The sequence below is a fragment of the Pseudomonas sp. LTGT-11-2Z genome (assembly GCF_003691445.1).
GTDB lineage: Bacteria > Pseudomonadota > Gammaproteobacteria > Pseudomonadales > Pseudomonadaceae > Aquipseudomonas > Aquipseudomonas monteilii.
The window spans coordinates 5,895,687-5,951,232 of sequence record NZ_CP033104.1 but is presented as its reverse complement, the minus strand read 5'-3'; the positions used below and the strand labels follow the sequence as shown (position 1 = coordinate 5,951,232).

At 62.3% G+C, this 55,546-nt stretch carries 56 protein-coding genes and 1 pseudogene (3 of these 57 cut by a window edge); 16 read left to right on the top strand and 41 right to left on the bottom strand.

Going from position 1 to position 55,546, the window contains the following annotated elements:
* A protein-coding gene (locus D8767_RS28120; protein ID WP_016714463.1) for an ATP-binding protein crosses the window boundary here: on the top strand, positions 1 to 356 show its final stretch. Its footprint begins 958 nt before the window's first position; only the last 356 of its 1,314 coding nucleotides appear in the window; its start codon lies beyond the left edge, outside the window; it ends in the stop codon at positions 354 to 356.
* Positions 357 to 386: 30 nt separating this feature from the next.
* Here D8767_RS28120 and rimK read toward each other — a convergent pair whose 3' ends face one another.
* A complete protein-coding gene (gene rimK / locus D8767_RS28115; protein WP_012316721.1) occupies positions 387 to 1,292 on the bottom strand; it encodes a 30S ribosomal protein S6--L-glutamate ligase in 906 nt (301 codons plus the stop codon).
* On the bottom strand, positions 1,289 to 1,771 hold the full coding sequence (locus D8767_RS28110) for an ATP-dependent zinc protease (RefSeq protein ID WP_025754077.1): 483 nt from the start codon (positions 1,769 to 1,771) through the stop codon (positions 1,289 to 1,291). Before D8767_RS28110 ends, rimK begins: the two co-directional genes overlap by 4 nt.
* 109 nt (positions 1,772 to 1,880) lie before the next feature.
* Between D8767_RS28110 and D8767_RS28105 the strand changes: the two genes are divergently transcribed.
* The gene (locus D8767_RS28105) at positions 1,881 to 2,282 is read left to right on the top strand and encodes an RNA-binding S4 domain-containing protein (protein WP_016714465.1); all 402 of its coding nucleotides are present in this window, start codon (positions 1,881 to 1,883) and stop codon (positions 2,280 to 2,282) included.
* A 27-nt stretch (positions 2,283 to 2,309) separates the two neighbouring features.
* Here the strand turns inward: D8767_RS28105 and D8767_RS28100 are convergent, their stop codons facing one another.
* Positions 2,310 to 3,104, bottom strand: a complete 795-nt coding sequence (locus D8767_RS28100) for a phosphatase PAP2 family protein (RefSeq protein WP_016714466.1) — start codon at positions 3,102 to 3,104, stop codon at positions 2,310 to 2,312.
* A gap of 120 nt (positions 3,105 to 3,224) precedes the next feature.
* On the opposite strand from D8767_RS28100, the gene hslO reads away from it, so the two are divergent.
* The 3 genes from hslO (at position 3,225) to D8767_RS28085 (ending at position 6,433) form a co-directional block, all read left to right on the top strand.
* Complete coding sequence (gene hslO, locus D8767_RS28095; RefSeq protein ID WP_016714467.1) at positions 3,225 to 4,124, top strand: Hsp33 family molecular chaperone HslO; 900 nt, start codon at positions 3,225 to 3,227, stop codon at positions 4,122 to 4,124.
* A gap of 179 nt (positions 4,125 to 4,303) precedes the next feature.
* Positions 4,304 to 5,845 carry a phosphoenolpyruvate carboxykinase gene (locus D8767_RS28090; RefSeq protein ID WP_016714468.1) on the top strand — a complete coding sequence of 514 codons (1,542 nt, stop codon included), beginning with the start codon at positions 4,304 to 4,306 and terminating at the stop codon, positions 5,843 to 5,845.
* Between the two features lie 147 nt (positions 5,846 to 5,992).
* Positions 5,993 to 6,433, top strand: a complete 441-nt coding sequence (locus tag D8767_RS28085) for a thioesterase family protein (RefSeq protein WP_016714469.1) — start codon at positions 5,993 to 5,995, stop codon at positions 6,431 to 6,433.
* A 57-nt stretch (positions 6,434 to 6,490) separates the two neighbouring features.
* Here the strand turns inward: D8767_RS28085 and D8767_RS28080 are convergent.
* The 3 genes and pseudogenes from D8767_RS28080 to fdhD form a co-directional block, all read right to left on the bottom strand.
* Positions 6,491 to 6,974: pseudogene (locus D8767_RS28080) on the bottom strand (glycine zipper domain-containing protein).
* A 196-nt stretch (positions 6,975 to 7,170) separates the two neighbouring features.
* Positions 7,171 to 9,516: an FdhF/YdeP family oxidoreductase gene (locus D8767_RS28075; protein ID WP_028699548.1), complete on the bottom strand. Its 2,346-nt coding sequence runs from the start codon at positions 9,514 to 9,516 to the stop codon at positions 7,171 to 7,173.
* Between the two features lie 5 nt (positions 9,517 to 9,521).
* Positions 9,522 to 10,352 (bottom strand): formate dehydrogenase accessory sulfurtransferase FdhD, encoded by an 831-nt coding sequence (fdhD, locus tag D8767_RS28070; RefSeq protein ID WP_016714470.1) that lies wholly within the window; start codon positions 10,350 to 10,352, stop codon positions 9,522 to 9,524.
* Positions 10,353 to 10,529: 177 nt separating this feature from the next.
* Here fdhD and lysM point away from each other — a divergent pair, with 177 nt between their 5' ends.
* A complete protein-coding gene (gene lysM, locus D8767_RS28065) occupies positions 10,530 to 10,970 on the top strand; it encodes a peptidoglycan-binding protein LysM (protein WP_016714471.1) in 441 nt (146 codons plus the stop codon).
* Between the two features lie 50 nt (positions 10,971 to 11,020).
* Here the strand turns inward: lysM and yrfG are convergent, their stop codons facing one another.
* Entirely contained in the window at positions 11,021 to 11,683 is a 663-nt protein-coding gene (gene yrfG / locus D8767_RS28060) for a GMP/IMP nucleotidase (protein ID WP_016714472.1), read from the bottom strand.
* 64 nt (positions 11,684 to 11,747) lie between these two features.
* On the opposite strand from yrfG, the gene nudE reads away from it, so the two are divergent.
* Both nudE and cysQ read left to right on the top strand, forming a co-directional pair.
* Positions 11,748 to 12,314, top strand: a complete 567-nt coding sequence (nudE, locus tag D8767_RS28055; protein WP_122048508.1) for an ADP compounds hydrolase NudE — start codon at positions 11,748 to 11,750, stop codon at positions 12,312 to 12,314.
* Entirely contained in the window at positions 12,311 to 13,129 is an 819-nt protein-coding gene (gene cysQ / locus D8767_RS28050; protein WP_016714474.1) for a 3'(2'),5'-bisphosphate nucleotidase CysQ, read from the top strand. The genes nudE and cysQ overlap by 4 nt, the downstream gene beginning before the upstream one ends.
* A gap of 112 nt (positions 13,130 to 13,241) precedes the next feature.
* On the opposite strand, the gene D8767_RS28045 is transcribed toward cysQ, so the two are convergent.
* The 4 genes from D8767_RS28045 to rfbC are packed head-to-tail and all read right to left on the bottom strand — an operon-like array spanning position 13,242 to position 17,502.
* Positions 13,242 to 13,697 (bottom strand): YiiD C-terminal domain-containing protein, encoded by a 456-nt coding sequence (locus tag D8767_RS28045; RefSeq protein WP_016714475.1) that lies wholly within the window; start codon positions 13,695 to 13,697, stop codon positions 13,242 to 13,244.
* Entirely contained in the window at positions 13,697 to 15,103 is a 1,407-nt protein-coding gene (locus D8767_RS28040; RefSeq protein WP_016714476.1) for a sigma-54 dependent transcriptional regulator, read from the bottom strand. Before D8767_RS28040 ends, D8767_RS28045 begins: the two co-directional genes overlap by 1 nt.
* On the bottom strand, positions 15,100 to 16,914 hold the full coding sequence (locus D8767_RS28035) for an ATP-binding protein (RefSeq protein ID WP_016714477.1): 1,815 nt from the start codon (positions 16,912 to 16,914) through the stop codon (positions 15,100 to 15,102). The genes D8767_RS28040 and D8767_RS28035 overlap by 4 nt, the downstream gene beginning before the upstream one ends.
* A 42-nt stretch (positions 16,915 to 16,956) precedes the next feature.
* Complete coding sequence (rfbC, locus tag D8767_RS28030; RefSeq protein WP_016714478.1) at positions 16,957 to 17,502, bottom strand: dTDP-4-dehydrorhamnose 3,5-epimerase; 546 nt, start codon at positions 17,500 to 17,502, stop codon at positions 16,957 to 16,959.
* A 278-nt stretch (positions 17,503 to 17,780) separates the two neighbouring features.
* Here rfbC and aguA point away from each other — a divergent pair, with 278 nt between their 5' ends.
* On the top strand, positions 17,781 to 18,887 hold the full coding sequence (gene aguA / locus D8767_RS28025; RefSeq protein ID WP_016714479.1) for an agmatine deiminase: 1,107 nt from the start codon (positions 17,781 to 17,783) through the stop codon (positions 18,885 to 18,887).
* A 229-nt stretch (positions 18,888 to 19,116) separates the two neighbouring features.
* Positions 19,117 to 19,314: a hypothetical protein gene (locus D8767_RS28020; protein ID WP_028699110.1), complete on the top strand. Its 198-nt coding sequence runs from the start codon at positions 19,117 to 19,119 to the stop codon at positions 19,312 to 19,314.
* Between the two features lie 66 nt (positions 19,315 to 19,380).
* Here D8767_RS28020 and D8767_RS28015 read toward each other — a convergent pair whose 3' ends face one another.
* The gene (locus D8767_RS28015) at positions 19,381 to 21,456 is read right to left on the bottom strand and encodes a TonB-dependent siderophore receptor (protein WP_016714481.1); all 2,076 of its coding nucleotides are present in this window, start codon (positions 21,454 to 21,456) and stop codon (positions 19,381 to 19,383) included.
* A 472-nt stretch (positions 21,457 to 21,928) separates the two neighbouring features.
* On the opposite strand from D8767_RS28015, the gene D8767_RS28010 reads away from it, so the two are divergent.
* Positions 21,929 to 23,248, top strand: a complete 1,320-nt coding sequence (locus D8767_RS28010) for an OprD family porin (protein WP_016714482.1) — start codon at positions 21,929 to 21,931, stop codon at positions 23,246 to 23,248.
* Positions 23,249 to 23,277: 29 nt separating this feature from the next.
* Here D8767_RS28010 and D8767_RS28005 read toward each other — a convergent pair whose 3' ends face one another.
* The 3 genes from D8767_RS28005 to D8767_RS27995 form a co-directional block, all read right to left on the bottom strand.
* Positions 23,278 to 24,945, bottom strand: coding sequence for an FMN-binding glutamate synthase family protein (locus D8767_RS28005; protein WP_016714483.1), 1,668 nt, complete (start codon positions 24,943 to 24,945; stop codon positions 23,278 to 23,280).
* Positions 24,946 to 25,082: 137 nt separating this feature from the next.
* On the bottom strand, positions 25,083 to 26,450 hold the full coding sequence (locus D8767_RS28000; RefSeq protein ID WP_063977359.1) for an ATP-binding protein: 1,368 nt from the start codon (positions 26,448 to 26,450) through the stop codon (positions 25,083 to 25,085).
* 1 nt (position 26,451) lies between these two features.
* Entirely contained in the window at positions 26,452 to 27,174 is a 723-nt protein-coding gene (locus tag D8767_RS27995) for a response regulator (protein WP_016714485.1), read from the bottom strand.
* A gap of 140 nt (positions 27,175 to 27,314) precedes the next feature.
* Between D8767_RS27995 and D8767_RS27990 the strand changes: the two genes are divergently transcribed.
* The 3 genes from D8767_RS27990 (at position 27,315) to D8767_RS27980 (ending at position 33,285) form a co-directional block, all read left to right on the top strand.
* Complete coding sequence (locus D8767_RS27990) at positions 27,315 to 29,612, top strand: TonB-dependent siderophore receptor (RefSeq protein ID WP_028699106.1); 2,298 nt, start codon at positions 27,315 to 27,317, stop codon at positions 29,610 to 29,612.
* 381 nt (positions 29,613 to 29,993) lie between these two features.
* Positions 29,994 to 31,604: a sensor domain-containing diguanylate cyclase gene (locus tag D8767_RS27985; protein ID WP_016714487.1), complete on the top strand. Its 1,611-nt coding sequence runs from the start codon at positions 29,994 to 29,996 to the stop codon at positions 31,602 to 31,604.
* A gap of 697 nt (positions 31,605 to 32,301) precedes the next feature.
* A complete protein-coding gene (locus D8767_RS27980) occupies positions 32,302 to 33,285 on the top strand; it encodes a hypothetical protein (protein WP_122048507.1) in 984 nt (327 codons plus the stop codon).
* A 22-nt stretch (positions 33,286 to 33,307) separates the two neighbouring features.
* Here D8767_RS27980 and D8767_RS27975 read toward each other — a convergent pair whose 3' ends face one another.
* The 26 genes from D8767_RS27975 to D8767_RS27855 form a co-directional block, all read right to left on the bottom strand.
* Positions 33,308 to 34,273, bottom strand: a complete 966-nt coding sequence (locus tag D8767_RS27975; RefSeq protein WP_163002516.1) for an SGNH/GDSL hydrolase family protein — start codon at positions 34,271 to 34,273, stop codon at positions 33,308 to 33,310.
* A complete protein-coding gene (locus D8767_RS27970; protein ID WP_122048505.1) occupies positions 34,270 to 35,997 on the bottom strand; it encodes an SGNH/GDSL hydrolase family protein in 1,728 nt (575 codons plus the stop codon). Before D8767_RS27970 ends, D8767_RS27975 begins: the two co-directional genes overlap by 4 nt.
* Positions 35,998 to 36,948 carry a phage baseplate assembly protein V gene (locus D8767_RS27965; protein WP_122048504.1) on the bottom strand — a complete coding sequence of 317 codons (951 nt, stop codon included), beginning with the start codon at positions 36,946 to 36,948 and terminating at the stop codon, positions 35,998 to 36,000.
* The gene (locus tag D8767_RS27960) at positions 36,921 to 37,625 is read right to left on the bottom strand and encodes a hypothetical protein (protein ID WP_122048503.1); all 705 of its coding nucleotides are present in this window, start codon (positions 37,623 to 37,625) and stop codon (positions 36,921 to 36,923) included. Before D8767_RS27960 ends, D8767_RS27965 begins: the two co-directional genes overlap by 28 nt.
* The gene (locus tag D8767_RS27955; RefSeq protein ID WP_122048502.1) at positions 37,622 to 38,176 is read right to left on the bottom strand and encodes a DNA-binding protein; all 555 of its coding nucleotides are present in this window, start codon (positions 38,174 to 38,176) and stop codon (positions 37,622 to 37,624) included. Before D8767_RS27955 ends, D8767_RS27960 begins: the two co-directional genes overlap by 4 nt.
* Positions 38,173 to 39,093 carry a hypothetical protein gene (locus D8767_RS27950; RefSeq protein WP_122048501.1) on the bottom strand — a complete coding sequence of 307 codons (921 nt, stop codon included), beginning with the start codon at positions 39,091 to 39,093 and terminating at the stop codon, positions 38,173 to 38,175. Before D8767_RS27950 ends, D8767_RS27955 begins: the two co-directional genes overlap by 4 nt.
* Positions 39,090 to 39,800 (bottom strand): phage tail protein, encoded by a 711-nt coding sequence (locus tag D8767_RS27945; protein WP_122048500.1) that lies wholly within the window; start codon positions 39,798 to 39,800, stop codon positions 39,090 to 39,092. Before D8767_RS27945 ends, D8767_RS27950 begins: the two co-directional genes overlap by 4 nt.
* Positions 39,801 to 39,807: 7 nt before the next feature.
* Entirely contained in the window at positions 39,808 to 41,481 is a 1,674-nt protein-coding gene (locus tag D8767_RS27940; protein WP_122048499.1) for a phage tail protein, read from the bottom strand.
* Positions 41,482 to 41,496: 15 nt separating this feature from the next.
* Positions 41,497 to 42,075, bottom strand: coding sequence for a phage tail protein (locus D8767_RS27935; RefSeq protein ID WP_063977344.1), 579 nt, complete (start codon positions 42,073 to 42,075; stop codon positions 41,497 to 41,499).
* Positions 42,068 to 43,243 (bottom strand): baseplate J/gp47 family protein, encoded by a 1,176-nt coding sequence (locus tag D8767_RS27930; RefSeq protein WP_122048498.1) that lies wholly within the window; start codon positions 43,241 to 43,243, stop codon positions 42,068 to 42,070. The genes D8767_RS27935 and D8767_RS27930 overlap by 8 nt, the downstream gene beginning before the upstream one ends.
* On the bottom strand, positions 43,240 to 43,557 hold the full coding sequence (locus D8767_RS27925) for a DUF2590 family protein (RefSeq protein WP_063977342.1): 318 nt from the start codon (positions 43,555 to 43,557) through the stop codon (positions 43,240 to 43,242). The genes D8767_RS27930 and D8767_RS27925 overlap by 4 nt, the downstream gene beginning before the upstream one ends.
* Entirely contained in the window at positions 43,557 to 45,548 is a 1,992-nt protein-coding gene (locus D8767_RS27920; RefSeq protein WP_122048497.1) for a phage tail tape measure protein, read from the bottom strand. The genes D8767_RS27925 and D8767_RS27920 overlap by 1 nt, the downstream gene beginning before the upstream one ends.
* A 3-nt stretch (positions 45,549 to 45,551) precedes the next feature.
* Positions 45,552 to 45,698, bottom strand: a complete 147-nt coding sequence (locus D8767_RS28900) for a hypothetical protein (protein ID WP_371858534.1) — start codon at positions 45,696 to 45,698, stop codon at positions 45,552 to 45,554.
* 20 nt (positions 45,699 to 45,718) lie between these two features.
* Positions 45,719 to 46,006: a putative phage tail assembly chaperone gene (locus tag D8767_RS27915; RefSeq protein ID WP_122048496.1), complete on the bottom strand. Its 288-nt coding sequence runs from the start codon at positions 46,004 to 46,006 to the stop codon at positions 45,719 to 45,721.
* Positions 46,003 to 46,497 (bottom strand): lysis system i-spanin subunit Rz, encoded by a 495-nt coding sequence (locus D8767_RS27910; RefSeq protein ID WP_122048495.1) that lies wholly within the window; start codon positions 46,495 to 46,497, stop codon positions 46,003 to 46,005. Before D8767_RS27910 ends, D8767_RS27915 begins: the two co-directional genes overlap by 4 nt.
* A complete protein-coding gene (locus D8767_RS27905) occupies positions 46,485 to 47,015 on the bottom strand; it encodes a lysozyme (protein ID WP_122048494.1) in 531 nt (176 codons plus the stop codon). Before D8767_RS27905 ends, D8767_RS27910 begins: the two co-directional genes overlap by 13 nt.
* The gene (locus D8767_RS27900) at positions 47,012 to 47,218 is read right to left on the bottom strand and encodes a hypothetical protein (RefSeq protein WP_122048493.1); all 207 of its coding nucleotides are present in this window, start codon (positions 47,216 to 47,218) and stop codon (positions 47,012 to 47,014) included. The genes D8767_RS27905 and D8767_RS27900 overlap by 4 nt, the downstream gene beginning before the upstream one ends.
* Complete coding sequence (locus D8767_RS27895) at positions 47,215 to 47,427, bottom strand: TraR/DksA C4-type zinc finger protein (RefSeq protein WP_122048492.1); 213 nt, start codon at positions 47,425 to 47,427, stop codon at positions 47,215 to 47,217. The genes D8767_RS27900 and D8767_RS27895 overlap by 4 nt, the downstream gene beginning before the upstream one ends.
* Complete coding sequence (locus D8767_RS27890) at positions 47,427 to 47,876, bottom strand: DUF2597 family protein (RefSeq protein ID WP_063977335.1); 450 nt, start codon at positions 47,874 to 47,876, stop codon at positions 47,427 to 47,429. Before D8767_RS27890 ends, D8767_RS27895 begins: the two co-directional genes overlap by 1 nt.
* A gap of 2 nt (positions 47,877 to 47,878) precedes the next feature.
* The gene (locus tag D8767_RS27885; protein WP_122048491.1) at positions 47,879 to 48,988 is read right to left on the bottom strand and encodes a DUF2586 domain-containing protein; all 1,110 of its coding nucleotides are present in this window, start codon (positions 48,986 to 48,988) and stop codon (positions 47,879 to 47,881) included.
* Positions 48,989 to 48,998: 10 nt separating this feature from the next.
* Positions 48,999 to 49,679 (bottom strand): phage virion morphogenesis protein, encoded by a 681-nt coding sequence (locus D8767_RS27880; RefSeq protein WP_122048490.1) that lies wholly within the window; start codon positions 49,677 to 49,679, stop codon positions 48,999 to 49,001.
* Positions 49,672 to 50,118 carry a phage tail protein gene (locus tag D8767_RS27875; RefSeq protein WP_122048489.1) on the bottom strand — a complete coding sequence of 149 codons (447 nt, stop codon included), beginning with the start codon at positions 50,116 to 50,118 and terminating at the stop codon, positions 49,672 to 49,674. Before D8767_RS27875 ends, D8767_RS27880 begins: the two co-directional genes overlap by 8 nt.
* Entirely contained in the window at positions 50,115 to 50,576 is a 462-nt protein-coding gene (locus D8767_RS27870) for a head completion/stabilization protein (RefSeq protein ID WP_122048488.1), read from the bottom strand. The genes D8767_RS27875 and D8767_RS27870 overlap by 4 nt, the downstream gene beginning before the upstream one ends.
* Positions 50,577 to 50,674: 98 nt before the next feature.
* Positions 50,675 to 51,400 carry a phage terminase small subunit gene (gene gpM, locus D8767_RS27865; protein ID WP_122048487.1) on the bottom strand — a complete coding sequence of 242 codons (726 nt, stop codon included), beginning with the start codon at positions 51,398 to 51,400 and terminating at the stop codon, positions 50,675 to 50,677.
* Complete coding sequence (locus D8767_RS27860) at positions 51,397 to 52,416, bottom strand: phage major capsid protein, P2 family (RefSeq protein ID WP_122048486.1); 1,020 nt, start codon at positions 52,414 to 52,416, stop codon at positions 51,397 to 51,399. The genes gpM and D8767_RS27860 overlap by 4 nt, the downstream gene beginning before the upstream one ends.
* Positions 52,416 to 53,378: a GPO family capsid scaffolding protein gene (locus D8767_RS27855; protein WP_063977328.1), complete on the bottom strand. Its 963-nt coding sequence runs from the start codon at positions 53,376 to 53,378 to the stop codon at positions 52,416 to 52,418. Before D8767_RS27855 ends, D8767_RS27860 begins: the two co-directional genes overlap by 1 nt.
* A 160-nt stretch (positions 53,379 to 53,538) precedes the next feature.
* Between D8767_RS27855 and D8767_RS27850 the strand changes: the two genes are divergently transcribed.
* A protein-coding gene (locus D8767_RS27850) for a terminase large subunit domain-containing protein (RefSeq protein ID WP_232889830.1) crosses the window boundary here: on the top strand, positions 53,539 to 55,546 show its 5' portion. It continues 35 nt past the right edge of the window; 2,008 of the gene's 2,043 nt are visible here — the first part of the coding sequence; its start codon is at positions 53,539 to 53,541; its stop codon lies beyond the right edge, outside the window.
* Positions 55,478 to 55,546, top strand: partial view of a phage portal protein gene (locus D8767_RS27845; protein WP_232889831.1) — the 5' end (the start) only. 807 nt of this gene lie beyond the right edge of the window; the window shows 69 of its 876 coding nt (coding positions 1-69); the start codon lies at positions 55,478 to 55,480; its stop codon lies off the right edge, out of view. The genes D8767_RS27850 and D8767_RS27845 overlap by 104 nt, the downstream gene beginning before the upstream one ends.

The following is a 55,546-nucleotide window of genomic DNA, read 5'->3' as shown; positions in this document are numbered from 1 at the left end:
GGGTTTCGCTCAAGCGCATGTTGGGCAACCTGATCGGCAATGCCCTGCACCACGCTGGCAAAGGGGTCGAGGTAGCGGCCTATGTGTCGGGTGATGAGAGTGCGCCGTATGTGGTGCTGAGCGTGCTGGACCGTGGCACAGGGATCGACGAATCGGAGCTGGAGACCATCTTCAACCCGTTCATTCGTGGTGACCGGGCGCGGGGTGGCAAGGGCACCGGGCTGGGGCTGGCGATCGTCAAGCGGATCGCGGCGCAGCATGGCGGTAATGTAGAGCTGCGCAACCGGTCCGGTGGTGGGATCGAGGCGCGGGTGCGGTTGCCGCTAGGGTTGTTGTTACCGCGTAATGCTGTGTGATTGCTGGGGCTGCAAAGCAGCCCCACAATTTCAGCCCTTACCCTTGGTCCGGGTCTGATTAGGCCCGCCGTTCTTCTCCAGGTGCTCGATGATCATCCCGGCCACGTTCTTGCCGGTGGTTACCTCAATGCCTTCCAGCCCCGGTGACGAGTTCACCTCCATCACCAGCGGCCCATGGTTGGAACGCAGGATATCCACACCCGCCACACTCAACCCCATCACCTTGGCTGCACGAATCGCGGTAATCCGCTCTTCAGGGGTAATCTTGATCAGGCTGGCGACGCCCCCCCGGTGCAGGTTGGAGCGGAACTCGCCCGGCTTGGCCTGGCGCTTCATCGAGGCAATCACCTTGTCGCCCACCACGAAGCAGCGAATGTCGGCGCCACCGGCCTCCTTGATGTATTCCTGAACCATGATGTTCTGCTTCAGGCCCATGAACGCCTCGATCACCGACTCGGCCGCCTGGGTGGTTTCACACAGCACCACACCAATGCCTTGGGTACCTTCCAGCACCTTGATCACCAGCGGGGCACCATTGACCATCTGGATCAGGTCGGGGATATCGTCCGGCGAATGGGCGAAACCGGTGATCGGCAGGCCAATGCCGCGTCGTGACAGCAATTGCAACGAGCGCAGTTTGTCGCGCGAGCGGGCAATGGCCACCGACTCGTTGAGCGGATACACCCCCATCATCTCGAACTGGCGCAGGACTGCGCAGCCGTAGAAGGTGACCGAGGCACCGATACGCGGGATGACCGCGTCGAAACCTTCCAGCGGCTTGCCGCGGTAGTGGATCTGCGGCTTGTGGCTGGCAATGTTCATGTAGGCCCGCAGGGTATCGATCACCACCATTTCGTGACCGCGCTGGGTACCGGCTTCGACCAGGCGGCGGGTGGAATACAGACGCGGATTGCGCGACAGCACAGCGATCTTCATGCAGCACCTGTGGCAGGAGAAAGAGTGGCCGGAAAGGCCGGTTTGTCTTGTACGTATTTCAGGCCAGGGTTGACCACCAACTGGCCGTGAATCAGGGCCTTGGAACCCAGCAACAGGCGGTAGCGCATGTTCTTGCGGCAGGCCAGGGTGAACTCCACTTCCCAGACACCATCGCCCAAGGCCAGTGACGTGCGAATGACATAACGGGTCTGGGCCTGGCCGTTGGAGCTCTTGATGGTTTTCATGGTCACCAGCGGCGCTTCGCAACGGCGGTGACGCAGTTGTACCACCGAGCCCAGGTGCGCAGTGAAGCGGACCCAGGGCTGGCCGTCGCGCTCGAAGGGTTCCACCTCGGTGGCGTGCAGGCTGGAGGTGCTGGCGCCGGTGTCGATCTTGGCGCGCAACCCGGCCACGCCGAGGTCAGGCAGGGCGACCCACTCGCGCAGGCCGATCACAGTCAAATGGTCAAATGTCTTCACGAAGCGCACCCTGCGAATGAGGTGGTGAACTGTAAGCACGGCGGGGATTTTTTGCATCCGCTGGTTACGGTAGTACAGTTCGATGAAACACAGTATTCGAGGTAACGGGATGGCACAAAAAGCCGAAGACGACGACAAGGTTCGTCTGGACAAGTGGCTGTGGGCGGCGCGCTTCTACAAGACGCGGGCGCTGGCCAAGGCGGCGATCGAGAGTGGCAAGGTGCATTGCCGGGGCGAGCGTTGCAAGCCGGGCAAGGAGCCGCGTGTGGGGGACGAATTTGTGCTGCGCACCGGGTTTGACGAACGCACCGTGGTGGTGAAGGCGTTGTCGGTGGTGCGGCGTGGGGCGCCGGAGGCGCAGACGTTATACGAGGAAACCGAAGAAAGTGTGCGCCGGCGCGAGCAGGCAGCTGAAATGCGCAAGGCCGGGGCCATGGGTGTGACCACCGATGGCCGGCCGACCAAGAAGCAGCGCCGGCAGATTCACCAGCTGCATGGGAGCTTTGATTGAATGTGGCCGCAAAGCGGCCCCAACGATTTAGCGGATAACCGCCAATCGCCTGACCAACGGTAGCTTGGCCGCGATGTTGAACAACGGCGCCGTCCAGCGCATCAACGCTGCGCTACCCTTGGCCGCCAGCGGCGTGTAATAGCTCCAGCCCAACGCCAGCACCGCCATCAGCAACCCGCCGATGTAGTCGTCCTGCCCCCAGTGAGCACCGGCCACTAGGCGCGGCAACATGAACAGCACTGCCAGCCCCCAGATTACCAGGTAATGCACCAGCCGGCGGCTGAACACGCTCATGAACAGCGCCCAGATCAGCAACACCGAGGCGTGATCCCCCGGGAAACTCTTGCTTGAACGGTCTTTCAGCTCCCAGGCCGCCTCCAGGTTCGGGTAGTAGTCACTGAGGTGGACGACGTCGTCAAACATCATCGACGGGCTCTTGTGTTGCCATCCTGCTGCATCCACCCACTTGGAAAACAGCGCACGAATCACCACTAAGAGGAGTAGCGTGACCAGAAAGCCGAAAAAGGCCTGGCGAACTTGAGCGGCCTTGAACACCCAGTCGCCACGGATAAGCACCGCCAGAAGGATCAGACCGACAACGATGTCGAACGGGCGCAGGCTGCCGACGGTCCAGATGTAGCGCCAGGTGGTGCTGTCGGCCAGCGGCGCATTGAGGCTGTGGAACAGCCACTCGTCGAAAGTCAGGCACAAGATCTGGCCAATGGGCCATAACCAGAAACACAGTAGAGCGATGGGTAGCAGCGTGCAGGCTGCCAATGGCCCCAAGGACCACCTTGCTTGGAACAGTGGTCGATTGTCCATAAAATACCTCTATTGCAAACAGAAATCGGAGCGACTTGTGATCGCTCTGTCACGGGTTCTCGCAGGTTTTTCGATAACCCTTGTAACCATTTTGTCATCATTTTTAGATAGCCAAAACCTATGAGCGATTTGCCTGATACCGATTTCACCCAACGTTTCATCTTCGACGAGCGCGATGTGCGCGGCGAGTGGGTGTCTCTCGACGACAGCTACGCTGCGGTGCTGGCGCGTCATGAGTACCCTCAACCGGTCAAGGCACTGCTTGGCGAACTGATGGCCGCCACCGCCTTGCTGGTGGGAGCATTGAAGTTCGATGGCCTGCTGATTCTGCAGGCGCGTTCCGCAGGGCCGATTCCGCTGCTGATGGTGGAATGTTCCGGTGACCGCGACATCCGCGGCATGGCCCGTTACGAGGCAGACCAGATTCCGGCAGATGCCACCCTGTCGCAGTTGATGCCCGACGGCCACCTGACCCTGACCATCGATCCGGTCAAGGGCCAGCGCTACCAGGGCACCGTGGACCTCGACGGCGCCAACCTGTCGGAGTGCTTCACCAACTACTTCGTTCAGTCGCAACAGCTCAATACCCGCTTCTGGCTCAATGCCGAAGCCGGCAAGGCCCGTGGCCTGCTGCTGCAGCAACTGCCGCGTGATCGTCAGCCGGACGACGAAGAGCGTGAAGAAAGCTGGCAGCACGTCGTGGCATTGGCCACCACGCTCAAGGCTGATGAGTGGGCGCTGGACAATGAAACCCTGCTGCACCGCCTGTACCACGAAGACGCCGTGCGCCTGTTCGATATCCAGCCACTGCGCTTCAATTGCAGTTGCTCGCGCGAGCGCTCCGGTAATGCGCTGGTCAGCCTGGGTGAGCACGACGCCAAGGCGTTGGTGGAAGAATGCGGCGGGACGGTGGAGATCGATTGCCAGTTCTGCAACGAGCGCTATTTCTTCGATGCCAGCGATGTGGCGCAACTGTTTGCCGGTGGCGGCACGGACGCGGCCTCAGAAACTCGTCACTGAAACGTTTAATTGCAGGGAAATCTCCTGTCGAATTGCGCAAAAGCGCGGTTACGACAGGAGGGGCCTACTTTTTTTGGGCGTTTCTGGCATAATCCGGCCACTTTTTTCGCTGTAGTAGTTTTTTCAAGACAACTACAAAACGTTTGGAGCACTCGGCCTCGGGCCGGATGGGGTATCTCATGACGCAAGCCAACAACACCGTGTACACCGACCTGAGCGTCGATGAGCTGGTAAAAGAAGCGCTGCAACGCGGTGAAGGCGTACTAGCCGATACTGGTGCACTGGTCGTGGAGACTGGTCACCGTACTGGCCGTTCGCCGGCTGACCGTTTCATCGTCGAAGAACCTTCCACCCAGGACGCCATTTCCTGGGGCCCGATCAACCGCAAGTTCCCGGCCGACAAGTTCGATGCCCTGTGGGACCGCGTCGAGGCGTTCAACAACGCCCAGGATCACTTCGTTTCCTACGTTCACGTAGGGGCGGCCGCCGAGCACTACCTGCCGGTGAAGATGACCACCCAGACTGCCTGGCAGAACCTGTTCGGTCGTTGCCTGTTCATCAACCCGGAGCAGTTCAACCCGGCTGGTCGCGACCAGTGGCAGGTCCTGAACGTCGCCAACTTCGTGTGCGAGCCTGAGCGTGACGGCACCAACTCCGACGGTTGCGTGATCATCAACTTCGCCCAGAAGAAAGTGCTGATCGCAGGCATGCGCTACGCCGGCGAAATGAAAAAAGCCATGTTCTCGGTACAGAACTTCCTGCTGCCGGCTGCCGACGTACTGCCAATGCACTGCGCGGCCAACATCGGCGAAGAAGGCGATGTGACCCTGTTCTTCGGCCTGTCCGGTACTGGCAAGACCACCCTGTCGGCCGACGAAAGCCGTTACCTGATCGGTGACGACGAGCACGGTTGGGGCGAAGGCGTTGTCTTCAACATGGAAGGCGGCTGCTACGCCAAGTGCATCGACCTGTCCGAGAAGAACGAGCCGGTCATCTGGAAAGCCATCAAACACGGTGCGGTGCTGGAAAACGTCGTGCTCGACGCCAACAAGCACGCTGACTACACCGATGTCAGCCTGACCCAGAACAGCCGTGCGGCCTATCCGCTGGAGCACGTTGCCAAGCGTTCCGAAGCGAACCTGGGCGGCGAGCCTAACGCAGTCATCTTCCTGACCTGCGACCTGACCGGTGTTCTGCCACCGGTTTCGATCCTGAACAACGAGCAGGCGGCCTACCACTTCCTGTCCGGCTACACCGCGCTGGTCGGTTCGACCGAAATGGGTTCGGGCGGCGGCATCAAGTCGACCTTCTCCACCTGCTTCGGCGCACCGTTCTTCCCGCGCCCGGCAGGCGAGTATGCCGAGCTGCTGATCAAGCGTATCAACGGCTTCAACTCCAAGGTCTACCTGGTCAACACCGGCTGGACCGGCGGTGGCTACGGCGTTGGCAAGCGCTTCAGCATCCCGACTACCCGTGCCGTGATCGCTGCGATCCAGAGCGGCGCGCTGGTCGGTGCTGAAACCGAGCACCTGGATATCATCAACCTGGACGTGCCGAAGGCCGTTCCGGGCGTTGAAACCGAGCTGCTCAACCCGCGCACCAACTGGGCTGACAAAGCTGCCTACGACGAGGCCGCCAAAGGCCTTGCCAAGCTGTTCATCGAAAACTTCAAGAAGTTCGAAGTTTCCGACGCCATCAAGGCTGCTGGTCCACAGCTGTAAGCTGAGCCCGCGCAACGAGAGAGCCGCCCTTAGGGGCGGCTTTTTTGTTCCTGAAAATCAGTGCGGTCATTGTGGGAGCTCAGGCAGCGCAAATCTGGATTTTCTGTTTCACTGTCAGCACCAATTGCGAAGACTAGAGCCAGACAGATGACCGAATCCCCTCAGCGCACTGCCTTCTTCCATTTCCACCCCATCCTTACCCGCCCTCAGGACAACGACCTGAACGGCCATATCGCCGGCGCCACCGTGCACGGTTTCTTCGAGACGGCCATTCAAGCGTTTCTTGTAGAGCAGGCCGAGCTGGACCTGCGTGACGGCGAGTTGGCGGCCTTCGTGGTCAGTTCGGCGGCGGACTTCTACGCGCTGCCGGGCTTCCCGGATGTGCTGGAGGTGGGCTTGGGGGTAATGCGCCTGGCGGGCAGCACGGTGGAGTACCGCCTGGCGCTGTTCCGTCCAGGCGAGCCGGAGGCGTGCGCGGCAGGCACGGTGGTGCAGGTGTTCATCGAACGTGCCAGTGGCCGGCCTGTGACGCTGCCAGAGGCGCTGCAGGTGATCCTGTCCGGCCTGGTGCTGGAACCACAGGCATAAAAAAGCCCCGCCGGCAGGGGGGCGGGGCTTTTGTTGCCGGGGCGAGGCCCTCAGGCATTAGTCGCGCCAGTGGCGCTTGTGCTTGCGGTGGCCGTAGTGGTGGCCACGGTCCCAGTGGCGACGGTCGTCGTCGTAGCCACGACGGTAACGGCGGCCATCGTGGTAGTCGTCCCTGTCGGCCTCCTTGCCCAGGTAGTTACCCAGTGCGCCACCGGCACCACCGCCGGCTGCTGCGCCAATGTAGCTACCGGTGGTGCCGCCCACCGAGCGACCCACCACGTTGCCGCCTGCGGCGCCCAGTGCGCCGCCGATAGCGGCCTCACCGCGCTGGCGCTTGTCGGCGCCCAAGGCACCGCCGGCTGCGCCGCCAAGACCGGCACCAATGGCGCCACCGGTGCTACCACCGATGGAGTTGCCCACCACTGAGCCCAGTACCCCAACCCAATGCGCCGCCAATGCCGGCCTCGGTGGTGCCGCCTGCCATGGCCACGCCGCTGAGCAAGCTAAAAGACAACAACAGAATCGAGGAGTACTTCTTCATCAAGAGAGCCTCATAAGGATGACGAGGCGAATGTGAGGCTATCGAGCGTGGCTGGCAATGGAAATCCGACGAGTAACACGAGTTGTACACAATTCTCTAAGTTACTGTATTTGCTGTGAAACTTTATCGATTTTCGGCTGTCTGAGACCTTTATGACAAAGCCCTGAGCCGTTACGGAACAGGGCTTTTTTCGTTTTTACAGGATACGCCCCCCGTCCAGCGCCCGCTCCAGTTTGATGGCGATGAACTTCGAGGTTGGCGTATGGCTGCCATCGCCAATGCTCTCCAGCGGCACCAGCGGGTTCACCTCGGGGTAGTACGCCGCCGCCTGCCCGGCCGGGATATCGAAGGCCAGCAGGGTGAAGCCCTGCACCCGGCGCACATGCTCATCCCCCCACAACGAGACGATGTCCACTTTCTGCCCCGGCTGGAAGCCCAGGCGGATGATGTCGGCTTCGTTGGCAAACAGCACCTCGCGCTGGCCGCGCACACCACGATAGCGGTCGTCCAGGCCGTAGATGGTGGTGTTGTACTGATCGTGCGAACGCATCGATTGCATGATCAGATCCGGCAGTTGGCCGCTGGTGCGCACGCGCTCGTCGAGCAACGTATCCGGCAGCAGGTTGGCCTTGAAGTTGGCGCGGCCGGTGCTGGTCTTCCACTCGCGGCTGGCGGCGCTGTTACCCAGGTAGAAGCCGCCGGGGTGTTGCAGGCGCTGGTTGAAATGACTGAAGCCCGCGATGGTATCGCCGATCAGGTCGCGAATACGGTCGTAGTCGGCCACCAGCCAGTGCCAGTCCACCGGCTGCTTGCCCAGAGTAGCGGCGGCAATGCCGGCTACCACTGCCGGTTCCGAGCGCATCTGTGACGACAGAGGCTTCAGCTGCCCGTTTGAGGCATGGACCATGCTGAACGAGTCTTCCACCGTGACAGCCTGCGGCCCGTCGGCTTGCAGGTCGATGTCGGTGCGGCCAAGGCACGGCAGGATCAGTGCCTGCTTGCCATGCACCAGGTGGCTGCGGTTGAGCTTGGTGCTGATGTGCACGGTCAGTTCGCAATTGCGCAGCGCCTGGGCGGTACGTTCGGTGTCTGGCGTGGCTTGGGCGAAGTTGCCGCCAAGACCGATGAATACCTTGGATCGGCCATCCAGCATGGCGTGGATCGCTTCGACGGTGTTGTGGCCGTTGTGCCGCGGTACGGGGAAGCCGAAGCGTTTTTCGATGGCATCCAGCAACGCGACCGGTGGGCGTTCGTTGATGCCCATGGTGCGGTCACCCTGCACGTTGCTGTGCCCGCGTACCGGGCACAGGCCTGCGCCTGGTGCGCCAATGTTGCCGCGCAGCATCTGAAGGTTGACGATTTCCTGGATGGTCGGCACCGAGTGGCGGTGCTGGGTGATGCCCATCGCCCAGCACATGATCACCCGTTTGCCGCGGCAGTACATGCGCGCGGCCAGTTCGATATCCGCCAGTGTCAGGCCGGACTGTGCCTGGATGTGTTCCCATGATGTGGCATCCACCACTGCCAGGTACTCGTCGACGCCATGGCCATGTTCAGCGATGAACGCGTGATCGAACACGGCCGGTTCGCCGTTGGCCTGGGCCTCGCGTTCCCACTGCAGGACGAACTTGGCCATGCCGCGCAGCATCGCCATGTCGCCGCCCAGCGCCGGGCGGAAGAAGGCGGTGTTGGTCGGCCGGTCGCTGTTGGTGAGCATCTCCAGCGGGTTTTGCGGGTGCTGGAAGCGCTCCAGGCCACGTTCCTTGAGCGGGTTGATACACACCACCTGGGCGCCACGCTTAACCGCATCGCGCAGCGGGTCGAGCATGCGTGGGTGGTTGGTGCCAGGGTTCTGGCCCCAGACGAAAATCGCATCGGCATGCTCGAAGTCGTCGAAGGTGACGGTGCCCTTGCCGACCCCGACGCTCTGCCCCAGGGCAACGCCACTGGCTTCGTGGCACATGTTCGAGCAGTCGGGGAAGTTGTTGGTGCCGTAAGCACGCACGAAAAGCTGGTACAGGTAGGCCGCTTCGTTGCTGGCGCGCCCCGAGGTATAGAACTCGGCCTGGTCAGGGGTGGCCAGTTTGTTCAGCTCGCGGGCGATCAGGGCGAAGGCAGCATCCCAGCTGATGGGTTGGTAGCGATCGCTGGGGGCGTCGTAGACCATTGGCTCGGTCAAACGGCCTTGGTATTCCAGCCAGTAGTCGCTCTGTTGTAGCAGCGACGTGACGCTATAGCGGGCAAAGAAGGCAGCATCCACGCGGCGCTTGGTCGCTTCCCAGTTAACCGCCTTGGCGCCGTTCTCGCAGAACTTGACCATGCCGCTTTCCGGCGAGTCGCCCCAGGCGCAGCCGGGGCAGTCGAAGCCGCCATTCTGGTTGGTTTTGAGCAGGGCGCGAATGTTCTTTAGCGCGTTGTCGCTGCCGACCCAGGCCTTGGCCACGCTGCGCAGTGCGCCCCAGCCACCGGCGGGGCCGTGGTAGGGCTTGTAGCGAGGGGTGGAGGCTGGGGCGTTGTCCGGAAGGGGCTGGTACGAGGTCACGGCTGTTACGACTCCGCCGCTGGGCTGTAGACCCGCGGTGCGCTGTGCTTGGGCAAATGGATGAGGTTGAGGTTGTGCTTGCGCGCCCATTGCAGGGCAAGGCCGGTGGGCGCCGACAGGCTGACCAGGGTCTGGATGCCGGCACGCAGCACCTTCTGGATCAGCTCCAGGCTGCAGCGGCTGGTGACGATGGCCAGGCCGCCCTGGCTGTCGATGCCTTGGCGTAGCAGTGCGCCGATCAGCTTGTCGAGGGCGTTGTGCCGGCCGATGTCTTCGCGGCCGAGCAGCAATTCGCCATGGCGGTCCATGAACAGCGCTGCATGTACGGCGCCGCAATGTTGGCCCAACGGCTGGAAGGCATCGATACGCTCACGCAGGCCGGCCAGCCACTGGGCCGGGGGCAAGGGCGCACCGGGCAGCACGGCCAGGTCCGGCAGGGCCTGCTCCAGCGCTTCGACCCCACACAGGCCGCAACCACTGGTGCCGGCCAGTTGTCGGCGCTGGTTTTTCAGGTTCCAGAAGGCCCGACTGGAGATTTCCAGGTCGGCATACATCGCCGAACCGCTGCCGGAGAGCTTCAGGTCGTAGATTTCTGCCGTGCCTTCGACAATGCCGCTGCCAACGCTGAAACCGACGGCAAAGTCTTCCAGGTCGGTGGGGCTGACCAGCATCACTGCCTGGTTGAGGCCGTTGTAGACGATGGCCAGGGCTACTTCTTCGGCCAGCGGCGTGCTGTCACGTTTGGCGTCACTGAGCTGGACGTAATCGTAGGTGTTGCTGGCGGCGGGCATGGACAAGGGCGATGAGGCCGCGCAGACCGGAGGTTTGCTGTTCATCAGGGGCGTTGAATACCGGCGGCTTTCTGATAGCACAAGCCTAGGCTTGCGAGCCGGCGGCGTCTAATCGCTAGGGTCTATGCCGTGATAGACCGCGTCGATTGGTCGCACAGGGGCGGGAGTGGAAAAGCTGGCCTAGACTCGTGTGTCCGAGGTTTCGTCAACAAGGAGAACGCAATGAGCCTGTTCAGTTTCGTGAAGGAAGCCGGCGAGAAGTTGATCGACCTGCTGACCCCCGGTAACGCCAATGCCGAAGAGCAGTTGAAGAAGCACGTGGAAAGTGTCGGCCTGGGCAACCCGAACATCAGTGCCACTGTAGAGGGTGACAAGATTATCCTCAAGGGTGAGGTGGCCAGCCAGGAGGAGAAGGAGAAGATCATTCTGGCGGCGGGCAATATCAATGGAGTAGCCAGTGTGGAGGACCAGATTACCGTGACCGGGCCGGTGGTGGCGGCGGCCAGGTTCGTTACGGTGAAGAAGGGCGACACGCTGTCGGCCATCTCGGTGGTGGTTTACGGCAATGCCAACCAGTACAACAAGATTTTCGAGGCCAATAAGCCGATGCTCAAGCATCCGGACAAAATTTATCCGGGGCAGGTGCTGCGTATTCCTGAGTGATCTCTACTGCCTGTGAGGGCCTCTTCGCGGGCTTGCCCGCGAAGAGGCCCTCACAGGCCGACCAACAATTCCCGGTAATCCTCGACCGCTGCAAATTCCTCGGTATCCCGCGGCCCTGCCTGGCTATCCGGCTGGCGTACCGCCAACAAATGCCCTACACCAAACCGCCGCGCACTGCGCAAAATCGCCAGCGTGTCATCGATGAAAAGGCTGCGCGCCGGCTCAAAACCGATATCCGCCTGCAACGCATTCCAGAACTGCGGGCTCTCTTTCGGGAAGCCATAATCGTGCGAGCTGATCAGCCGCTCGAAATACGGCGCCAGCTCTACCCGCTCCAGTTTCAGCGACAACGAATCACGATGCGCATTGGTAATCATCACCACCCGCTTGCCGGCTTGGCGAATCGCCGCCAGGAAAGTGTCGGCATCCGGCCGCAGGGCAATCAGGTCGGCGATTTCCTGCTTCAGCTCGCGAATCGGCAGGCGCAACTCGCGGCTCCAGAAGTCCAGGCAATACCAGTTCAGCGTGCCGGCATTGCGTTCGAACAGCGGCTGCAGCTCCATTTCCGCCATGGTCCGGCTTACCCCGTGCAGCTCGGCATAGCGTTGGGGCAGGTGCTCCAGCCAGAAGCGGTTGTCGTAGTGCAGGTCGAGCAGGGTGCCGTCCATGTCCAGCAGGACGGTATCGATGGCAGACCAGGGAAGAACAGGCATGGGAAACTCTCGTTCAGTCGGCAAGCCACGGTATAGTAACCCGTTCACGCCAAGGAGCCGCCCCATGCGCCAGAAACCCACCGTCCTCCGCCGCGAAATCGTCGCCAGCAGCCGCCTGTTCCGCGTCGAAGCCGTGCAATTGCGCTTCAGCAATGGCAATGAGCGTACCTACGAGCGGTTGGTGGGCCGGGGCAACGGCTACGGCGCAGTGATGATTGTGGCCATGCTCGACGCCGAGCACGCCGTGCTGGTGGAGGAGTACTGTGGCGGCACCGATGAATACGAGCTGTCGTTGCCCAAGGGCCTGATCGAACCGGGAGAAGACGTGCTGGCGGCCGCCGACCGGGAGCTCAAGGAAGAAGCCGGTTTTGGCGCGCGTCAGCTGGAGCATCTGACCGAGCTGTCGCTGTCGCCGGGCTACATGAGCCAGAAGATCCAGGTGGTGTTGGCCAGCGACCTGTACGAAGAACGCCTGGAAGGCGACGAGCCAGAGCCGATGCGGGTCGACAAGGTCAACCTGCGCGAGCTGTCGGCATTCGCCATGCACCCGCAGTTCACCGAAGGACGCGCCTTGGCGGCGCTGTACCTGGCGCGTGACCTGCTGATTCAGCGGGGGCTGCTGGAGCTATGAACGACCTGCAACTGATGCATGAAGTGGTCAAGCTGGCGCTGATGGCGGGCGAGGCGATCCTGCCGTTCTGGCGCGCCGATGTTGCGGTTACCAACAAGGCTGATGACTCGCCGGTAACCGCCGCCGATCTGGCAGCGCACCGGGTAATTGCCGATGGCCTGTTGGCGCTGGCCCCGCACATTCCGGTGTTGTCCGAAGAAGACTGCAACATTCCGCTGGCCGAGCGCCAGGGCTGGAGCCGCTGGTGGCTGGTCGACCCGCTGGACGGCACCAAGGAATTTATCGCGGGCAGTGAGGAGTTCACGGTCAACATCGCCCTGGTTGAAAACAGCGAGGTGGTGTTTGGCGTGGTGTCGATGCCGACCAATGGGCGCTGCTACTTTGGTGGGCGCGGTTTGGGGGCTTGGCGTGCGGAGGCCGGTGAGGTTGCCCAGCCTATCCAGGTGCGCAACGCACCGGCACAGGGCGAGCGTTTTACCGTGGTGGCCAGCCGTCGGCATTCCAGCCCGGAGCAGGAGGCGCTGTTGGCCGGGCTGGGTGCAGCGGTAGGAGAGCTGGAGCTGGCCAATATCGGCAGTTCGTTGAAGTTCTGCCTGTTGGCTGAGGGCAGCGCCGATTGCTATCCGCGCCTGGCGCCGACGTCGCAGTGGGATACTGCGGCGGCGCAGGGGGTGGTGGAAGGGGCTGGTGGCGAAGTGATCGGTTTGGATGGCTTGCCGTTCCGCTACCCGGCGCGGGATTCGCTGCTGAATCCGTATTTCCTGGCATTGCCGGCCAATGCTAAGTGGCGCCAGGCCTTCCTGAAGCTGATCTGACGTGTATCACCCTACCCTGTAGGAGCGGGTTCACCCGCGAAGAATCCAGCGCGGTGCATGGCACCGGCTTCGCCGGTGTTCGCGGGTAAACCCGCTCCCACAGGGATCCGCGTTAGCGGTGCAACACGTACTGGCCGCTGAATTTCACGGCAGGCTCGTCACTGCCGACATTGCTCACCGTGGTCTCCAGCGTCAACCGCGCCCGCCCGCGACGCTGGTACATGTTCACGAACCGCTCCCAGGTTTTCTCATCCGGCGCCGTGCAGCGCGCCACCGCTGCGCCGGTAACCGGCAGCGGGTAACTGATCTGCCCCTCTTGGATGACGATATGCCCGTCATCGATCCCCAGCTCACGCAGGCGCAGGTGCAGCCAGCCCCAACCCGCCAGCACCGCGGCGCAGTACAAGCTGCCGCCGAACATGGTGCTCTTGTGGTTGACGTTGGCCGCCAGTGGCAATTGCAGGCGCAGGGTGTGCTGCTGCCAGTCGAGTACTTCCAGCCCCATTTCGCGGGTCAGGGGGATGTCGCTGTGCAGGACGGATTGCAGGTATTGGCTATCGGTGTTCATCAACGGTTGTCCTCATGGTCGTCATGCCCGCCGCTGCCGCCGTCAAAGCTCAAGCCGTGCTTGCGCAGCTTGTCGTGCAGGGTCTTGCGGGGGATGCCCAGCGCCTCGGCCAGGCTGCGCATGGAGCTGTGTGGCTGGGCCAGTTCGGCAGCGATCAGCGAGCGTTCGAACTGCTCGACCTGTTCGCTCAGGTTGCCAATCAGCGCTGGTGCTGCGGGTACTGCTGCCGGTGGCGCCTGACCGTCCAGGGCCAGTTCCAGGCCAAGGGCGAAGCGTTCGGCCGCGTTCTGCAGCTCGCGTACATTGCCTGGCCAGTCGTGGCGCAGCAGCACGGCGCGCTGGGCTGGTTGCAGGGTGTGCGGTGGCAGGCCATGACGCTGGCTGGCAGCGTCGGCGAAGTGCTGGAACAGCACCAGAATGTCGTCGCCGCGTTCGCGCAGCGGTGGAATACGCAGCGGTGCCACGTTCAGGCGGTAGTACAGGTCAGCGCGGAAGCGGCCTTGGTCGGCAGACTGGCGCAGGTCTTCCTTGGTCGCGGCGATGATGCGGATGTCCAGCGGGATCAACTGGTTGCCGCCCAGGCGTTCGACTACCCGCTCTTGCAGCATGCGCAGCAGCTTTACCTGCACATCCAGGCTCATGCTCTCGATTTCGTCGAGGAACAGCGTGCCGCCGTTGGCAAACTCGAACTTGCCGATGCGGCGCTTCTGCGCGCCGGTGAACGCACCGGGCTCATGGCCGAACAGTTCGCTCTCGACCACCGACTCGGCCAGCGCACCGGCATTGATTGCCACGAACGGCCCCTCGCGACGGCTGGACAGATCGTGCAGGGCGCGGGCCACTACCTCCTTGCCTGCGCCGGTTTCACCCAAAATCAGCACATCGGCGCGGGTACCGGCCAAGGCGCCGATCTGTTCGCGCAGGCGCAGCATGGACGGCGAATGGCCTACCAGTCGGGTGGCCAGTTGCTGGCGGTCGCTCAGCGCCAGGCGCAGGCTGCGGTTGTCCAGTACCAGGCGGCGCAGGGCCAGGGCGCGGCGTACGCTGTCGAGCAGGGCGTCTGTGGCAAAGGGTTTTTCCAGAAAGTCATAAGCCCCGGCGCGCATCGCCTGCACCGCCAGCGGCACATCGCCGTGGCCGGTAATCAGCAGCACCGGTAGCTCACTGTCGCGGCCATGCAATTGCTCCAGCAGTTGCAAGCCATCGATGCCGGGCATGCGAATGTCGCTGACCACCACGCCGGGCCAATCGGCCTCGATACGGTCGGCCAGGCCTTGGGCATCGGCCAGGGCGACCACCTTGAGGCCGGCCAGGTCCAGGGTCTGGCTCAGTGCCTGGCGCAGGTGCGGGTCATCGTCGACCAGGATGACCTGGGCTCGGTTGTCGATCAGTGTCTCGGTGGTCATGCCGAGGTGTCCTCCGAATTGGGCAAAGTAGCGCCAGGCGCGGCCACGCGCAGCTGCAAGGTCAGCAGCGCGCCCCCTTCCGGGTGGTTGGCCAGCAGCAGTTCACCGCCCAGGGCACGCATCAGGCTTTCACAGATGGCCAGGCCCAAGCCCAGGCCCTGGGTACGGGTCTTGGTGGTGAAGAATGGCTCCTTGGCGTGCTCCAGGGCCTGGCGGCTGAAACCGGGGCCGTTGTCGCGGATGTACAGGTAGACGCAGTCATCGCGTTGCTCGGCACTTAGCCACAAGCGGCGCGGGTTGGCTTTTTCGGTCAGGGCGTCGAGGGCGTTGGCCAGCAGGTTGCCCAGTACCTGACGCAGGCGGGTTTCGCCGGCTTGTACCCACAAGGTGGCCTCGGGCAGGTCGCGGATCAGCTCCACGGCCATGGCCCGGCGGCGCTTGGCCAGCAGCGCCAGGGCATCGTCCAGGGCAGGCTGCAGGGCTACGCTCTCCGGGGCGTGCCGGTCGCGGCGGGCGAAGGCACGCAGGTGGGCGATGATCGAGGCCATACGCCCAGTCAGTTCGCCAATCAGCTTGAGGTTGTCGCGGGCGTCTTCGGTGCGTTGGTGGTCGAGCAGGATCTCTGCGTTTTCCGCGTAACTGCGAATGGCCGCCAATGGCTGGTTCAGCTCATGGCTGATGCTGGCCGACATGGTGCCGAGAACCGACAGCTTGCCGGCCTGCACCAGTTCGTCCTGGGCACGCACCGCTTCCTGCTGAGCGTTCTCGCGCTCCAGCACGGCACTTTTGAGGCGGGAGTTGAGGCCTTCGAGATCGGCCGTACGTTCGGCCACACGCTTTTCCAGCTGCTGGCGGCCACGGGCCTCGAAGTCGATACGGTCGATGTAGTGGCGGCGCCGCTGCATCACCAGCCCGGCCAACAGCATCACCACCAGCAGGGTGCCTGCGCCGATGGCCATTACCGTCTGTACCGAACGGTCGACCAGTAGGCGAGGGGCGAGAATGCTCACTTGCCAGCCGGTTTCCTTGATATCGCGGGTCTGGGTGATCCAGGCGTCCGGGTTTAGCACCAGCGGTTGCGGTGCCTGGGTCGGGTAGGGCTGGATGGCGATGATGGCCTGGCGTTCGGCTTCGGTCAGCACACGGGTAGCGCGGAAGCGCCAGTCAGGCCGCGAGGTGAGGATGACCACGCCATTGTGGTCGGTCAGCAACAGCTGCTCGGGGGTGCGGCCCCAGAGGGTCTCGGTGTGGTCGAGGTCAACCTTCACCACCAGCACGCCAACGACTCGCTCACGGTCCCGCACGGCGGCGGCAAAGAAGTAGCCGCGTTTGGCCGAGGTGGTGCCCTGGCCGAAAAAACGGCCCAAGTGGCCGGCCATGGCTTCGTTGAAGTAGGGGCGGAAGGCGAAATTGCGGCCGACGAAGCTGTCGTGTTTGTCCCAGTTGGACGCGGCCAGGGTGTTGCCGCTGATGTCCATCAGGTACATCACCTCGGCGCCGGTCTGCTGCACGATGTCCTTGAGCAGGCGGTTGGCGTTGGTTACTGCTTCCAGGCGGAACGGGTCGGCCAGTACACCCCGCAGCGCCGGCAGGTCGCCAAGGATTTGTGGCAGGGTCTCATAACGGTGCAGGGTGCCGAGCAGGTTGGCGACGTACAGGTCGAGGGTCTGGCGGTTCTGCGAGGCCAGCTCATCCTGGTAGTAACGCTCGGCCAGGTGGTGCAGGGGCCATAGGAGCGGGGCCAGACACAGGGCCAACAAGGCCAGGCTGCGCCAGCGGGGACGGCGTGGGGGCGTGGGTTTTGCAATCATCACGTAAATGCGCCAGAAAAGTCTGGCGCAATTATGCGCTAGTTAAGGCAGCAGTTCCGCCTCTGCCAGTGGCAGGCCGACCTTGTCCTTGTCTGATAGCACCGGGGGTTGCTGCAGCCCCCAGTTGATTGCCAATTGTGGGTCGTCCCAGCGGATGCAGCGGTCGGCGTCCGGGTTGTAGTAGTCGGTGGTCTTGTAGAGAAACTCGGCCGACTCGCTCATTACTGCAAAGCCATGGGCGAAGCCGGGTGGAATCCACAGTTGACGGTGATTGTCGGCCGACAGATGCACGGCGACCCATTGGCCGAACGTTGGCGAACTTTTGCGCACGTCCACGGCGATATCACGGATTTCCCCCTGCACTACGCGCACCAGTTTGCCTTGGGTGTTTTTCACCTGGTAATGCAGCCCGCGCAGTACGCCCTTGATGGAGCGTGAGTGGTTGTCCTGGACGAATTCGGCTTTCACGCCAGTTTGCCGTGCGAACTCACGCGCGTTGAATGCTTCGAAGAAAAAACCACGGCTGTCACCGAAAACCTTCGGCTCGATGATCAGTACCTCAGGGATTGCAGTAGGAATGATGTTCATAGCGGCTCGCTGGCCCGTTGCCCAAGTATTGACCCTAGTCGGCCCCGCTGGAATTTTCCGCCGGGAGCTGTAACAGGATGCATAAGGTGTGGCTATGGTAGACGTCAGACTGCTATCGGCACCAGACAAGGATAAATTAGGTTCGATTGTTATCGATACAAATTCGTCATTTGAGCGGAAAAGTCCCGACCATCGGGCTTTAAATGTCGATATATATCGGTTATAAATTCACAAACGCCCCAGCACAGTCCGGCTCAGGGCCATCACAGAGGTCACCCATGAAAACCCTCAACACCACGCCCCGTGCCGATGGTTTCCACATGCCCGCCGAGTGGGCCCCGCAAACCCAGGTGTGGATGGTCTGGCCGGAGCGCCCGGACAACTGGCGCCTGGGCGGTAAGCCTGCCCAGGCGGCCCACGTCACCTTGGCCAAGGCCATTGCCCGCTTCGAGCCGGTGACCGTCGCAGCCTCTGCCGGCCAGTACGAAAATGCCCGCCGCCAGCTCGACCTGCCGAACATTCGAGTGGTCGAAATCAGCAACGATGACGCCTGGGTGCGTGATACCGGCCCGACCTTCGTCATCAACGACCAGGGTGAAGTGCGTGGTGTGGACTGGGGCTTCAATGCCTGGGGCGGCTTCGATGGCGGCCTGTATGCACCCTGGAACCGTGACGAGGAACTGGCCGCCAAAGTGCTGGAGATGGAGCGCTGCCAGCGCTACCACACCGAAGGCTTCGTGCTTGAGGGCGGCTCGATTCACGTGGACGGCGAAGGCACCGTGATCACCACCGAGGAATGCCTGCTCAACCGCAACCGCAACCCGCACCTGAACCGCGAGCAGATCGAAGCGGTGCTTCGCGACCAGCTGGCGGTCGATACTGTGGTGTGGCTGCCGGATGGCCTGTACAACGACGAAACCGACGGCCACGTCGACAACTTCTGCTGTTACGTGCGCCCAGGTGAAGTGTTACTGGCCTGGACCGATGATTCCAACGACCCCAACTATGCGCGCTGCCACGCGGCCATGGAGGTGTTGAAGAACACCCGTGACGCCAAGGGCCGTGAGTTCATCGTGCATAAAATGCCGATTCCGGGCCCGCTGTTCGCCACGGCTGAAGAGTGTGCCGGTGTCGATCATGTGGCCGGCAGCCAGGAGCGTGACCCGTCGGTGCGTCTAGCCGGTTCGTATGTGAACTTCCTGATCGTCAACGGGGGCATCATCGCGCCAAGCTTCGATGACCCGGCAGATGCCGAAGCCAGAGCGATCCTGGCGAAGATCTTCCCCGATCACGAGGTGGTGATGATCCCGGGTCGTGAGCTGTTGTTGGGCGGTGGCAACATTCACTGCCTGACCCAGCAGCAGCCGGCGCCGGTCAAGCGCTGAGCGCGGCGCGAATGAAGAGGCCCGTCATGTACGGGCCTTTTTTTCGGGCGACGTTCGGAGGTCCGTGCTGGCATAGGTTTTGTATTGTTTTCAAATGGATAGCCAAATGGATAGCCAAATGGATAGCCAAATGGATAGCCAATCGGATAGCCCGGCCAGGCCGCGCTCTCGGATCTGTAACAATACTTACGTAAATTTGCCGCTCACGGGCCAGGGAGTACGTGTAGAAATGAACGCAGCAAGTGAGTCGGCATTGCGCCCATCGGCAGTGAATCACCAATCGCTCAAGCGGGTTGCGAAGTGGTTGAAGCACCATGGAAGCAAAAAGGTCAGGACGACCGACCCACAGCGGCTGCTTGCAGGGCGCTACCCCCAGGGGCTGATCAGCGATGCAGAAATGCAGGCGTTGATGGGGGTGTGGCACTGATCGATCGCTTTAGCCTGCCGGCCTTTTCGCGGGCGCGCCCGCGAAGAGGCCGGTACAGGCTAAAGATCAGAAGCTGTAGCTACCCGTCACCACCAGGCTGCGTGGATCCCCCACCATGATCTGCGCAGCACTGGTCGCTGAGCTGTAGTAGGCCTTGTCGGCAATGTTGCTCAACGCCGCCCGCACATCCCAGTCATGGGTGCGGTACCCCGCCAGCGCATCCCAGCGGCCATACCCCGGCAGCACCGTGGTGTTCTGGTTGTCCGCGTAACGTTCACCCACCAGCGTCAGCCCGGTTTCGGCATACCAGCCCAGTTCCGGTTTCCAGGTGATGAACAGGCTGCCATTGCGCTTGGCCACATCGTTGATGCGGTTTCCTTCCTGGCCGTTGTTGTCCTTGACGATGATGGCGTCCTGCAGGCCGATGCCGCCGCGTACATACCAGTTGCCGGCGATGTTACCGGTGGCGGTCAACTCGATGCCGCGTGAACGCTGCAAGCCGCTGAGCAGGATGTTGTTAGGGTTTTCCGGATCGCGGGTGCGGCGGTTGTACAGTTCCAGCTCGTAGACGGCCAGGGTGGTGGTCAGGCGTTGGTCGAGCCAGTCGCTTTTCACCCCGATTTCTTTCTGGCGAGTCTCTTCCGGCTTGGCGTCGTTGCCGTTGCCCGGTGCATCCGGGGTGATGCCGATCAGGCCGCCGCCCACCGGCGAGAAGGTCTTGCTCCACGAGGCGTAGAACGAATGGTCACGCCATGGCGTGTAGACCACGCCCAGGCGCGGGCTGGTGCCGTTGCTGTCCTGCGGTTCGCTTATGCCATCCTTGTTGGTGGTTTTCACGTCGAACTGGTCGAAGCGCACGCCAGCCAGGATTTGCCATTGATCGTTCAGACGGATCTGGTCTTGCAGGTAAAGGCCACGGCTATCGACCACGGTGTGGTTGTCACTCGACAGCACCAGCTTGCCATTGTGCTGCTGGTTGCTGCCGGGTTTGCCCAAGCCCGGAAGTGACTGACTACCGGCGGTATACAACACCGGGTCACGCTTCTGGTTACCGATCTCCAGGCCCAGCAGCAGCTTGTGCTCCAGCCCCAAGGTATCGAAGTCGCCCTCAGCCTCCAGGTTGTTGAACAGGTTGCGGGTGTTCAGGTCCTGCTGCCAGCGCTGGCGGGTCAGGATATTGGTGCCGGGGTTGTAGCCCGTGACATAGGTGTTGTCGAACTCACTGTCGAGTTTGAACAGGCCCAGGGTATGGCGCAGCTGCCAGGTTTCGTTCAGCTGGTAGTTCAGGCGTGAGCGCAGGGACTGGGCGCGGTCATCGATGTAGTCGCGCTGGTCGCCGTAGGTGGTACCGCGGCTGACGTCGGCCGGGCGACCGTTGACCCCGGGGATGCCACGGTCGGGCGTGCGGTTGTACCGGCTGTATTCGTACTGCACCAGCCAGTTCAGGTCGGGGTTGATCTGCCAGCTGATCGACGGGGCGAACAGCTGGCGGCTGCCGTCGATCCCGTCGCGGAAGCTGTTGTTGTCCTGGTTGCCCATGTTCAGGCGCAGGCTGACGGTGTCGCTGGGGTCGGCGCTGAGGTCGGCATACAGGCTACGCAGGTCTTCGCTGCCGGCCTGTGCTTCGATGGTCGAGCGGCGGCCAGGTTCTGGCGCCTTGCTGACCCGGTTGACGATACCCCCCTGGCTGCCACGGCCATACAGCACTGCCGCTGGTCCTTTCAGTACCTCGACCCGCTCGATGTTGTGCAGGTCGCGGATGTACTGGCTGTCGTCGCGAATGCCGTCCAGGTAGAAGTCGTTGCTGGCCTCGAAGCCACGAATGCGCACGCTGTCGAAACGGGTGTCGGCGCCACTGCTGACGTTGGGGATGCCTTCCAGCGCCTTGCCCAGGGTGTTGCTGCCGTAGTCCAGCACGTTGGCGGTTTTCACCGTGTCGATTGCCTGAGGCACGTAACGCACTGGCGTTGAGGTTCGGGTGGCGGTGCTTACCTCTTTGACACGCGGGTTGTCCTTCTCGCGCTCGCTGTCGGCGGTAACCGACGACTCCGGCAGCGTGGTGGTGGCGGCACTGGCCAGGCTGGCGCTGAACAGCAGCGACAGGCCAAGCGTGAGGGGGGAAAGGCGGCAGGGTACAAGCATGGGCACATCCGGACCGGGCAGGTGATAAAATAGGTGCGAATGGTAATGCTTGCTATTTGCTCTTGCTTGGCTATTTGTAAAGGCTTGTCTTTACAAATGTGTCTATTTGTAACCGCTCTGCTGCGAAATTGCCCTTCGAAGGGAATTTGTCCGTTCGATCAAAAGGTCTTTTCCGGCACAAGATAAATTGCCCACTGATAGCGCAAGGAGGCGTGAAAATGCACCAGACCTAACGGTCATTTTAGTTATATCAACCTGCATTTCACGAGTTTTTGACATTTGTAATCGCACACGGCTAGGATTCGGCCAACGCCTGCTGGCCATGATCTTGGCCAAGCTGCTGCCAAGGGCCGCTGTGTACTTACCGGCAGGCCCACCAGGCTGGATCCGCATAGCGTCGAACCTACGAAGGGGCGTTGGTTCCTGGCGCCATAGTGCAGAGCGTTTTTGATTAAGAAATAAGGAAAACAACATGTTGAAAACCAGGATCAGCCTGGTCGCCCTGGCGATGATCGCCGCGACCCAGGCACAGGCCAATGACCAGGCCGACAGCAAGGGCTTCATCGAGGACAGCCACGCCAACGTCCTTCTGCGCAACGCCTACATCAACCGCGACAAGAAGCACGGCACCGACGACCAGATCGAATGGGGCCAGGCGTTCATCGGCACCTTCAACTCCGGTTTCACCCAGGGCACCGTTGGCGTCGGCGTCGATGCATTCGGCCTGTACGCTGTTCGCCTTGATGGCGGCAAAGGCCACAACGGTGGCGGCGGCGTCGACTTCTTCAAGCCGCACGAAACCACCAACGCCGAAGGCAACGCCAGCTCGCCGCACAACCTGGCCCGCGCCGGTGCAGCAGTGAAATTCCGCATCTCCAACACCGTGCTGAAGTACGGTGACCAGATGCCGGCCCTGCCAGTGCTGCAATACGACGACGCGCGTCTGCTGCCAGAAAGCTTCACCGGTACCCTGATCACCTCCAAAGAGATCCAGGGCCTGGAACTGAACGCCGGTCGCTTCACCCAGGAAGCGCGCAAAAGTGCTGAGCGCCGTGACGGTGGTGGCTTGAAGTCGATCAACGTCTTCGGTGGTAGCTACAAGTTCACCGACAACTTCACCGCTTCGCTGTACACCGCCGACAACGAAGACGTGATGAAGAAGCACTACCTGGGCTTGAACTACGTCTTCCCGATTGCCAGCGACCAGTCCCTGACCCTGGACTTCAACGGCTACAAGTCGGACATCGACAAGCAGTACGTCCAGGCTGCCGGCCTGAACGGCGACTCCAACACCATCTGGAGCCTGGCTGCCACTTACGCGTACGGTGCACACTCGTTCACCCTCGCCCACCAGCGCAGCACCGGCAGCACTGGCTACAACTACGGCTTCTACCAGAACGCCGGTGGCGTGGGTGACGGTGGTTCTACCATCTACCTGGCCAACTCGTACTGGTCTGACTTCAACGCCGAAGACGAGCGCTCCTGGCAGCTGGGCTATGGCCTGGACTTCGGTGCCTACGGCATCCCGGGTCTGACCTACAAGCTGGCCTACGTCGTGGGTGACAACATCAACACCCGCAACGTCGCCAACCCGCAGGGCTTCGGCGAAGGTAAAGAGCGCGAGATCTTCAACCAGATCCGTTACGTGGTGCAGGACGGCCCGGCCAAGGACCTGTCCATCAAGCTGCGTAGCTCGTTCGTGCGTACCAACAACGCCGTGCAGCAGAACGGTTACAACGACGACGGCAACGAAGTCCGCGTATTCGTTGAATACCCGATCAGCATCTTCTGATCCTGGTCTGATGTATCAACAGCCCTGGCTTATGCCGGGGCTGTTTCTTTCCGGCGCACGGGTTTTGCCACTGCGGACATCACGTCTGCACTTTCTGGTGCAAAACTGTCACTGCGTGCCATCTGCCACATCCGCGCATAGAACTCGCTTTCAATCGAGCCACTGAGCAACTCGCCCGGCTTGAGGAAGGTGTGCAGGTCCGAGAAAAGCCCGATTTCGCTGGAGCTGATGCGCCGCGCCAGGTGCTTGGGTTTGAGTTCCGAGGGGTGCTCCAGACCTGCCGCCGCCAGCATTTCGGCCAGTGCATGCAGTGTGTTGCGGTGGAAGCTGGCTACCCGTTCGGCCTTGTCTGGCACCACCAGGGCGCGCTGGCGCAGCGGGTCTTGCGTGGCCACGCCGGTCGGGCATTTGTTGGTGTGGCAGCTCTGCGACTGGATGCAACCAATGGCGAACATGAAGCCGCGTGCCGAATTGACCCAGTCCGCGCCGATGGCCAGGACGCTGGCGATGTCGAAGGCACTGACGATCTTGCCCGCCGCACCAATGCGAATGCTGGAGCGCAGGTTCAGGCCGACCAGGGTGTTGTGCACGAACATCAGGCCTTCACGCATGGGCACACCCATATTGTCGCTGAACTCGCGAGGTGCCGCGCCGGTACCGCCTTCCTTGCCATCCACGACGATGAAGTCTGGGGTGATGCCGGTGGCCAGCATGGCCTTGGCGATGCCCATGAACTCCCACGGGTGGCCCAGGCAAAACTTGAAGCCAACGGGTTTGCCACCCGACAGCTCACGCAGGCTGGCAACGAACTGCAGCAATTCCACTGGTGTGCGGAAGGCGCTGTGCGCTGCCGGCGAGATGCAGTCCTCGCCTACGCGCACACCACGGGTTTCTGCAATTTCGGGGCTGACCTTGTGCCCTGGCAAGATGCCGCCGTGGCCTGGTTTGGCACCTTGGCTGAGCTTGATCTCGATCATCTTCACTTGCGGCGAGCGGGCTTGTTCGGCGAAACGTCGAGGGTCGAAGCGGCCGTCCTCGGTGCGGCAACCGAAGTAGCCGCTGCCGATCTCCCAGATCAGATCACCGCCATGTTCGCGGTGGTACGGGCTGATGCTGCCTTCGCCGGTGTCATGGGCAAAACGGCCCATGCGCGCACCCCGGTTGAGGGCGGCGATGGCGTTGGCGCTGAGTGCGCCGAAGCTCATGGCCGAGATGTTGAAGATCGAGGCCGAGTAAGGCAGGCGGCATTGCGGCCCGCCAATGGCGATGCGGAACGATGCCGGATCTGGCGTAGCCACTGGCAGCATGGAATGGCTGATGAACTCGAAACCGGGCTTGTAGGCGTCGTTGAGCGTGCCGAAGGCTTTCTCGGCGCTTTCGTTCTTGGCGCGGGCGTACACCAGCGAGCGCTGCGAGCGGGAGAACGGCAGTTTGTCGTCGTCACCCTCGATCAGGTACTGGCGGATTTCCGGGCGGATGGTTTCGATCAGGTAGCGGATATTGCCCAGAATCGGGTAGTTGCGCCGCACGGCGTGGTGGCTCTGGCGCAGGTCGTTCAGCCCGACCAGGCTGAGCAGGGCGGTGATCAGCGTTAGTGGCCAGAGCCAGGCATGCTGGGGCAGCAGTGGCAGGCTGGCGAAGGTGAACAACAGACAGATGGCGAGGCAGGCGTAGCGGCTGGGCAGAGAGTGTTTCATGGGTCCATCGCAGTCAGGATGACCGGGCATAGGATAGGCAAAGGCGGGCAGGGGAAAACCTGGGTAATCGGTAAAAGACTGTTACCTGATTGCGTATTCCAGAGCGTTCGCGGTCCCCTGTAAGACCGCGTCTGCCTTTAGATGGGCAGCAGTATGCTGACCCGCAACCCACCGCCTTCACGATTTGCCAGCATCAGCTCCCCCCCATGGCTGTTGGCAATCCGTTGGGCAATGCTCAACCCCAACCCATACCCACCGGATGCTTGGTTACGCGACCCTTCACCGCGCACGAACGGGTCGGTGATGGTCGCTAGCAGCGCTGGCGCAATCCCTGGCCCACGGTCATCGATATGGATGAACACCCCCGTGGTAGCCCGTTCCAGTGTGACCGAAACGTCCTTGGCGTATCGCAGTGCATTCACCAACAAGTTCTGCAGGCAGCGCTGCAGCAGCAGGGCATCGAGTTGTGAATGACCCGCTTGGCCATGCACCGGTAGCGGTTCTTCAGGGGTAGCCAGTTCGGCGCACTGGCGTGCCACCAGCCGGTCCAGGTCCACTAGCTGCAGGTTCAACTGCTCCCCTGCGCGCAGGTAGTCGAGTACCTGGCCGATCATGTCGTCCATCTGCGTTATGTTCTGCCGCAGACGCTGTCGGTGCTCATCGTCGGGCAGGCGCTCCAGGCGCAGGCGCATGCGGGTCAGCGGGGTACGCAGGTCGTGAGACACGGCGGCCAGGAAATAGGCCTTGTCGTTGACCATGGCAATCAGGCGTTGCTGCATGGCATTGAAGGCCTGGGCAGCCTGGCGCACTTCCTCCGGGCCATCCAGTGCCAAAGGCGCTTGCTCAAGGTTGCTACCCAGGCCACGTGCGGCATCGGCCAAGCGCCGCAAGGGGCGCAAGCACAGGCGTACGGCTATCAGGCACACCAGCAACACCGCGACGATGCGCAGTGCATACACCCGCAACAGGTAATCGCTGATCAGCACCCAGGCCGACTCGCCGCTCCAGCCTTGCAGTTCCTGGCCGTCGATGGTCAGCCAATGGCCGTTGGCCAACGGCACCGCGAACTGGATATGCGCCTGGGCCGTGCGCAGCCCGAACAGGCTGCGCCAGACGATTGGCTGGCCCAGCTCATCGGTAAGCTGCACCTTTATCAGGCGCACGTCCTGAGCATGCCCCAGTTCGTATTTGAGGGCCTGATGCAGCAACAGCTCCACACGCCTGCGCCCGCGGCGCTCGTCATGCGCTGGTGTGGGCAAGGTTTCGCTGCAACGCAGGTGGTAGTGGGGGGGGACCTGCAACGTGCCAGCGGGGCAGTCGGCCTGGGCAATGAGCGGTGCACTGCGTGCGGCGATCAACCGAATGGGGGCTTCGAGTACCTGGGCGAAACGCACATCGAACCAGATACTGCTCGACATCAGCTGGATCACCAACGTACCGCTGACCATGATTAGCAGCAGTTGGCCAAACAAGGTACGTGGCCACAGGCGGCGAAGCCAGCGCATGTCAGGCATCCGCCACGTTACTGGCGATACTCAGCAGGTAGCCTTCATTGCGGATGGTGAGGATTTGCGCGGCACCTGTCGGTGCATGGCGCAGGTGTTGGCGCAGGCGGCTGACGCACATGTCCACCGAGCGGTCATCGGGCAGGTGGTCGCGGCCGAACGCACTGCGGGTCAGCTGGTCGCGCGAAACCACCCGGTTGTTGGCTTCCAGCAGTTCGCGCAGCACGCGGTAGTCGGAGCGTGGTAGGGTCAGGGTTTCGCCGTCGGGGCGGGTGAGCAGGCGCTTCACATGTTCCAGCCGGAAGCCCGCGAACAGTTGGGCATCGACCACGGCAGGCGCTTCGACAGAGGGCTCCAGCCGTTGCGGGCGCCGCAGCACGGCCTTGATCCGGGCGATCAGCTCACGCGGCTCGAAAGGCTTGGCCAGGTAGTCGTCGGCGCCTACTTCCAGGCCGATGATGCGGTCCAGCGTGCTGCCCTTGGCCGACAGCATGATCACCGCCAGCCCCGGGGTGGCTTGCAACTGGCGGCACAAGCTAAGGCCGTCTTCACCCGGCAGCATCAGGTCGAGCACCACCAGCTCCACTTTGTGCCGGGCCAGCTGGTCGCGCATTTGCTCGCCGTCGACAGCCGCCAGCACGTTGTAGCCGGCATCGGTCAGGTAATCACAAAGAAGTTCGCGGATCTCGTCGTCATCGTCGACAACCAGCAGGGTCGTGCTCATGCGGAAAAACACCTGTTTGGTGAGGGCCTGTGGCGCTCGTTACCTTCAATTACATCCCCGTACATGTCGGGTCTGGAGCCCGGAGGGCCGATCCCTAGAATCCTAACAAAAAATCATCTGCAAATACGAAGCCTTCCCAAATGAATCCCATGAGCATCCCGCGAGCTTTCACCCCCATCAGCCGAAGCGGCAACCGCATCAAGCCGCTGGCCTTCTTCGTCGCCGTCGCCATTAGCGGTGGTGCCATGGCGGCTGACAGTAAACCCCTGGAGCTGGACGCCACGCAGATCGAAGACAGCGCGTTGCTCCCCGCCGACGATGCGGGCCAACTGGGCTACACAGTCGAGAGCACCCGCAGCTCCACCGGCCTGGCGCTGACGCCGCGACAAACGCCACAGTCGGTCACCACCATCACCCGCCAGCAGATGGATGACCGCGACATCCACACCATCGAGCAAGCGCTGGAAACCACGCCGGGTGTAACGGCCAACAAGTCCGAAGTGGGTGGGCGTACCGACTACCGTGCCCGTGGTTACTCGATCAGCAACTGGAAGGTCGATGGCCTACAGACCCAGGGCGGCTCCGACTTCAGCGGCAGCGGCAACGCGCTGAACATGGACCTGTACGAGCGCATCGACATCGTGCGCGGCGCCAACGGCCTGCTGGGCGGCACCGGCGACCCTTCGGCCACCGTCAACCTGATCCGCAAGGCCCCCACCAAAACCTTCGGCGGCAGCGCCTACGCCACCTACGGCAGTTGGGACAAACGCCGCCTGGGCGCCGACCTCAACCTGCCGCTGTCCGAAGACGGCCGCCTGCGTTCGCGCTTCGTGATGACCCAGCAGGACGCCAACTCGTTCCGCGACAACCAGTCCGAGCGTTCCCGCGCCGCACTGGCCAACTTCGAATTCGACCTGGACGACGCCACCACCCTCGGTGCCGGCTACCAGTACGAGTACAACAAGGTGGTAGGCGGCGGCTGGGGCGCAAACATCCCAATCTGGTACCGAGACGGCAGCAAGACCGACCTGCCACGCAGCACCAACGTGGTACCCAGCTGGAGCTTTGGCGAGTACACCACCCGCACCGCGTTCGGCTCGCTGGAGCACCGCTTCGACAACGACTGGACGCTGGACCTGAAAGCCGCCCAAGCCACTACCGAAGCCCTGAACCACCGTGGCCTGGCCAAGGTCAATTCGGCCGGGCGCGGCACCTATGGCGGCTACTGGGACCAGGACGGCAGCGGCGCCGTTCTCAACGGCCTGCACAGCTCCAGCGACACCACCCAGCAGTCGGCCCAGATCGACCTATCCGGCCCGTTCCAGCTGTTCGGCCGCACCCATCAGGCCATGGTCGGCTACAACGACAGCCGCACCGTGGGCTGGTCGCCGGAGTACACCTGCACCATGGTTGGCGACGGCATGGCCAGCGCGCCTGCATTGGGCTGCCAGTTCCGCGCCAACAACGGCTTCCCGCTGACCGACTGGCGCAATGGCGTGGATGACGACTACGACATCATCGCCTCACGCACCGGCCGCCACAGTAAGACCACCACGCGCTTGCAGGGCATGTACGCTGCCACCCGCCTGAGCATCACCGACCCGCTGTCGGTGATCGTCGGCGTGCGCACCAGCAACTATTCCTCTGTCACCCGCAGCGTGGCCGGTGCACGTAGCAGCCAGGAAGAAAACGGCATCGTCACCCCCTACCTGGGAGCGGTGTACGACCTCAACGACAACTACTCGCTGTACGCCAGCTATACCGACATCTTCACCCCGCAAACGTCTGAAACCAGCAGCGGCAGCAAGGTGGAGCCGATTCGTGGTCAAAGCTACGAAACCGGTATCAAGGGCGAGTGGTTCGACGGCCGCCTGAACGCCTCGGCGGCGTACTTCCGCACCAAGCAGGAAAACAAGGCGGTGCTGGACGGCGACCTGACTACCCCGACCGGTGGCAACGCCTACAAGGCCGGTTCCGGCCAGGAAACCGACGGTATCGACCTGGAAGTCGCGGGCGCCCTGACCCCCAACTGGAACGTGTATGCCGGCTACACCTACCTGCACTTGCGCCGCGTCGACAGCGACGGTCGCAGTGATCCATCGCACCTGTTCAAGGCCTCGACCACCTACCGCCTCAGCGGCCCGCTCGACCGCCTGACCCTGGGTGCCGGTGTGACCGCGCAAACCAACATCCGCGCCATCTCCAGCCCGGCTGGCCAGCCCACCAATGGTGTGAGCAACGGTGCTACCGACGTGAACTGGTCCGGTTATGCCATCTGGAATGCCATGGCCAAGTACCAGCTGACCGACGACACCAGCGTCAGCGTTAACGCCAACAACCTGTTCGACAAGCACTACTACACCCAGTACGGGTTCTATGCCGGGGCGATTTATGGTGACCCGCGTAACCTGTCGTTGACCGTTAGTACGGCGTTCTGATCAATACTGCCTAGGGCTGCTTCGCAGTCCATCGCCGGCAAGCCGAATGCATGGGAGCAGCTTTCTTGTGCTGCTTGTGCCGGCTTCTTCGCGGGTAAACCCGCTTCCACAGGGTCAGTGCTTACCTCAAGGCATGCGCAATCCCTGTGGGAGCAACTGTCTTGCACAAAATCTGAAAGCTGGCGTGATCACTGTGGGCGGGCTTGTCCCGCGAACACCGGCAAAGCCCTGTATCCGGGCAACCTCTTTTAGCCACCCTGCTGGTAAGTAGACGTTCTGCCAATACACTGAGGTGAATGTTTTACAATCTTGCGAGCCCCGCCTTGGTGGGGGTATCGCAGGGTCGATGATGCACCTTGCTGTATCGCAAAAGGAGTTGCCTTGGAGCACCATTCAACCGGCAGGCACGGCGTGAGCTACGCGTCGGCGCAGCGGCGGCAACGCAGGGACATCCCTTCCATCATGCGCCGGGTGACGCTGGGCGTAGTGCTCGTCTGGTTGGCATTTGTGGCAAGCCTGGGCGTGTGGATAGCGCAGCACCTTACGGCAGAAGAGCTTAAAAACCTGGCGGCAGGCGCCGAATACGAAGCCCAGATAACGGGGCGTGTCGTAGACCGTCTGTTCACCGAGATGGCCAGTGTGGCCAATATGGTGGCCCGCCAGAGCGAGGTCATCCAGCTCGCTGCCCGGTATCGCCATGATCCACCCGGTTTCGCGGCACTCACGCGTGAAGAGCGCGCTTCGAATTTCACCCGTGACCCTTTGGTTCGAAGCGTAGGTGATTTCATGGACCGATTGTCCAGCGATCTCCACTATGCCCGCATCTACATGAACAACCTTTCAGACGATACGGTGACGGCCAGTAACTGGGCGGAGTCGTTCAGCATTGTTGGCCAGATCTATACGGGCAGGGCTTACCTCATCGATGCACTGCGCACTGGCAGTGGTGCCATGTTCGGCATCGCCCGCCTGAACAAGACACCCTCCTATTTCGTAGCCAGCCGCATTGACGGTGCCGATGGCAAGCCACTTGGCTCTGTCACGGTCAAGTTCGATGCCCCGGACATTGCCCTTTATCTCACGGGGCGTCACACAGCCTTGATTGTAAACCGCCAGGGGCGTGTGACTACCGCGTCCAGCGAGCGGTTCATGCTGCGCAACGTGGCGGCGCTGCTGCCGCCTGATATGCCCAAGGCTGTGGATGGCGACGAAGAGCCGGGCGAGCCTATGGATATCCGCCCAATGACCGGAGCGGCTCAGGCCGATCAATGGCTCATTGACGGGCAGCCTTACCTGGTGAGGCGCCAGCCCCTGAACGACGCGCACTATCAGTTGCTGACGTTGGCAACGCTTGACCACCTTCAGCCGATGCGCCAGCAGTACTACTGGACCGCGGCATCTGTGGCAGCGCTGGGGTTAATTCTGATCTTGCTCTCCAGCCGTGTGACCGCGCAGATGTTGATGCGCCGCCAGGAAGAACGCTATGCGGCAAACTATGACGCGCTGACCGGCTTGAAGAACCGGCGTGCAATTCTGGCGGCCTTGCATCGGCATTTCGCGCTGGCGAAACGAACGGGGCAGGGGGTGTTGGTGGCATTTATCGACCTCGACGAATTCAAGGCGATCAACGACACCTACGGGCATGAGGTGGGGGACCAGTTCCTGATCGAAGGCAGCCGACGACTTCAGGGCGGGTTGCGGGCGACGGATGAGCTTGGGCGCTGGGGTGGTGACGAATTCGTTGTGATCGGGTTGACGGCTTCCGTGCATCCAGGCGAGATGGCGCAAACTGTCTCAGCCATGCGCCGACGGCTGGCGCCGCTGCTGATTGGTAGCTACGAATTTGATGAATGCCGTTTCAATTATTCCGGCGCGAGCATTGGTATTACGAGTGTCGACCCTTCTGCGACATCGCTGCAAGCAGCGCTCAAAGCGGCGGATCAGTTGATGTATGCCGATAAAGAGGTGCGGCGGGGGTTGCGGGGGGCTTGAGAGTAGAGCGGGGTTCCATAGCTTTTGAAAGCTAACATGGAACCTGGAAGGTGCGGCAGGCGTTGTCGGTAAGGGGAGCCGTTGTGCGAGCCATAAGGGTACTTTCCAATGTCGAATTGGTAGGTATCCTTAAAAGTACCCTTATTAGCGCTGGCTACCCCCGGAATCCGACGGAACGCCAAAACGAAAAAACCCGCCAGAAGGCAGGTTTTTCGGGGGTTCCAGAGATTTTGAAAGCTTTCTATGGAACCTTGAATGGTGCCGGCACCAGGAATCGAACCCGGGACCTACTGATTACAAGTCCAACATTACGACCAATGGTTATTGGCAAAACCCAGCATGGCGCTGTTTTTGCTGAATATTTGGGGATATATGGGTTCCATATTCGTCTGCAGTGTGGACACTTTGTGGACGCTCCAGGCTGCACGAGGCTTCACATCCCTTCAAATCTTTGCATAGCGTGCAATGCACTGGTTCTCTACGCGGCCCGCGCCGGGCCTGCTCCGGGGGTAACCTGCACCTGGGCTGGCCTTTGCACTATTTCGCGACGTAGAGCGCGTCGGCGGGAGGGGGATAAGTGATTTTCTCGGCCAATTTTTTTGGGGCTGAGGATTTTTATCTGAAGGTCAAAGGTAAGCGGAGGCGATATGATCGAATGAATTTCGATGTGGCCGTCTTGGCCTGACTGGGAGGGGGAATGGACGATTATTTAATGCTAGCGCTGCTAGTTGTTACACCCATGATATTTGTGGGGGTAATCTCGGCTGCGATTATTAAGAAATTTCGACGGGATGAAAATTGGAAAGAGAGGCTCTCACTTAATCCGGATTACGGTTTAGATAAGCAACCTCTATTCTGGTTGTCTATAGCGGTACCCGTCATGTACTTCTTGGAGTTCGGTTGCTTTGCTTGGAAGGAATATACTATATCCTTAACAGAGGCTGGCTTCAGAGAGTTTATTCGGGTTAGTGCTCTTCCATTGGGTTTGCTTGGCCTCTCACTCCCTCTGGCTGCGTTAATAACAAAGCTGCATTCAACTTCTCAAGCCGCAAGGCAAATTGAAAAAAGCAAACACGAATTATTTTACCTTCACAGAAAAGAATTTGCCGCTTATTATGAGCAAATTGGCCCGACTAAGTTCTCGCCAGACTTCACTGCCAACTTCACTATTAATCCTCGCATCCATGCAAAGCTGTTCGATGGCGCAGCATCGAAAGGCACGCCCACGCTACGCTTGGACGTTATAGATGAACTGATAAAAAAGGTTCAGAGTGCCAGACGTAGTTTTGAGCTTATGTTGTCGGCTTCTGATCAGCCGAAGTTTTACACTGAATATACTGAGTTCTGCAAAAAAATCATCAATCTCGTTCAGTATTTGAATATAAGGGATGCTGAGGATTTTATAAATGAATATGGTGTCGCCCTACCAATTGAAGGTGAATACCGAACTATTGGACGAACGATTCGGCACGGCTATGATATATTTACTTGCGTCGAAAACTATGTGATAGCCGCTGTAGAGTTTGCAGGGCTTGGACGAGAAGCATTAAAATTCGACAGACCTGCATTGAGGCTGCTGGTCGCAGAAAAAAATTGTAACCGTAGGTTTTTCCATATGTACGCAAATGTATCCAGCAATGGCGATCCAAAGAGAGAGCCCGCAATTTCGAAGGGCAAATGATAGGGGCGCATAGCGCCCCTCTTTATGACATTTGGATCGCAGAAATTATATGGGATGCGATTACTGCATGACCCTTTACATTAGGGTGGCTGCCGTCATTCATATAATATTTAATGTCAAGATTCTCAAATAATGCGTAGTTATCAATAAAATCTACGCCAGTGTTTTTTGCGGCGACGCTGACTGCGTCCCTGACGGTCCTCATGTCAAACAAGTAGCGACCAGACGACTCCACAGTCGACGGGTTCGCACACATCAGTATTACCTCGGAGCTTTCGCTGATTTGCGCTACCAGTCGCTCAAGATTTGCAGTAAGTTCGTGAGCGTTTTTAGGGTTTCTTCGGTCGATTATTCGATCATTTGTCCCGAGTTGGACGAACACAAATTCATCATCAGGTAGCAGAGCGTAGCTATCCTTGTCTGATGAAACTAGGTTACGTGCCATATAGCTAGTGGTGCTCGCTCCGTTGATGCCTTGATTACTAATTCTTACAGTCTTGCGAGTGCTGCTCCGAGAAAATTCGACTACTGATTGCCCGGATGGCGAGGTACGCCAGTTCGAGTGACTTACGGACGCACCAGGCATGTAAGCCTCACCAATATACCGCTTCACGTTATTAACGAAACTTTCGCTCGAAAAGTTATCGCGAGGGTCGGCCAGCGTACCGTTTCGAGGGTCGGGATTCGGGCCCTGCCTCGTACCAGTGCCCCAGGTAATCGAGTCGCCAACAAAGGCTATGCCTGTCATCTGACGGTTCGGATCAGCAAGAGCTGCCTTTAGCCTTCCGAGCTGGCCGCCATTGGACTGGATCAATTGGTTATCTACCAACGATGCGAAGCCGCGATATGCCGGATACGCTGCTGCTATCGCCGCAAACGTTAGAAACTTTCTCCTGTTCACTTGTAGATCCTTGTGAAAATCGGCGATTGTAAAGTGATACACCGAAGAAAAAAACAAGAAAACCCGTCGTCCGGTGGGTTTGATCAAGCTACTTCTAATGAGCCGATCACATTCCTGGAGTACAGGTAATAGCCAAGCGCATTCGGGTGAAGACCGTCGTTCGCGATGAGGCTCATGTCTGGAATCGACAGGGCTGCATAGTTGTCGATCATGTCCAGGCTTCGCGCCCGGGCGGTGCGGTAGATCTCGCCCCGGACGTCCTGCATCGTAAACGCGTAGGTCTCCGGATTTTCGTTGTTCGACGGGTTCGAGCACATTAGGATCACGTTGGCCATCGGCTGGACGATGTCCAAGAGCGCGCCCAGGTTGGCGCTGAACTCGTTCACGCTCTGCGGCTGCGACGGGTTGCGGATCCGGTCATTCGTGCCCAGGGCGACGATCACATAGTTGTCCTGCGGCCCGACAGCGTTGCCGTGGCCAAACGTGTTGCCCGGCAGGTTGTACATCCGATAGCTGCGCGTGGTCGCGCCGTTGATCGCCTGGTTGGTGAGGCGGATCGTCTTTTTGACCCGGATCGCCTCCATCCGCAACGCTTTGGTCCCTGTCGTCTGGCTGGCACGGCGCTTGGTCCGGATTTCCACGGTCTTGTTCCGGACGTAGCCAAAGGTGTGGTTCCGGATCCGGTTGTTGCCGTAGGTCAGTCCTTCCTCGCCTGCCGATGTGGTGAACACGCCCTGGGAGACGCCATCCACGAACAGCTCATAGTCCAGACCGCCAGTGAGTTCATCACCTACTACACCGAAGTGCAGCGCGAAGGTGGTCCCGGTGAACTGGAAGCTGACCGAGTGGTACGAGGTGCCGTTGGAGTTGCCGTCGGCGAAAACTCGCTGGCAGTTGGTCACCGATCCCGAGGTGAGCGCGTCGGTGACGCTCACCGATGGCCCCACCGATTGGACGTTGAACCTCCCTCCTCGGGGGTACAGATCATGGGTCACGGTGTATTCAACGATGCACTCGCCCGATGGGCTGGCCGGCCAGTTGGACAGGACCGGAGGTGCCTTGAAGGCGTATCGCTCGCCAATGTGGCGGGCGAATTCGTTGAACCAGGACGGGGCACCGAAGTTGTTCCGGGGGTCTGCCAGCGTGCCATTGCGCGGATCAGTCACCGCCTGCTCGCCTGGTGTGCCGCTACCCCAGCCGATGGAGTCGGCAATTACGACAAGCGAAGTCAGTTGCTCGAGCGGGTTGGACAGCGACTCTTTGAGCATGGCCAGTTGACCGCCAATACGGTGGAAGCGTGGCGGCTGGGCTGACAGGTTGTCGTTCAGCGCAGTAATGCGGGTGAATCCGCCGACCTTGAACGCCCCGTTCAGGTACGAGTTCTTTATAGGCAGTTCATCGAGCACGAACACCGAGCCGCCCAGGTCGACACGGCGACCCTTCACGACAGCTTCGAACGCGGCAAATGCGGCCGTGTCGTTGGTTACCCCGTCGCCTTTGGCCAGCCATGGCGAGTCCTTGGGGGTTGGGTTGCCTGCGAGCCGGTTCAGGTGGTCGGTGAGGTCCAGGCACTGCACGCGGATTCGGCTATCCCGGGCGCCTTTGGTGATACGCAGGTCATACAGTCCGTTGGGCGCGGCAAACACGACCATGCCTTTGTCGTCAGCCGTGAACGGGTTAACCAACGCGGTACCGTCAGCAGCCTGCAGATTTTTTACCAGGATCTCGGTGCCGCGCTCGTACAGATAGCAGATCGCGTTCGGCAGGATGTTGCCGGCGTCGTCCTGGGCGAAGTAGTTCTTCAGTTCCATTCAAGCTCCTGTGATGGGCTTCAGTTGCCCAGAAAGTTGTGCGCCAGTGCCGGCGTGCCCGGCGAAGGCGCCGGCATTGGAAGGGACAGGGCTCGGCCCGTGGGTGTGGCCGGCCAGGTCGGTGTTCATCAGCACCACCAGGTCGATCAGGTCGCACAGCACCTGCAGGACGTTGACCGACTCAGACCCGAGCCAAGTGGTCTTGGCGATGCTCTTGCGTGCCTTCTGGACGCGCTCGATCAGGTCGCCACCCACGGCCAGGTTGAGCTTCTGAGCAACCACCTGGTTGAGATCGCGGCCGGTGGCCAGACTGAGGTCGTCCACCGCTGCCAAGTTGGCGGTACCGCCGGACAGCAGCTGGAGCGCGCCCAGCGCCTCGATCTTTTTGGTACCGCCCACCGATTCGGTGGAGTGGTCATCAATGGTGCGGCTGTCGCTCTGGTACCGCTCGGCATTGGTCAGGCTTTCCACCTGGCGATCGGTCGACTTGTCCGTGATCCCGCCGTCTGTCTGGCGGGTCCAACTGCCATCCGACTCGACGCGCTGTTGCGAGGCCTCGCTGTGCTGCCAGACCTGGTCGCCCTTGGGTACCCGGGGTAAGGACAGGCCATGGGGCAGGATGCACTGGATAAACGGCTTGTGCGGCAGGCCTTGGGTGAACCCGACGACTACGGTGGTGCCTTCCTCGGGGAAGCTGAAGAAGCCCATTTCATCACCGCCCGTGGGCACCGGCAGCGGCACGCCGGCCAGCGTTGGTAGGGCCTCGTCCGGCTCGCCGTTCTCGTCCAGGACCTGCAGGTCGACCGCGAAGCGCGGCCGGAAGTCGTCGCAGATGGTTGCGCCGGCGGGCGCATCGGCCACACCGACGACCCGGGCCATGCGCGGCAGGTGATAGCCGCCGCTCAGCTCCGGATACATGCGCTCTACGCAGCGCCGGATTGCGTCTTCCATTTGATCGCCATTTCGGTACCGACAAGGGCCACGGAGGTGACGCGCTCGCCTTGGTTGATGGTTGCACCAGGACGCAGGCCAGGCAGCGCCGCAATCACGGCGCTCTGGTTGCCCTGGTAGTTGTTGAACAGCTCGACCGGCAGCTGCAGGGGCGATCGGGCGCCGAAGAAGCTGTGTTCCCAGCTCCCCACGAACACCTCGCCATCGCCCTGCTGCTGCCAGATCAGGTCGGGGATTGAGAAAACCCGGGCCAGGCTGTCCATGGCCTGGAAGCCGGACGCCAGGCTGTAGAAGAACGGCGCCTTGATCGATGCGTAGGCCTGCGCCGGCACACGGAAACGCAGGCCGGTCTGTTCACCGATCGCGGCCAGCACGGTGCGCAGATCGGCATGGCGCAGGTTCAGCGGGAGCGGCTTGGCGAGGATGGCGGCCAGCTCGCGGCAGTAAAGGACCTGCTCCACCTGGTTGACCGAGGTCGACCGCTCGACGTAGCCGATGAAGTGCCGCTGCAGGGGCGAGTCGTTGTAGCCGATGTCGAGCGTGACCAGGCCCGACACGGGCACGGTGGACTTGATGGTGAACTGGGCGCGGCCGGGGGTGGCGAGGTCCAGTCGGACATCATCTTTGACCAGGTCGTGCACGGCGCCGCCGATGCTCAGGACTTTATGGAGCTTCACGATTTGCTCCCCAGCCAGTCATCGAGCTTTTTGAGGGTGGATTCGAAGCCCGTCAGGCCTTGGCCGGTACCGCTGTCATCGGCGCCGCCGGCGCCACTGCTGGTACCGCTCACGCCTTGGCCCGGGGCGCTCTGGGTCTTGACCGCATTGCCGGTCCTGCGCTTTTCCACGCGCTCAGGGTTCGACAGCTTCTCGGTGAGGGTGAACTGGATCCGCCAGGCCAGCAGCGAGTCGTCTTCCCGGGCGCTGACCCCGTCCGAGAACTGCACCTGCCTCATGCCCATGGCCGTCGCGGTGTCGTTGACGATTCGGTACGTCTTGAGCTGGCCACCGCTTTCCGTGGCCTCGGCCAGGCGCATCAGTGCGCGCAGATGCTCCGCGTCGACAAAGGCGATCAGCAGCGTGACGGTCAAGGTCTTGGGCTTGAAGCCCTTGTGCGCCGTGTCGGTGTTGCTGGTCTGCCCCGACATATCGCCGCTCTCGATACGCAGGTCTCCGGTGACCTTCATGCTGCGGCCGCGGATTCGTTCGCCGTCCAGGAGCAAGGTCATAGGCCCACCAGCTCGCGCACGAAACTGAGGCCCTTGAGCGAGCCCACCAGCATGACGCCGGCGGACAGCGGCCATTCGTGCCCGGGTGCGTCGCCGGTCAGCAGCTGACGGCGCAGCTCTGCGGCGTTGCCCGGGCCGATCAGGCGGGCGCTGATGGTCGTTTCTGCGGTGGCCCCGTCGAACTGGGCCTTGAGATCAGCGAGCTGCTGGGCCTGCGCGGCTGCGCGCTCAGCTTTGCGGGCTGCCATCGCCTGCAGGTCGGCCATGGGCGAGCTGGCCGCGAAACTCTCCAGTGCGGCCAGCTGGCCGGCCATGGCCTGGCTCGCGGCCCGGGTGATGGTGGAGCGCTTCAGCGGCAGGCCACCCCAGCGCGGCAGCGTGCCGGCGCTCGGTAGCTCCCACTTGGAGGTTTCCAGTTCGAACAGGCGCCCGGCGCGGTTCTGCGCCCGCTGCAGTTCGGGCAGGGGCAGCACGGCATTGAAGCGGCCCAGCGTCGACGCGAAACGGTCGTAGCGGGTGCCGAGGAACAGGACGACCAGGGCGTACTGCTCGCCGCCTGGGCGGCTCTGGTCGCTGGAATCCTCCAGTTTGGCGCCCAGATGGCGCACCAGGTTCGGCGCCGACAGGTAGCGCTGCAGGCCTCGGCCCTGGCCAACCCCACTTTGGAATGGGGTCACGACCAGGCACGCCGGCACCTCGCCCAGGGCGTCGGCCAAGGCGCTGCGGCCAGCGGCTACCGCTGCGGCCGCCATTTCGCCCACCAGGCTCGGCGCAGTGCTGACCAGGTCTTTAAGCGCGGTGATCCGTTCGCCGGTGCTGGCCAGCTCGCTGGTGGCCAGCGATTTCGCGGCATCGAGGTCGGCCAGCCAGCTGGTGGTCTCGCTGGGCCAGCGCATGGTGACGGGGCTCCAGGTCATACCGCGACGTTCTCCCAGGTGATAGCGGTCAGGGCGTCGATGTCTTGGGCGTCGCGGGCTTCTTTCAGCTGCAGCTTGAGCTGGTAAGCCAGCTCCTGTCGGCCCAAGCGGAACACGGTGAAATCACCGGACAGCTGACGGAGCTGGTCGGCGGTGTGGGGCCGAAACGCCTTGATTCCGTCGACATCGAGGCAGGGATAGTTCAGGTCAGCGCCGCTGAGCACGGCACCGGTGAGGTTCATCTGTTCCTCGAGCGTGCTCCCGTAGCAATGCCGATCGCCCAGGACCGACGACCAGAACCCGCCGGTGATCTCCTGTGCACAGGCTGCATCCACAGCCTGGACGCGCTCCTGGTACAGGGCCTCGACCACGGCGGGGATGTCATCCACCCACTGGCCGAACTCCCAGACTTGCCCCGGGCCTGGCTGTTCCAGGGTGTAGCCGGCCGGGAGAGGCCCCAGGCGATCGATCAGCATGGGTTCCCGGGTGGCGGTGTTGTAGGCGGTCAGGCCTCGGTAGCAGTCGATCAGCTTCCAGCTCAGCCCGTCCCACAGCGCGGCCTGGCCTTCCGGGGCGCTCGGCGGCTCCTGCTCCACGCACCGGGCGGGGATCAGCCACACGCCGGGCTCCAGCGGCGATGCGTCGGCCACAGCCGGGCCGACATAGATGCCCAGCTCGTCGGTTTGATAAACGGTCTTGGTGGTCATGACAGCCTCAATACTTGATGAACAGCGGATAGGCGGCGTTCACTGGGCGGGTTTCGGTACCGCCGGCCGCGTTCACGGTGATGGTGTGGGTGTGGTCCGTAACGCCGTTCACCGTGACGGCGTGGATGTGATCCGCCACGGCGTTCACGGTGACGTTGTGCGCGTGACTGCCAGCGCTGGAGGTGGTCGAGTAGTTGTTGATGCCAGTGGTGAGGTCGTCACCTGAGGTCAGGGTTTCGCCCTGGCCGAGAACGACCCCGACCGTGCCTTCCTTGACGGTGTGGGTATGCGCGCCTTGGTTATCGGTGCTCGCCGTATGGGTGTGTCCGCCAGCTGCTGCAGCGGAGGCGGTGTGGGTGTGTCCACCGCCTGCAGCTGACGACGCGGTGTGCGCGTGGCTTCTCAGTTCATCCGCCTGCAGGCTGCCCAGGACACGGCCGATATCGAGGCCTTGGCCGTCGTCCAGGACGCGCAGGAAGCGGCCCCGTGGGTTGGGCAGGTTGAACGTGGTCACGCCATCGCCGGCGCCGTAGAAGGTGCCGATCTGGGCGAACAGTCGGGCGTAGGCCGTCCTGGACACGGCGGCGCCGTTGCAGCGCAGGAAGCCCGCCGGCGTGGTGCTGGTTGGGAAAAACACCATCATGCCCACCAGGGCGCTCTCGACCTGGGCCATGGCTGCCTTGAGGGCGGCAGTTGTCGCCAGAATCTCGCTGCTGGCGGTGCCCGGGTCGTCACTTTTCTCGTTCGGCAGGTTGCCCAGCCCTACGTCTTCTTTGGTCGTGCCGCGTGCGCGCAGCAGCTCGTAATCGCCGTCCTTGGCGGCGAAGTGCTCGACCAGGGCGCCGGCGATGGACTTGGTGGTGCGCAGGTCAGTGATATTGCCGCTGGCATCGATGCCGGCGATCTGGACCAGGTAGTGACGGACACCCGCCGAATCGGTGCGATCGCCCTCGGCGTTGGCGATCACCACTTTGCAGGTGGCCACCACATCGCTTTCGCTGCGCTCCAGGGCGACGTTCAGCCAGACCTTGGCCGGGAACGCCGGAACGGTGAACTGCAGGGCGTCGACCAGCTCCAGGCGAATGCCCTCGATGTAGGCCCGCCCGGGCTTGAGCTGGAACACGCCGAAACTGCGCTCTACGGCCAGGCCGTCACCGACGAACAGGGCGCGCCCGTAGATATCGCGGTTGCTCTGCCGCTCGCGCTGGTCGATTCCGCTCAGGCGCACGGTGAAGTCGTGCTGCCAGGTGCTCGCGTCGACGGTGATGCCCGTCATCTGCTGGGCACCGTCGAACTTGAGCAGCATGTTGCGCGTGAGGTTGTTACCGATCTGCAGCGGCGGGATGTTCTTGCGCTTCTGCTGCAGGGGCACGTAGGCCACGGCCAGCAGGACGTTGTCGGCAGTTTCCAGGCCGATCCAGTTGAAGTCCCAGTCACCGATATCGGACCCCAGCATGATGCTGTAGATCACCTGGTTCGGGTTGACGTAGCCCTTACGGGTGTAGTCCTGGGTGTGGACGATCTGTGCCGCCGGCGGCTTACCGGCCGAGCGATTGACCGGCGTGGCGGGGTTCAGCCCGGGCACGTTGGCAAAGATGAACCGAGCGATGTCCAGGCCTTCGTTGGCCGCCTCTTTCTGAGCTATCAGGCGCTCGCCGGCGAGGGTAATGCTTGCTCCCATGGATTCCTCTCAGGGCTAGTTGGCCACGGTGGCCAGCTCGTTGATAACGACCAGGCGGCTCGCGCTGGTGTCCAGGACGGCGCTCAGGGTCACCTGGTCGTCGTTGAACTCCGCCAGGCAGACGGCCATGGATACGGGGGTGATGGTCGAGAACTCGTAGCGCCTGCAGGTGCGGCCGTACTGCTGGATCAGCACGCGCAGCAGCACGGGGTTTTCGCTCAGCTGGGAGTCGGAAAGGAGCAGGGACACGATGTCCCAGTCCTGGTCGGGCAGGCGCTCCTGGATCTCGACGTAGCCAATGCCCAAGCGCTGGAAGATCCGGATCATGCCGGCGGTGCTGCCGGCCTCGACCGCGTTGATGAAGGCGTACTTCACGCGCAGGCGATACAGGGCCTCCGGCTCGCCCTGGAAGCGCTGGATGTCGCGCTGCCACGCCAGGAGATCGAGCACGGTCAGGTGGCAGGTTTCAGCATCGATCTGCAGCAGCGGCCACTTCAGCCACTGTTCGACCTTTTCCCACCAGGACTGCGCGGCGTTCTTGAGCTTGGTCAGCTCGGTGCCTTCCAGCCAGAACGGCAGCTTGAGCTTAATCACCGAGCACCACCTGGACCCCGGACAGGCGGGGAATGGTCAGCTCCGACAGGATGTCCTCGTTGTCGAACTGCAGCGACTCGATGCCGGCGAACTGCTCGTGCAGCTCCTCGCCCAGACGGCTGAAGGAAAAGCGGGACTGTGGGTAGGTCAGTGTCGGCTGATAGTCGCGGTCCGAGCTTTCTCGGAAAGCTGCACGGATGAACAGCTCGATGTCATCGAGCAGCGCCTGGTGCCGATCGGCGCCGACCGTGGCCCGGGGCCAGACCACCACCCGCACCGTGTGCAGGGTCGGGGGCATTTCCTGCACCAGGAGGTCATCGCCGTGGCCGTGCTGGCCCTGGTCGCGGATGTAGGCATTGATGGTGGCCAGGTAGCTTTCGGCCGGCGAGCCCGCTTCGAACAGGACAAAGGCGTTGGCACTGCCAGGCCCGCGTGGGGCATTGTGCTCGAAGTACACGCCATCGGGCTCCACGCCCGGGAACGAGGCGATGATTGCCCGGTACACGGCGTCCGTGTGCCACTGGTTCACGGCGCTGAACTGGTTGCGGGTGCGCAGGCGCAGGTCGTCGTCGTGCTCGGTATCGGCGCCCGGGATGGTCAGCCAGCCATCGGCGTTCACGACCTGGATCACGCCGGGGATCGGCTCGGGCAGGATCGAGTAGTAGCCCGGGGCGAGGTTGTAGCCGCTGCCGGCCTCGGTGGCCTCGGCCGCGACCAGCACCTGGGCGTCACCGTCCAGGAACTGGGCGGCGGCGGTGGTGACCAGGACATAGACGTTGCCGTTGATGGCCACCGACTGGACGCGGGTTCCCGCTGGGATCTCCAGCACGCCGGCGACCGCGCTGCGGGTGAACAGCAGTTGCCCCTGGGCCTTGGTCGACGGCTTGCGGGTGACGTTCACCGCCCAGGCCAGCATGTCCAGCCAGGCCCCGGTCGCGGTCTTCACGAAAAAGTTGGGGAGAACGGTGCCGGCGATGAACTCGATCAGCCACAGCACGGGCTGCGTGACGATGGCGGTCACCAGGCGCCAGAACGGCGACCAGGAGCTGGTGTTGCTCAGCTTGCTGCCCTGGGCGGCTACCTCTTTCTCCCAAGCAGCACGCAGGCCTGCCTCGGTCGTCGGCACGCCGGCATCCTGCAGGGCTTTTTTGAAATCAACGTCACTCACAGGGCTACCTCGGTGGTTCCGAATTCAACAGTGGTTGCAGTGACCAGGTACTTGCCGCTGCCGGTCTCGATGATCTGGACGGTGCCCGGTACCAGGCGCTCGTCCTCCTCCACCAGCAGCTCCAGCTGCTTGATGCAGTCGGTACGGCGGAAGCGGTCGCGCTCGGCCATCAGCGTCACCAGCAGGCCGCTCTCGCGGATCATGTGGGCGATGTCCTGGGCGATGCTGGCCCGGTCGTCCACCAGGACGGGCTGGTTGGACGGGTCCAGAGTCAGGTCGTTGTTGGTGATGAGCAGATCGATGTAGAGCGTCATCAGCCGGCCGCCATTGCCATCATGTTTTCCAGCTCAAGCGGACTCATTGGCTTGGCGGTGTTGATCTCCACCTTTTCCACATGGGTTCCACGGTTCTGGTTCTGGGTGTTCTGGATGCTTGTCATCAGGCCGCCGGCGGGCACGGACGTAGCGCGGGTCGGGCTCAGGCTGCCGACAGGCTTGTACTCGGCCTGGGAGCCCAGGCTGGATACACCGACGGCGTTATCAGTTGCGTTGCCCCCGGCCGGCGTGCCGAGACTGGCGATGTCCGGCATTGCGCCCAGGTTGGCCTCGATCTCGACGCCCGGGATCTTGTTGAGCATGGCGATCACCTGGTCGAGCGCCGATCGGAACACGCCGACGATGCCGTCCCATGCGGCTTTGGCCATGCCCGTCCAGCCGCCCATGGTGTTGAACCAGGCGCTGAGCGCATCCAGCTGCTCCATCACCCACTGGAAGGCGGCGGTGTCCATCAGGGCACCGGTCCACTGGTCCCAGTAGGCAATCGCTGCGACCACCACCGCGACCAGGGCGAGCACACCCAGGACAACCAGGCCGACCGGGTTGGCGGACAGTGCCGCGTTCACCAGCCAGATGGCGCCCTGCCAGACCAGCATCGAGGCCTTGGCCAGGCCGATCGCTGCGATCATGCCCAGGATCCTGACGATGAACAGCGCGCCCTGGACAGTGTGGGCGATGAACATGGCGATGCTTTTCCAGCCTGACCAGGTCAAAAGGGTCCAGACCACGTTCAAGCCCATCATGGCCATCTTGCTCAGGCCGACGATCACTGTCAGGGCGCTGATAGCAGCGGTGATGCCGAGCACGGCCAAGGTGGCGATGCCCATAACCCGGGTGATGTTGGGGAACAGCTGCGTCCACCTGGTCATGGTCTTGCCGATGCTGACCAGCTTCTCCATCAACGGCTGCAGCATCGGGATCAGGGCCTGGCCGAACGCGATGCGCAGCGCCTGCACAGCTGCGCCGAACTGCTGCCACGGGTCGACCATGGCCGCTGCCATCTTCTCGGCCTGCTCCAGGCCGCGCACTTTGCCCAGCGAATCGATGCCGCTTCGCAGTCGATCGGTGTCCTGGGCCAGGGCGCCGATCACCTGGGCGCCTTCGCCACCGAACGCCTCGACCAGTTTGCTGTTGGCCGCAGCGTTGCGCAGGTCCCCGAATTTGCCCTGCAGCTTGCTGATGATGTCCAGCATCGGCAGGACCTTGCCGTTGGTGTCGGTGAACTTGATCCCCAACTTGTCCGAGGCGTTGCCGATGTTTTCGAAGAACGCCTTGTAGCGGCCGCCTGCGTCGCCGCCTTCCATGGTGCTGGACAGGCTACCGATCACTGCCATCTGCTCGGCCAGGTCGATGCCGGACGCCGAGGCGATTGCCCCGGCTTCCTTGAAGCCTTCCTTCATCTGCTCGCCACCGGTGCGGAACAGCTGCACAGCCAGGGCGGTCTGGCCGCCCAGCTTCTCGACCCACTGGCTTTTACCCATGGCGTCGGCTTGCTGCTTCTGCAGGTTGTAGAGCGTGCCCACGTACTCGCTCATCACGTCCTGGTCGGACTTGGTGGCCTTGGCCAGCACGGCACTGGTGTTGGTAAAGGTGGCCAGCTGGGTGCCGGCCAGGCCTTTGATGGCGCCCTCGATCTTGTACGCGGAGGCAACAAAGGATTCGGCGCTGCCGCCGTAGGAGACCGAAAAGTCGAGGGCCTGGGCGTTGAGCGACGCCAGGGCATCCTCGGCCACGCCGAGCGAACGGACGTCACCCAGGGCGCGGTTCACATCCAGCGCTGGAGCCATCGACGCCTCGATCCCGGTCAGGGCACCCCAGACGCCGGCGACACCGGTACCGATCTGCCTGATGTTGGCCTCGCCCTGGGTGGCCAGGTTGTCGAAGCCCTTGGTCACCTTGGCCAAGGGAGCCGATACCTTGTCGGTCAGGCTCAGAATGAAGTCCAGGCGGCTGGAAGCGTTCGCGCTCATGGGTCAGTTACCGTTGAATGCTCTTGAAATGCCGTTGGCTATGGCGATCTCCATTCGCCGCCAGTGCTCGTCCTCCAGCCATTTGGCTGTGCCCAGGGTCTCGGGCGATCGATCTGCACCAGGTAGCCAGCGATCGGCCAGGGCCAGCAGCTGGCCCAGTCCGTCCTCGGTCAAGCGTTCAGCGTGGCCGAGCGCTTTTTTACGGTGACTTCAACAGTTGGCGAGTACTCCTCGATCAGCGCGCCAGCGATCTGGATGGCGGTCATCGGGTTGGCCAGCAGCGGCTTGAGGCTGGCTTTCTGATCCTGGCTCACGGAGGTCATCAGCAGGTTGTGCGCTGGGGCGACCTTGTTGGCCGGGGTCAGGCTGTTGATGTATTTGGTCATCAGGGCTGCATCCATGACGAAGTCAAAGTCTTGGCCAGCGACGTCCAGGGTGATTTCGGTGCGTTCAGTCATTTTTCGGTTCCAGTGGTAGCGGGTTGGGTGGTGCAGAAGCTGCGGATGTGGTCCTGCAGCCCCAGGATCATTTGCTTGCTGAGGGCGAGCTGGTCGCGGAGGGTGAAATAATCCGGTCGAGCGTTTGCTGCGAGTTCGGGGGCGCCTGCATCAGCCACGCCGGCGCCGGCGGAATCGGCGCGCACATTGGCGGCGGGGCAGCTGGCCTGGATGAACAACCGCTGATCGCCAGTGCCGACAGAAGCGCGCAGATCCTGGTTGGCCTTGAGGTCATTGCTCAGTTCCTTGGTGTGTTTTGCGTCGTTGGCAGCAGCAATAGCCAGGCGTTCGCCGGTGATCCTGGCGGCCTCGCGCAAGCCTGATGCCTCTTTCTGCGCGCTGTCGCGCTCCGATCGGGCGGAGTCGCGCTGCTCCAGCACGCGGTCGAACAGAAACCAGGTGCTGCCGGCGAACAGCAGCGCGGCCAGCACTTGCACGATCAGGAGGCGCATAACTTCGCCTCCGCCAGCCGACGCGCGTGCAGCCCAGGAACGAAAACCTTTTTGCCCTTGGCATCAGTGACAAAGGCCCAGACCGGTTTGCCATCGGCGCCCCAGGCCAGTGCGCGACAGCCCTCAGCGATGCGGCCGGCGTTGATGAGCACCACGGCGCGGCTTGCGCAGGTGTTGGGCTCGCCAAAGTTGTGGCCATGGCTCGACAGCGCGTCGAAAGTGTTCTGGGTGATCTTGTCGTTGGTCAGGCAGTCGGCCAGGGCCAGCTGGCCCCGCTCGACCACCAGCTGCTCCACCTCGGCACACCGCGCCGGCGACCAGTAGTCGCCGACCACCACCGGGTATGGGCTGGTGTAGCGGGTGATGCCCTTGCACACGGTCGGCAGACCCCGGGCCAGTTGGTCGGCGTAGACGACGTTCTGGCCGTCGCCTTCCCACTCGCCCAGGAACGCCATCAGCGAGCTGCTGCCCAGCACAAGCGCGACGGCGCCGGTCAGGATCTTGTTGCGCAGGCTCATAGCTTGCCCTTCCAGTCGCGCAGCATCTGGCGGTACTTGGGGGCCAGGAGCAGGATCTGCAGCACCATGTAAAGAGCGGTCAGCATGTAGGCGACCGCCGACCAATCGACGGTGCCAGTCACCCCGGTTGCGGCCACGCCGATCGCGGGCGAGGCCTTGGCCAGGGCAACAGCGGTGTCTTGAGCTGCCTGATTAGCGCTCATCGGTGACCTCTGTTCTCAAAAGTGGACTGGCAAGGGACGCAGCGAGTCATGCCGCCAAGGACGCGACGCGCCTCGGGGATTTCCTCGTCGCAGTCCTCGCAGTGGGTCAGGCTCGGCCCGGTCGAGCGCGCACGGGCTAGTGCGGCAGTGATCGCCTGGTCACGCTGACGCTGTTCCAGGGCCTGGGCGCGATCGAACGGGCAGGTCATCAGCGCAGGCCCTCGATCTCGGTCGCGGCCAGGTACGGCACGCCGTTGATGCGGATGAAGTCCGGACTGGTGACGTCGAACGGCACCTTGTGCTTGTGCTTCTCGCCGCCCTTGGAGTCGATGTTCAGCAGGCTGGAGATCTTCGGCTTGCAGCCGAACGCCTCCACGCGCATCTCATCTGTCGGGGTTTTGGCGTAGAACAGCGAGTCGAACGGCTCCAGCTGGCGGAAGCTGCCCGCAGCGCGTGCCGCCTCGATCAGCAGGTTGAAGTTGGCGCTGTCCAGCTCGAATTCGCCGCTCGCAGCCACGTCGCCATCGACGTAGCCATCTGGCACGCCTCGGCTTTGAGCAACTGCGCTGTTGTCGGTGATGTCGAGAGTGACGGTTTCAACGTGGATCAAGGTATCGCCCACGGTGATGTCGAAGTTCTTGCCGCCGATCTTGGACATGGTTACTCCTCGTCGCTCAGGTCAAGAGCGATGTTTGCGGTGAGGTCTTTGGGGCAGTTGTAGGGGCGCAGCTTGAGATACGCGACAACGGCGGTTTTGCTGGTCCAGACCAGGGTGATGGCGTCGTCGGCCGGCGACTCGATGTCGCCCGGGAACTGGACGCCGGCGAACACGACCGAACGCGACATATCGCGCAGAGGCTTCATCAGGGCGGTCTTGTTCTGCGCCATGGAGGTTGCCGAGCTGTTCAGCTTGCGGTCGGCGACGCGTTGGATCAGCAGGACGCGAACACGACGAGCGGCCTTGTCGGCAATGCGCAAGTACTCGACTACCTGGTAGTCACTGCCCGGGGCGTCGAGCATGTTGCCGTCGCCCCAGAAAGTGCCGGGGTAGTCCGGGTAGGTTTGCGGTACCGACAGCCGCGCCTTGTCCAGCTCGGCCAAGATCGCGGAGGGCAGCGGGATACCGTCCTTGTCCACTGGTACAGGGCCGAGACCGACCAGGGCACCGGTGGCCACCCGCATAGGGCTGTCCGCGATGCTCACGTCTGCCCGGGCCAGGCGCCCGGCCAGCACGCCCAGGTTGTTGCCGTGCAGCTGTGGCACAGGCAGTACGCGCGGGGCGGCCACGCTGGCCACCTTGGCTTTGGCTTCGGAAAGGTAGGTAGCCCAGTCCTGGGCGGCGCTGATGCCAGCGATCGCCGCCATGATGAACACCCGACGACCATAGACGGAACTGATCTCCAGGGCCTTGGCGTTCATGGCGTCGAAGGTGGCCTTGTCCGTCACAGGTACGGTGATGACAATAGCCTCGACCGAGACGTTATCTTGCTGCGCCTTATCCACAGCCGCCGCCCAGTCGCCGTTGACGGCGATCGGGGCAGCCATGCACGCCCACTTGTCGCCGCCGTTCTGGCGTGCAGCCAGGATCTGGGTTTTCAGGTCGGACGCAGTGGCGCCCAGCTCGTTATCCAGATCGCTTTGGGTATTGAGGGCCAGCAGCTTGCCGGTGTTCTTGCTCGCTGGACCGATGAAAAGGAAATAGCGCTCGATCTCGGTCACGGCGCCCTGGCCGAGGTTGAGATTGTTGACGCCGACAGTGCCGAGTGCCATGGGATGCCTCTTAGCGTTGAGAGTTGAGGATTTGTTGCAGTACCAGGCGCACCAGCTCGGTGGTGTCGTGGTTGCTGTTTGCGCCGAGGAACTGGCGCTTGGGCAGCTTGATTTCCCAGCTGTCGGCGCCGGTGGTCTCGCCCCGGGTTTCGTCCAGGACGCGGATCAAGACACCGGCCTGCATGTAGCTGACGTGCTCCAGGATCCAGGCCACGGACGGGCGGGACAGCCGCTTCTTGCCGGCCTGGCGCACCTTGAAGCCCAGGCGGCGGAGCCGCTTGGCTTGCTTGGGCGTCGACATCGATCCCTCGTCGACCTTGTTCCAACGGCGCATTTGCTGGGCGGTGCGGCGCTCCGAGGTACCGTTGTGCTGCTGGGCAGCCACCCAGGAGGTCAGGCTGTTCTTCCAGCCCAGGACGGCCTCGTCGGCCGTCACGCTGGTGACCTGCATCAGCTTGCCCAGTCCGGCCTCCATCTTTTTCTGGCCAGGCTCCGGGTTCTTGCGGGCGGCAAAGGGGGAGCCGTCCAGGTTCTCCTGGCTGCGGATCCGCTTGCGGCTCATGGTGCGGACGCGCTTCGACACGTTGTTCAGCAGGCGCCGGCGCAGACGCGGCTCCAGCTGCAGGAGCGCCAGTTGCTCGCGGACGTCCAGGACGCCCCGGGCATCGAGGTCGAACAGACGGCTAGCCACGGGCCACCGCCTCGCCTTCCTCGGCTATCCACAGGTCATAGGGGACGAATGCCCAGGTCTTGCCGAACGCCTGGAACTCGCCATCGTCGTCTTCGGCCAGGTACTGGGGCTCCACGAACTGCAGGGTCAGCTCGACGTCGAACAGCTCGTTGTCCAGGTCGATCGGCTCAATCACGAACGCCGGCGCCGGCAGGTCTTCGCGGTCTGGGTCGTTCGCTTCCAGCCAAGTGCCGACTAGGGCCAGCAGGCGGGACGGGGAGCCAGTGAAGCGCTCCAGATCGAAGATCGCCCGATAGGTCATGTCGCCCATGTGCAGGCCGCGCTCGGTTTCCTTCCAGATCAGTTCGGAATCCATCTGCTCGACCCAGCTCTGCAGCTGCTCGGGCAGCACCAGCTGCCGATCGAGCAGGTACGCGGTCAGGGCCTGGATCTTTCTCATAGCAAGGCCGCCGTGATGCGGCTGCGGCCCTGCAGAGCGCGCACGGCCTGTTGGCTGAATGACAGGTAGGTTTCAGCGCGCTCTGGTGCCTCCTTGCCGGTGTTCTCAGCCACCTCGCGACGGGTGACGGTCGCAAAGTCAGTCAGGGCAGTGGCCTTGGCTCTGCAGTACACGGCTCGCTTGTACAGCGTCACCTTGTAAGCCCGCTCCTCGAGGAGCAGCGAGTCGGCGGTGGCCACCTCGGTGATGCCCAGGTCACGCCAGCTGGCCATCAGCTTGGTCAGGTCCTGGTTCACCTCGCCCATGGCGATGTTGAGGTGAGTGACCAGCGTGTCGCTCAGGTACTCACCGGGCAGGCGGTAAGCCTTCTGGTACTCAGCCAGGGAGAGGTCCGGCCAAAAGCCGTTGTTCTCGATGGTCTGGTCCACCACGGTCGAGGGTTTGCCTGAAAAACTCATCGCTGGTCACTCGAAAAGGGCGGGAGACACCGTTTCGGCGGGGGCTGGCCATAAATGGCCGACTCCGCTTCACGGGTTCCCGCTGGGGGGGTAGTTGGTTATTCGGTACCGCCGGCGGCGGCTTCCTGGCGTGACAGGGCTCGCCGGCACTTCTCAATGCGCGTACTGCAGCCCGCCTTCGGGTACAGCTCGGTGGCACGCTCCAAGTGCTTGAGGGCGACAGCCCACTGCTCGCCATCCATGGCACGCATACCGATCAGCTTGTGGAACTTGCTCGGGATCTGTTCCGGCAGGTTCCATTCGCCATCCACACGAGGCAGCAGATCCGACAGGTAGGGCTCGGGGCTGCGGCCGGCGTCGTACTCGGCATAAGCCCAGTCGCCCACGGCATCAGCGACAAAGGTCTGGATGTCGCGGCGCTTGAAGCGCTCCGGCATCAGCTGCCCCTGCACCATCGCGATCTCGGCCAGTTCCAGCGCGTCATCGAACTGGGTGGTGTCGAACAGCCAGACCATCACCTGAACCAGGACGCGGTTCTGCATGACCTGGCCTGACTCGATGTAGCGCTGGATGTATTCCTGATACTTGGGCAGCAGCTCGGTACGCTTGAGGTCCTGCTTGCCGGCCAGGCTCGGGATCGCCTTCAGGCGAGTCAGATCCTCGTCCAGGCTGGCCTCCATCAGCTTGAGGTGCTTGCGAGCATTCGCCGGGCTGCTCAGGGCCTCGCCTGGGGAGTACGGCAGGGCCGCTGCAGCGGCCACCTGGGCCACTGCAGCGGTGCCTTGCTCCAGCACACGGCGCTTGTGCGCTAGTGCGAGGCTCATACGGTTTCCACCCCGTCGGATTCCAGGTAGGCGAACTTACCCAGCTGCTCGATCACGTAACCTTCGTTGCGGCCGTTGTAGTCCTCGACGCGGGAGCGCTTCGGGTTTTCGAGCAGGTGGCGACGCCAGCTCGAGTCTTGGAAGTAGATCGAGAGGTTGTCCCAGGAGGTAACCAGGATGCCCTTGGCCGGGAAGAACGGAACCAGGAAAGAGGGCAGGCCGCCGTAGGTCTCGATCACCTGGGCATTCTCGATGCGCTCTTTCTCGGTCGGGGTCTGCCCCTGCGCGGCGTACAGCTTGCCCTTGTCGTGGGCCAGCAGGTCCGAGCCGATGATGGCGATCAGGTCGCCCTCGTCACGGAACACCGGGTCGATCATCTGCTTGACGTCGTGCACCGCGGCGTCGAGGTTTTCGTAGTCGCCGCCTTTGCCGATCTTGATCTTGACGGCCGGATCAGCGGGTTTCAGGACCTGCTCGGGGATCTGCTCACGCGCGATCTGCAGCCAGCCCTTGTTCACATCCTGGAGCAGCGGGTAGTTGGTGATGTTGGTCTGCTTGGCGACGTGGGTGCCGTTCCAGCCGATCAGGATGCGGTCCAGGGCGATGCGCTTCTGCACGGCCTCCAGGTACTTGCGGGCGAACTCCGGGAATTTGGCCCAGGCATCGATGGTGGCGAATTTCAAAGCCACATCGGTTTCGGTGTGGAACAGCTCGTAGACGTTGTTTTGTAGATCGAGCAGGTGACGCGGCTCGCGATCGTTCAAGTCGGTATCGGTGCGGCTGGTTGCCGGACCGCTCAGGCCCAGCAGGACCTTCTCGCCCTTGATCTCGGTCACGCCGATTACGTTGATGCGACCCAGGAAGTCCACGCGCTCGGTGATCTGGTCGTTCAGTTCCTGGGCGTGGGTCGGTTCCACGGCAAAGGTGCGGGTGGCGTCATCGATGCTGTACGCCTCGGCCAGGTCGTCCTGAAGCTGCAGATACTCCGCTGCAGCGCGTTTCGACAGGGCGCCCATTAGCGCAGACCCCCGCCGCGTTTCTTCTCGCCAGCTGCGCCAGTGGTGCGTTTGACCTGGCGGCGGTTCTGGGTCGAGTTGAACATCTGGGTCATGGTCTGGGTCAGCTCCTCAACGCGGGCGCTGAGTTCCTTGACCTCATCCTTGCCCTTGCCGCCTTTGCCGCCCTTGCGGTTGAACTCGCGGTTTTCATCCGCTTCGTCCACCACATCCTGGACGGCTGCGCCCACGGCATCGACCTGTTCCTTGTTGTCGGCGTCATCGACGTCTTCAACTACAGGTTCCAGGACAGCCTGCAGGCCGGCCAGCAGGATCACGAATTGGTCATACAGCGCCTTGAGCGCCTTGGCTGTTGCTTCATCCATCGGTTTGGTCTCGTCGGGTGAGGGGGTTGTGGTTTCGGCGAAGCTCTTGAACAGGCCGGTCAAAGCAGAGAACAGACGGCGCAGCTCGCTTTGTTGCCGGCCACCCTCGCGCAGCCCGCCCAGCTCAACGGCAGCGCAGAAGTAGGAGGTCTTGTGGTAGCGATGGCCCTTGCGGGCGCCCCGGGAGAAATACAGCTCCTGGGTGCCCAAGCTGGCAGGGGAGTCGGTGACAGCCAGGCCGGTCAGGTAATGGCGCCCGCTGTTGGCGAAATTCGGGGTGATTTCCACGCTGGTGAACAGCTTCTCGCCCTGGTCGTTCAGGCTCAGCAGCTTGTCGTTTGGCTTCAACTGGGCTTCCAGGGCCACCTGGCCAGGCTCCAGCTCTGGATCGTCGTTCTCGTCCAAGAGGCGTACGGCAAAGACGGTGCCGTGGGAGCCTGGCCAGCGTTCGTGCTCACTCCAGATCACAGCGGTATAGCGGGACAACTTGTAGGTGTCCGCGCAGTCGCGCAGCTCCTGGACTGTGATTTCGCGGCCGTCTGCGGTCGGGCCGCTGACAGCTACGCGTTTCCAGTAGGAGACAAGGGATCTGGGCATCGTTTGAAGCGCTCGGTGGGGGTCGATGAGCGCCACGATAGGGAGCCGATCGGCACCGGCCAATCGGTTTGCTTGAGCAGAATTCCTATTCGTTAATTCTAGGAATTTCGCTCACTTCTACACCGCGTTTGGGGCTGTTTCGGCGCATAGACTCCTCCCCATGAACTACTCGATCGAAGTCAAAGAGGCCGCCAAGCGGCTGTACCTGCGCCGTGCCTCGGTGAAGGAAATCCAGGCTCAACTGAAGCTGCCGAACGTGCGGATCATCTATTACTGGATCCGCCAAGGCAGCTGGGACGAGATGTTGACCGATGAGGAACCGCTGACAGCGATCAGCCGGCGGATCACGCTCATCTGCGAAAAACAGGACACGCTGACCAAGGGCGACCTGGACGAGCTGGACCGGCTGACTGCTGTGCGGGAAAAGCTGATTAAGCAGGCGAGCAAGCCAGCCGCACCAGCACCGGCGGCGAGCGAGCCAGCGCGGGAGCAGGGCGATCGGGACCAGGGCCAGCGCCGAGAGCGTCGCGGTGGCGGTGGCAAGAAGCGGGAGAAACCCGCGAAGAACGATGTCAGTGGCCTGACCGAGGTGGACTTCCTCGACAAGTTCATTTCCAAAATGTACCGGTACCAGCAGGAGCTGTTCGCGGCGAAACAGAATCCGCTGACCTGCAGGCTGCGCAACATCCTAAAAAGTCGGCAGGTCGGTCTGACCTACTACTTCGCCGGCGAGGCCTTCATGGATGCCGTGCTGACTGGGGACAACCAGGTGTTCCTGTCGGCCAGCCGTGCCCAGTCCGAGATCTTCCGTAGCTACATTATCCAGTTTGCCCAGAAGTGGTTCGGCATTGAGCTGACCGGCAACCCGATCGTCCTCAGCAACGGCGCCGAGCTGCGTTTCCTCTCGACCAACAGCAGCACAGCCCAGGGCTATCACGGGCATGTTTATGTGGACGAATACTTCTGGATCCGCGACTTCGAGAAGCTGAGCACCGTGGCCAGTGCCATGGGCACACACAAGAAATGGCGCAAGACCTATTTCTCCACGCCCAGCGCTGTCAGCCACCAGGCGTACCCGTTCTGGACGGGCGAGACCTTCCGCAACGACAAACGCCGGAAGAAAGCGGCCGGCGAGTGGCCAGCGGAGGCCGCATACACCCAGGGCGCGCTGTGCCCAGACGGTCAATGGCGCAAGACGATCACCCTGGACGACGCTATTGCCGGTGGCTGTGATCTGTTCGATGTAGCCCAACTGGAGCTGGAGTACGACGAGGACAAGTTCCAGCAGCTGTTCTACTGCAAGTTCATCGACAGCACGCAGAGCGCGTTCGGCCTAAAGGATCTGGAAGGTTGCTACTCCGACCTGATGCTATGGGACGACTACGACCAAGACGCGGATCGACCATTCGGCAACAGCCCGGTCTGGATCGGCTACGACCCGAGCCGTACCCGCGACGATGCCACTTGCGTTGTCGTCGCGCCGCCGGCGGATCCGGGCGGCAATTTCCGGATCCTGGAGAAATACAGCTGGCGTGGACAGTCGTTCACGTACCAGGCGGCACAGATCAAGAAACTGACCGAGCGCTTCAACGTCCAGCACATCGGCATCGACACCACTGGCGTCGGCATCGGGGTGTACGACGTGGTTTGCGACTTCTACCCGCGTGCGCAGCGGATCCACTACAGCTTGGAAACGAAAACGACCCTGGTGCTGAAAGCCCAGGACGTTATCCGCGCAGGCCGGATCGAGTGGGACGCGGGCTGGACCGATATCGCGCAGGCCTTCCTGACCATCAAGCGCGGCACCACCGGCGGCGGGCAAATCACCTTCAGCGCGTCCAGGACCGAGGCCACCGGCCACGCCGACATCGCATGGGCTGTGATGCACGCCCTGCACAACGAACCCTTGAACACCAACAAGCGGCGCAAGAGCCGTTACCTCACGAGCGGAAGCCATGCCCAAACGACAGACAAAACCCCACGCCAGACAGCGACAGGCACAGCAGCCCACGCGGGTGTTCACGTTCGGGGAGCCAGAGCAGGTGCTGACGTCCAACATCGGCGAGTACCTGGGCATCTTTCCCAGCGACGACGGACGCCTGTACAAACCGCCGGTCTCCCGCGCCGGCCTGGCCAAGCTGCTGCGGGCCAACGCGCATCACGGCGCC

Excerpts from the sequence above, each read along its gene's own strand:
- D8767_RS28085 (WP_016714469.1), top strand. The coding sequence starts at position 5,993 with ATGACCGAATCCCCTCAGCGCACTGCCTTCTTCCATTTCCACCCCATC.
- yrfG (WP_016714472.1), bottom strand. The coding sequence starts at position 11,683 with ATGCCTGTTCTTCCCTGGTCTGCCATCGATACCGTCCTGCTGGACATG.
- rfbC (WP_016714478.1), bottom strand. The coding sequence starts at position 17,502 with ATGAACATCATTCCTACTGCAATCCCTGAGGTACTGATCATCGAGCCG.
- D8767_RS27905 (WP_122048494.1), bottom strand. The coding sequence starts at position 47,015 with ATGAGCCTGCGCAACAAGATCCTGACCGGCGCCGTCGCGCTTGTGCTG.
- lysM (WP_016714471.1), top strand. The coding sequence starts at position 10,530 with ATGAGCCTGTTCAGTTTCGTGAAGGAAGCCGGCGAGAAGTTGATCGAC.
- D8767_RS27980 (WP_122048507.1), top strand. The coding sequence starts at position 32,302 with ATGGACGATTATTTAATGCTAGCGCTGCTAGTTGTTACACCCATGATA.
- D8767_RS27920 (WP_122048497.1), bottom strand. The coding sequence starts at position 45,548 with ATGAGCGCGAACGCTTCCAGCCGCCTGGACTTCATTCTGAGCCTGACC.
- D8767_RS27855 (WP_063977328.1), bottom strand. The coding sequence starts at position 53,378 with ATGCCCAGATCCCTTGTCTCCTACTGGAAACGCGTAGCTGTCAGCGGC.
- gpM (WP_122048487.1), bottom strand. The coding sequence starts at position 51,400 with ATGAGCCTCGCACTAGCGCACAAGCGCCGTGTGCTGGAGCAAGGCACC.
- D8767_RS27965 (WP_122048504.1), bottom strand. The coding sequence starts at position 36,948 with ATGGAAGACGCAATCCGGCGCTGCGTAGAGCGCATGTATCCGGAGCTG.
- D8767_RS27955 (WP_122048502.1), bottom strand. The coding sequence starts at position 38,176 with ATGACCTTGCTCCTGGACGGCGAACGAATCCGCGGCCGCAGCATGAAG.
- D8767_RS27995 (WP_016714485.1), bottom strand. The coding sequence starts at position 27,174 with ATGAGCACGACCCTGCTGGTTGTCGACGATGACGACGAGATCCGCGAA.
- D8767_RS28000 (WP_063977359.1), bottom strand. The coding sequence starts at position 26,450 with ATGCGCTGGCTTCGCCGCCTGTGGCCACGTACCTTGTTTGGCCAACTG.
- D8767_RS27970 (WP_122048505.1), bottom strand. The coding sequence starts at position 35,997 with ATGGAACTGAAGAACTACTTCGCCCAGGACGACGCCGGCAACATCCTG.
- hslO (WP_016714467.1), top strand. The coding sequence starts at position 3,225 with ATGAGCGATTTGCCTGATACCGATTTCACCCAACGTTTCATCTTCGAC.
- D8767_RS28090 (WP_016714468.1), top strand. The coding sequence starts at position 4,304 with ATGACGCAAGCCAACAACACCGTGTACACCGACCTGAGCGTCGATGAG.
- D8767_RS28100 (WP_016714466.1), bottom strand. The coding sequence starts at position 3,104 with ATGGACAATCGACCACTGTTCCAAGCAAGGTGGTCCTTGGGGCCATTG.
- D8767_RS28010 (WP_016714482.1), top strand. The coding sequence starts at position 21,929 with ATGTTGAAAACCAGGATCAGCCTGGTCGCCCTGGCGATGATCGCCGCG.
- D8767_RS28105 (WP_016714465.1), top strand. The coding sequence starts at position 1,881 with ATGGCACAAAAAGCCGAAGACGACGACAAGGTTCGTCTGGACAAGTGG.
- rimK (WP_012316721.1), bottom strand. The coding sequence starts at position 1,292 with ATGAAGATCGCTGTGCTGTCGCGCAATCCGCGTCTGTATTCCACCCGC.
- D8767_RS28015 (WP_016714481.1), bottom strand. The coding sequence starts at position 21,456 with ATGCTTGTACCCTGCCGCCTTTCCCCCCTCACGCTTGGCCTGTCGCTG.
- D8767_RS28035 (WP_016714477.1), bottom strand. The coding sequence starts at position 16,914 with ATGATTGCAAAACCCACGCCCCCACGCCGTCCCCGCTGGCGCAGCCTG.
- D8767_RS27990 (WP_028699106.1), top strand. The coding sequence starts at position 27,315 with ATGAATCCCATGAGCATCCCGCGAGCTTTCACCCCCATCAGCCGAAGC.
- fdhD (WP_016714470.1), bottom strand. The coding sequence starts at position 10,352 with ATGAACAGCAAACCTCCGGTCTGCGCGGCCTCATCGCCCTTGTCCATG.
- nudE (WP_122048508.1), top strand. The coding sequence starts at position 11,748 with ATGCGCCAGAAACCCACCGTCCTCCGCCGCGAAATCGTCGCCAGCAGC.
- D8767_RS27860 (WP_122048486.1), bottom strand. The coding sequence starts at position 52,416 with ATGGGCGCCCTGTCGAAACGCGCTGCAGCGGAGTATCTGCAGCTTCAG.
- D8767_RS28005 (WP_016714483.1), bottom strand. The coding sequence starts at position 24,945 with ATGAAACACTCTCTGCCCAGCCGCTACGCCTGCCTCGCCATCTGTCTG.
- D8767_RS28040 (WP_016714476.1), bottom strand. The coding sequence starts at position 15,103 with ATGACCACCGAGACACTGATCGACAACCGAGCCCAGGTCATCCTGGTC.
- D8767_RS27900 (WP_122048493.1), bottom strand. The coding sequence starts at position 47,218 with ATGAGCGCTAATCAGGCAGCTCAAGACACCGCTGTTGCCCTGGCCAAG.
- D8767_RS28020 (WP_028699110.1), top strand. The coding sequence starts at position 19,117 with ATGAACGCAGCAAGTGAGTCGGCATTGCGCCCATCGGCAGTGAATCAC.
- D8767_RS27885 (WP_122048491.1), bottom strand. The coding sequence starts at position 48,988 with ATGGCACTCGGCACTGTCGGCGTCAACAATCTCAACCTCGGCCAGGGC.
- cysQ (WP_016714474.1), top strand. The coding sequence starts at position 12,311 with ATGAACGACCTGCAACTGATGCATGAAGTGGTCAAGCTGGCGCTGATG.
- D8767_RS27925 (WP_063977342.1), bottom strand. The coding sequence starts at position 43,557 with ATGACGCTCTACATCGATCTGCTCATCACCAACAACGACCTGACTCTG.
- D8767_RS27945 (WP_122048500.1), bottom strand. The coding sequence starts at position 39,800 with ATGACCACCAAGACCGTTTATCAAACCGACGAGCTGGGCATCTATGTC.
- D8767_RS27950 (WP_122048501.1), bottom strand. The coding sequence starts at position 39,093 with ATGACCTGGAGCCCCGTCACCATGCGCTGGCCCAGCGAGACCACCAGC.
- D8767_RS27910 (WP_122048495.1), bottom strand. The coding sequence starts at position 46,497 with ATGCGCCTCCTGATCGTGCAAGTGCTGGCCGCGCTGCTGTTCGCCGGC.
- D8767_RS27895 (WP_122048492.1), bottom strand. The coding sequence starts at position 47,427 with ATGACCTGCCCGTTCGATCGCGCCCAGGCCCTGGAACAGCGTCAGCGT.
- aguA (WP_016714479.1), top strand. The coding sequence starts at position 17,781 with ATGAAAACCCTCAACACCACGCCCCGTGCCGATGGTTTCCACATGCCC.
- D8767_RS27870 (WP_122048488.1), bottom strand. The coding sequence starts at position 50,576 with ATGAGTTTTTCAGGCAAACCCTCGACCGTGGTGGACCAGACCATCGAG.
- D8767_RS27890 (WP_063977335.1), bottom strand. The coding sequence starts at position 47,876 with ATGTCCAAGATCGGCGGCAAGAACTTCGACATCACCGTGGGCGATACC.
- D8767_RS28045 (WP_016714475.1), bottom strand. The coding sequence starts at position 13,697 with ATGAACACCGATAGCCAATACCTGCAATCCGTCCTGCACAGCGACATC.
- D8767_RS27915 (WP_122048496.1), bottom strand. The coding sequence starts at position 46,006 with ATGACTGAACGCACCGAAATCACCCTGGACGTCGCTGGCCAAGACTTT.
- D8767_RS27940 (WP_122048499.1), bottom strand. The coding sequence starts at position 41,481 with ATGGGAGCAAGCATTACCCTCGCCGGCGAGCGCCTGATAGCTCAGAAA.
- D8767_RS27875 (WP_122048489.1), bottom strand. The coding sequence starts at position 50,118 with ATGAGAAAGATCCAGGCCCTGACCGCGTACCTGCTCGATCGGCAGCTG.